Consider the following 53407-nt stretch of genomic DNA (forward strand, 5'->3'; position numbering starts at 1 on the left):
GATCTTCATCGCCATTCCGCCGGAGATAGGATTCGATGTGCCGGACGATCCTTTTCCCGCCTTCCTCGCCTCACTGGCGGTGATTGCCCCAGGCAGGACTTTCCTCGGGGCAAGCCACCGCGCCCGAGGTGACGAGAAGCGCCGGCTCGGGCGCCTCGCCGCGCTCGGCATGCGGTCGGGCGCCCCGATGGTCGCGGTGTCGGACGCCCTCTATCACGCGCCGCTTCGACGGCCGCTTCAGGACGTCGTCACCTGCATCCGCGAGGGCTGCACCCTGACGCAAGCCGGCTACCGCCTGGAGGCCAATGCCGAGCGCCACCTCAAGGATGCGGCAGAGATGGCCCGCCTCTTTGCCGACCATCCCGAGGCCATCGCCCGCACCATCGAGATCGCGGATTGCTGCTCCTTCTCGCTCGGCGAGCTGAAATACGAGTACCCCGACGAGCCGGTCCCGCCGGGCATGACGGCGCAGGAGCATCTCGAAGCCCTGACCCGCGACAGGGCGCGCTGGCGCTATCCCGACGGCGTTCCCGCATCGGTGGAGACCTCGCTGCAGGAGGAGTTCGACCTGATCCGGCGGCGCGACTATGCGCGCTACTTCCTCACTATCCACGACATCGTCGAGTTCGCCCGCGACAAGGGAATTCTCTGCCAGGGCCGCGGCTCGGCCGCCAACAGCGTGGTCTGCTACTGCCTCGGCATCACCGCCGTCGATCCCACCGAGATCAAGCTGCTCTTCGCACGCTTCATCTCGGACAGCCGCGACGAGCCCCCCGATATCGATGTCGATTTCGAGCATGAGCGCCGCGAGGAGGTGATCCAGCACCTCTACACCCGCTACGGACGCGAGCGCGCCGCGATCTGCGCCACGGTGATCCATTACAAGCCGAGGAGCGCCATCCGCGAGGTCGGCAAGGTGCTGGGCCTAACGCCGGACATCACCGGCATGATGGCCGATACGGTCTGGGGCTCCTGGGGCGACGGCTTGCCCGACCAGCACATTGCCCAGGCCGGGCTCGACCCGAAGAACCCGGCGATCCGCCAGGCGGTGGACCTCGCCGTCGAGCTCATCGGCTTCCCGCGCCACCTGTCGCAGCATGTCGGCGGTTTCGTCCTTACCAAGGGGCGGCTCGACGAGACCGTGCCGATCGGCAATGCGGCGATGCCGGACCGCACCTTCCTCGAATGGGACAAGGACGACATCGACACGATCGGCCTCCTCAAGGTCGACGTGCTGGCCCTCGGGATGCTCACCTGCCTCAAGCGCGGCCTCGAATTCCTGCAGCGCGACCACGGCAAGAGCGACCTCGTCGGCCTCGCCGAGATCCCGCGCGAGGAGCCGGACGTCTACGCGATGCTCTCCAAGGCCGATTCCGTCGGCGTGTTCCAGGTCGAGAGCCGGGCGCAGATGTCGATGCTGCCGCGCCTGAAGCCGAAGGAATTCTACGATCTCGTCGTGCAGGTCGCGATCGTGCGACCCGGCCCGATCCAGGGCGACATGGTCCATCCCTACCTACGCCGCAGGGAGGGAAGCGAGGAGGTGATCTATCCCTCCCCATCGCCTGAACACGGTCCAAAGGATGAGCTCGAAGGCGTGTTGAAGCGGACCTTCGGCGTGCCGCTGTTCCAGGAGCACGCGATGCAGATCGCCATCACGGCGGCGGGCTTCACCCCGTCCGAGGCCGACGGCCTGCGCCGGGCCATGGCCACCTTCCGGCATAACGGCCAGATCGTGAACTTCCGCACCAAGTTCATCGAGGGCATGACGGGGCGCGGCTACCCGCGGGATTTCGCCGAGCGCTGCTTCAAGCAGATCGAAGGGTTCTCCACCTACGGCTTCCCCGAGAGCCACGCGGCGAGCTTCGCCATCCTCGTCTACGCCTCGGCCTGGATGAAGTGCCGGCACCCCGACGTCTTCCTCGCGGCGATTCTCAATTCGCAGCCGATGGGCTTCTACCAGCCGGCCCAGCTGGTGCGCGACGCACGCGCCCATGGCGTCGAAGTCCGCGGCCCCGACGTCAATGCCAGCGACTGGGACTGCACCCTGGAGCCGCCCTCTGAGCCTCGTCCCGAGCCGGAACGGCGCTTTGCCGTGCGGATCGGCCTGCGCCAGGTGAACGGGCTGCCCAGGGCCGGAATGCAGAGGCTCGTGGCTTTGCGCGGCAACGGCTATGCCAGCATCGAGGGGCTGCAGGCGGCCCTCGCCCTGCCCCGCAACATCCTGGAGCGCCTGGCCGAGGCCGATGCCTTCCGCTCCCTCGAACTCGACCGCCGGGCCGCCCTTTGGGCGGTGCGCAGCCTCGAAGGCCTCTCGGCCCGCAAGGCCGCGGCTCAAGGCGGTCTCGACCGTCGGGCGCACCTCCTGGAGGCGCCGCTGCCACTCTTCGCCTTCCACGCTGATGACGGGCTCTTCCGGGCCGAGCCGGCGGTAGATCTGCCGGAGATGGCGCCGTCCGAGCACGTGGCCGAGGATTACGTCTCCACCGGCCTCTCGCTGAAGGGCCATCCCGTCGCCTTCTTCCGCGAGCGCCTGACCCGCCTCGGCGCGATCACCGCCGCGGCTCATCACGACCCTGCACTCGTCCAGAACACTCGGATTACCGTCGCGGGACTCGTCCTCACCCGTCAGCGTCCGGGCACGGCCAAGGGCGTGGTGTTCCTGACGCTGGAGGACGAGACCGGCATCGCCAACGTCATCGTCTGGCGCAAGGTGTTCGAGGCCAACCGGCGGATCGCCATGAGCGCCCGCTTCCTCGTCGTCAGCGGCCGGATCCAGCGCGCGGGTCTCGTCGTCCACCTCCTCGCCGAGCGCTTTCGTGATCTGACGCCGGAGCTGCGCCTCCTGCGCGAGGGCGGCCTGAAACTGCCGCCTGAGACCACGGATTTCGGCGCTCCTCCGGACCGGCGTGTCTACCGCAGCCGGGATTTCCATTGAGTGGGATACGTCCACCGCTCGACAACCGCTGACCCCTCATTAGGGTGCCGCCATGCTGCGGATCATCCTGACCACCCTCCTCCTCGCCACGCCCGCCATGGCCGACGAGTGCGATGCCCTCGCGGGGCGCATCGCGGCTGCCACCGGCGGCAAGGTCGGGCGGCGGCAGGGGCCGAGCATCGACATCAAGGTGCCGGGCAGCACCAAGATCGATCTCACCTGTCGGGCCGAGCCGATCGCGCAGGCCGCCTCGAGCGATCCGACCCCGTCGGCCCTCTACTTTCAGGATCTCGCCATCGCCGCAGAGGCCGTGGTCGGCGAACCCGCCGGGGCCGTGCAGGCCGCTATTGCCAAGGCCTACGAGACGTCCCTGCGCGAACGCCGGAAGTCCTTCATCCAGCAGAACGGCTGGTCGGCGAGCTGCTACACCGACGCGACAGGAACGATCCGGACCCTGTGCTCGGTGGGGCGCATCCCGCCGGGGTGAGAGATAAGAGCCCGAGGCGACGCCGGTCAGTAATCGATCACGTCTTCCAGGGCGTAATGCTTCACCGTCTTGCGGTTGGCGATCAGCTCGTCGATCGTAGGTTCGCCGCGCATGGCGCGGCCGATCGCCAGCTTCGTGGCCTCGTAATTGGTGCGGTAGAGATCCTTGCGGTCGACGTTGGGGTCGGCGGCGCAGCGCTCGTCGAGCCAGATCATGATGATCATGCAGAGCTCGTCGAGGCCGTCCTTCGGCAGGATGCCCTCGATCACGCAATCGATGATGGCGTCGCCCGTGGCCGCCTGGACCACGCCGCCGAGGAGTTCGGCGTATTCGGCCGTATGGATCGTCACCTTGGTGGTCATCATCGTGGCGGGGCGCACGAGCTGGTTGAGGTCGCGCACCACGAACATCCGGGTATGGCCCTGGACCTGGCCCATCATGCCGGCGAAGGCCTGGCCGACGGGTCCGCGGGTGGAGCCGATCATCACCTCGGGCATCGCGTCAGTGAATTGACCCTCGGCGGCGAGCACCGTCGCCTCGCCCGTGCGGAACCAGATCTCGGACATCGCCTACCATTCCTTTGACAAAAGCCGCTCCCCTTTGGGTGCGGCGCGCGCACAAACACCGGGGAAGGGGGCGAGGTCAATCTCCGCCACATCGACAGGGCCGTGGCGATGGTTCATTCAGAGCCCGCTTCGGCGGACTTCGCCCAAGCGGGAGATCACGCACCATGCAGGGGCCGAACAAGGAGCGGGACTGGAGCCTTTCGGTGGCACCGTCCGAGGACGGCGTTCAGCTCGCCCTCGACCTCAAGGACCTGAACGGACAGCCCTTCACGGCGATCCTGGCCCTGGACCGTGTCGAGGCCAGGCATCTCGCCCGCGCCCTCCTGGCCGCCGCGGGAGATGCCGCCGAGCGGACCTTCCCGCGCCCCGGCACGCCTGGCTGAGAGGCCTAGCGACTGCCGGCGCCGACTGCCGTGCGGCCTGGCAGCCTCGGGACCTTGGTGCCGCGCGGCTCGATCGGCTCGTCGCAGGCATAGGCGAACTCGGTCTGCCGATCGGTGAAGACGGTCTCCCCGACGATCCGGCATTGGTCGCGTACGGTTTCGTCGAGATAGGTGCGGGCCGCGGCCCTGAAGCGCCTGGGGCGGCTCGCCACCGGATCCTCGCCGTCGAGGCCGCAACCCGCGACCTCGCGCGGGCCGTTCGATACGATCAGCATCTGCCGGGTCTGGCGCTGGTCGTAGACCTCGTAAGGCTCGTTGCAGCCGATCGTGACCACCTGGGGTCTCAGGCTGACATAGGTCTTCGAGATGTAGGCAAAGCCCGTGCACCCGGAGAGCGCCGCACCGAGCACCAGGACGAGCGGAACCGCCAGCCGCTTCCCCATCACCGATACCCGCCTCATCGCACACGATCCCCGCCGCATTGGAACGGCTCGGCTTTCCCGGTCAAGCCCATGCCGGTGGAGCTTAACCGGCTTCGTCTTCCCAATTCTCTACGGCGAGCCCGGGGACGCGCGAGAATTCGCGGGTGTTGCGCGTGACCACCACGAGGCCGCGCTGCAGGGCTTGACCCGCTATCAGCACGTCGTAGGGGCCGATGGGGGTGCCGGCGGTGGCGAGATGGGCTCGGATCTCAGCCGCTTTCCGGGCGTCGTCCGCGTTAAAATCGAGGATCGTCAGCCGCAACCCTTCGAGGGCAGCCATGCCCCGCTCTATCCGTAGGGACCGGTAAGCGCCGAAGAGCAGCTCATGGATGACGATCGAGGAAAGCCCGTGGTCTCGTCGCGAATGGCGATAGATGCGCTCCGTCACAGTCTCCTGACGCTTCAACAGTGCAATGACGACATTTGAGTCGAGAAGGTATTTCATAAGCTGTCGAACAAGCCGTCCAACTCGGGGCGCTCCTGCTGCGGCACCTCCTCCTCGACGAACGCCAGGATCGCATCGGCATCCTCGTCGGACAATCGGGGCAGGTCACTCCATTCGTCTTCCTCGATCGGTTCGAGGATGACCGCATCCCCCTCCTTCCGAATCCGCACCTCCTTGCCGTCGAAGCGAAACTCCTTCGGCAAGCGCACGGCCTGCGAGCGGCCGGACCAGAAGACCTTCGCGATGTCACCCATAGGCGCCTCCTGCCATATCTCACGTGAGATATAGCAGGAGATCGACGTTCCGTCCCGCCTACTCGGCGGCCACAGCGAAGTAGCGCGCGGGATCGTAGTTCAGGATCGGACCGAGCCAGCGCTCGACGGCCGAGATGTCCATGCCCTTGCGGGCGGCGTAATCCTCGACCTGGTCGCGCTCGACCTTGGCGACGCCGAAATAATGCGCCTCCGGGTGAGCGATGTAGAGGCCCGAGACCGACGAGCCGGGCCACATCGCGTAGCTCTCCGTGAGCTTCACGCCGATCCGCGGCTCGGCCTGGAGCAGGTCGAACAGGGTGACCTTCTCGGTGTGGTCTGGCTGCGAGGGGTAACCCGGCGCGGGGCGGATGCCGGCATATTCCTCCTTGCTCAGCTCCTCCGGCGCGTAGGACTCGTCCGGCGCGTAGCCCCAGAACTCCTTGCGCACCCGCTCGTGCATGCGCTCGGCGAGCGCCTCGGCGATGCGGTCGGCGAGTGCCTTGACCAGGATCGAGCGGTAATCGTCGTTCGCGCGCTCGAAGCGCTCGGCGATGCGGACCTCCTCGAGCCCTGCCGTGACGACGAACCCGCCGACATAATCGCCGATGCCGGAGCCTTCGGGTGCCACGAAGTCCGACAGGCAGGTATTGGCCCGCCCGTCGCGCTTCGTGAGCTGCTGGCGCAGGCCGTGGAACGTGGCGAGCTTCTCCGAGCGGCTCTCGCCGGTATAGAGCGCGATGTCATCGCCGACGCTGTTGGCCGGCCAGAAGCCGAGGATCGCCTTCGGGTTGAACCAGCGCTCCTCGACGATCTGCTTGAGCATGGCTTGAGCGTCGTCGAACAGGGCCTTGGCGGCCGGTCCCTGAGCCGGATCCTCGAAGATCGCCGGGTAGCGGCCCTTGAACTCGTAGGTCTGCAGGAAGGGCGTCCAGTCGATATAGGGGACGAGGTCAGACACCTCGTAGGTGCGGAAGACGCGGGTCCCTGTGAAGCTCGGCTTCTTCGGCTGATAGCCGGACCAGTCGATCCTGAACGGGTTGGCGCGGGCCTTGGCGAGGGGCAGGCGCTGCTTGTCGAGCTCGGACCGAGCATGGGCATCGGCGACCTTGCGGTACTCGGCGCGGACCTTCTCGATCGTGGCGCCCCGGGTCTCCTTCGAGAGCAGGCTCGACACCACGCCGACGGCGCGGCTCGCATCGGTGACGTAGACCGCCTGGCCGCGCTCGTAGGAGGGATGGATCTTCACGGCCGTGTGGACCCGGCTCGTGGTGGCGCCGCCGATGAGGAGCGGGACGTCGAAGCCTTCACGCTCCATTTCGGCGGCGACGTGAACCATCTCGTCGAGGGAGGGCGTGATCAGACCGGAGAGGCCGACGATGTCGACATTCTCCTTGCGGGCGACGTCGAGGATCCTGGCCGCCGGCACCATCACACCGAGATCGATGATCTCGTAGTTGTTGCAGGCGAGCACGACGCCGACGATGTTCTTGCCGATATCGTGGACGTCGCCCTTCACCGTTGCCATCAACACCTTGCCGGCGGCCTGGCGCTTGCCGTCGCCGCCATTGGCGAGCTTTTCCGCCTCCATGAAGGGTTCGAGATAGGCCACCGCCTGCTTCATCACGCGGGCGGATTTGACCACCTGCGGCAGGAACATCTTGCCGGAGCCGAAGAGGTCACCGACCACGTTCATGCCGGCCATGAGGGGGCCTTCGATGACGTGGAGCGGGCGAGCGGCCTCGAGCCGCGCCTCCTCGGTATCGGCCACGACATACTCGGTGATTCCGTTGACGAGGGCGTGCTCCAGCCGCTTCGCCACGGGGGCGTCGCGCCAGGCCAGGTCGGCCACCTTCGCCTGGACGCCGCCGCCCGACTTGAAGCGCTCGGCCGCCTCCAAGAGGCGATCGGTGGAATCGTCGCGGCGGTTGAGGACGACGTCCTCGCAGAGCTCGCGCAGTTCGGCCGGGAGCTCGTCATAGATCGCGAGCTGGCCGGCGTTCACGATGCCCATATCCATGCCGACTTTGATGGCGTGGTAGAGGAACACCGCGTGCATCGCCTCGCGCACCGGCTCGTTGCCGCGGAAGGCGAAGCTGAGATTCGAGATGCCGCCCGAGATATGGGCGTGGGGCAGCGTCTCGCGGATGATCTTCGTCGCCTCGATGAAGGCGACGCCGTAGCCGTTATGCTCCTCGATGCCCGTCGCCACCGCGAACACGTTCGGATCGAAGATGATGTCTTCCGGCGGGAAGCCGACCTCCTCGGTCAGCACCCGATAGGCCTTGGTGCAGATCTCGACCTTGCGCTCGAGCGTGTCGGCCTGGCCCTGCTCGTCGAAGGCCATCACCACCACGGCCGCGCCGTAGGAGCGGCAGACCTTGGCGTCCTCGATGAACTTCCCGATCCCTTCCTTCATGGAGATCGAGTTCACGATGGCCTTGCCCTGCACGCATTTGAGGCCGGCCTCGATGACGTGGAACTTCGAGGAATCGATCATCACCGGCACGCGGGCGATGTCGGGCTCGGCGGCGACGAGGTTGAGGAACTCGACCATCGCCTTCTCGGAATCGAGCAGGCCCTCGTCCATGTTGACGTCGATGATGCTGGCGCCCGCCGCGACCTGATCGCGGGCGACGTCGAGGGCGGCGGCGTAGTCGCCGGCCGTGATCAGCTTCCTGAACTTGGCCGAGCCGGTGACGTTGGTGCGCTCGCCGACGTTCACGAAGGGGATCTCCTTCGTGAGCGTGAAGGGCTCGAGCCCCGACAGCCGCATCAGGCGGGGCACCTCGGGGATCGTGCGGGGCTTGCAACCCTCCACGGCTTGAGCGATGGCGCGGATATGGTCCGGCGTGGTGCCGCAGCAGCCGCCGACCATGTTGACGATGCCGCTTGCCGCGAACTCTCCCACGAGCTTGGCCATCGCCTCCGGGCTCTCGTCGTAGAGGCCGAACTCGTTGGGCAGGCCGGCATTCGGGTAGGCGCAGACCAGGGTGTCGGCGATACGCGACAGCTCGCTGATATGCCCGCGCATCTCCTTGGCGCCGAGCGCACAGTTGAGGCCGATCGTGAGCGGCGCCGAATGGCGCAGGGCGTTCCAGAACGCCTCGGGCGTCTGGCCGGACAGCGTGCGGCCCGAGAGGTCGGTGATCGTGCCGGAGATCATGATCGGCAGCTTGACGCCGCGCTCGTCGAAGACCTGCCACGTCGCCGCGATCGCCGCCTTGGCGTTGAGCGTGTCGAAGATCGTCTCGATCAGGATGAGCTCGGCGCCGCCATCCATCAGGCCGCGGACCTGCTCGGCATAGGCCTGCTTCACCTGGTCGAAGGTCACGGCCCGGTAGCCCGGATTGTTCACGTCGGGCGAGATCGAGAGCGTCCGGTTGGTCGGGCCGATGGCGCCGGCCACGAAGCGGCGGCGGCCGTCTTGCTCCTCGGCGAGCTTCGCCGCCTCGCGGGCGAGACGCGCGCCTTCCGCGTTCAGCTCGTGGATGATCGACTCCATGCCGTAATCGGCCTGGGCGATGGTGGTGCCCGAGAAGGTGTTGGTCTCGCAGACGTCGGCGCCGGCGAGGAAGTAGTCGAGGTGGATCTGCCGGATCGCGTCGGGCTGGGTCAGGATCAGGAGGTCGTTGTTGCCCTTCTGGTCGTGGCCGTGGTCGGTGAACCGCGAGCCCCGGAAATCCTCTTCCGTGAACTTCAGCCGCTGGATCACGGTGCCCATCGCCCCGTCGAGGACGAGGATCTTTTCCTGTGCGCGCTGGCGCAGGGCCGCTTCGATTTCGGTGCCGTCGACGGGGCGGAGATCGGTCATTGCTGTTCCTTTGGAACGCGTCGGTCCCATCAATTCACCTCATCCTGAGGTGCCGGAGCAAAGCGGAGGCCTCGAAGGAGCCCTCCAGATGTTTGTGCGGTCCCGGCAGCCTTCCTTCGAGGCCCGCTGGCGCGGGCGCCTCAGGCTGAGGTGGAGGGCCGGGAATCCACGGCCTCAAGCCGCCTTCTGAGTCGCCACCTTCGGCGCCTGCGAGCGCAGGCCCAGCAGGTGGCAGATCGCATAGACGAGGTCGGAGCGGTTCATCGAGTAGAAGTGGAAGTCGTTGACGCCCTGGTCGACGAGGTCGAGGACCTGCTCGGCCGCCACCGCCGCGGCGACGAGGCGGCGGGTCTCGACGTCGGTCTCGAGACCCTCGAAGCGGGCGGCGAGCCAGTAGGGCACCGAGGCACCGGCCCGGCGCGCGAAGTTCGCCGCCGCCTTGAAATTCTGCACCGGCAGAATGCCCGGGATGATCGGGATCTCGATGCCCGCCGCGCGGACCTTGTCGATGTAGCGCAGATACACGTCGTTCTCGAAGAAGAACTGCGTGATCGCCTGGTCGGCGCCGGCATCGACCTTGGCCTTGAGCGCGTCGATATCGGCATCGAGGGAGGCGGCCTCCGGATGCTTCTCGGGGTAGGCCGAGACCGAGACCTTGAAGTCGCCGATGCGCTTGATGCCGGCCACGAGGTCGGCGGTCTGGGCGTAGCCGCCTGGATGCGGCCGATAGGCGGTGCCGAGCCCGTCCTGCGGGTCGCCGCGCAGGGCCACGATGTGGCGGACGCCGGCATCCCAGTAGGACTGGACCACGGCGTCGATCTCCTCGCGTGTGGCGTCGACGCAGGTGAGGTGAGCGGCGGGCTTGAGGCTCGTCTCCTTCACCATCCGGGCAACGGTGTTGTGCGTGCGCTCGCGGGTCGAGCCGCCGGCGCCGTAGGTCACCGAGACGAATTTGGGCTGCATTGGCGCCAGGCGCTCGATCGAGGCCCAGAGGATCGCTTCCATCTCGTCGGTCTTCGGCGGGAAGAACTCGATCGAGACCTGGATCGGGCGGTAGCCGTCGCGGCTGGCGCGGTGCTGGGAGGCTGTGGGCATCGGATCGTCCTCAATCTCGATCGGTTCAGACGGTGTTCGGCGAAAAAGGTGGCGGACCAGCGATCAGGCGACCGCCAATTCCTCGTTGGAAGACAAGGCGTCCTCGGCCTGCGCCGCGAGCCAAAGGGTTACGGTGAGCTGGTGTTCGGTCTCGCCATCCGGCGTGAGGTCGCGGGTGGTCACCGCCGGCAGACCGGCATCGGCGAGCCAACCGCTGACCTGCTCGGCGGCGAAGCCAAGGCGGCGGTGCGCCTGCGCGTCGCGCAGGAATTCAAGGCTGTGAGGTGCGAAATCGACCACCAGGAGCCGGCCGCCCGGCGCGACAAGGCGAGCCGCCTCGCGCAAGGCGCGGGCCGGGTCGTCAAGGTAATGCAACACCTGATGGACCAGCACGACGTCGAAGCTACCGCGCGCGAAGGGCGGCGCGTGAATGTCGCCCTGGCGCAGGTCCACCCGCGATAATCCCATCCGCTCCAGATTCGCTCTCGCCACCGACAGCATGGCGTGGCTCGAATCGAGCCCGGTGGCCCGTGCCGCGCGCCCCGCGAGGAGACCGAGCATCCGTCCGGTGCCGGTGCCGAGATCGATCAGGCTGCGGATCGGCCGCCCGCCCAGGATATCGACGATCGCAGCTTCCACCGTCGCCTCGGGCACGTGAAGCGAGCGGAGCTGATCCCATTTCGGCGCGAGCCGCGCGAAGAAAGTCTGAGCGGCCTCGGCCCTCTGAATGCGCACCGCCTCCAGGCGGGCACGGTCCTCCGATAGCGGAGCCCGCGTACCGTCCAGACCGCCGATCAGGGGATCGACCAAGCCGGCGCGCCCCTCCACCAGCCTGAAGAACGCCCAGGCGCCCTCGCGATGCCGCTCGACCAAGCCCGCCTCCACCAGAAGCTTGAGATGTCGCGAGATGCGCGGCTGCGATTGCCCGAGGATGTCGGTCAGATCGGAGACCGACAATTCTCCATCGGCAAGCAGCGCGAGGATGCGCAGGCGCGTCTCCTCGGCAGCCGCACGGAGCAAACCGAGGGCGTCCGAGAAGGCGATCGGCTCCGGGGATCGAGGGGTCTGTTTAGACATAAAGATATCTTTATGTTCACCAGCGCCCCTTGGCAAGCGAAATCCGGCTGCTCCGCCGCGTGTCTCAACCGGCCGCCTGCCGGCCCTCGATCGCCGCCAGCAGGATGCACAACGCGATGCCCTCGGCGGCTGCGCGTACATCCGATAGGGACGGATAGGTCGGCGCGAGGCGAAGGGTGCGGTCGTGAGGCTCCTGGCCATAGGGCGAGGTCGCGCCGGCCGGCGTCAGCGCGATACCGGCCTGCTTGGCGAGGGCCACCACCCGCCGCGCCGTGCCGTCCATCACGTCGACGGTGATGAAGTAGCCGCCCTCCGGCTTCGACCAGCGTGCCGCGCCGGTGCCGGCGAGCCGTGTTTCCAGCGCATCGAGTACGGCTGCGAATTTCGGGGCGATCAGGGCGCGCTGCTTTTCCATATGCGCCGCGATCCCAGCCTCGTCCTTCAGGAAGCGGACATGGCGGATCTGGTTGAGCTTGTCAGGGCCGATGGTGCGAAAGAAGGCGCGATCGAGGTACCACCGGACGTTCTCGGGCGAGCTCGCGAAGAAGGCGAGCCCGGCGCCCGCCAGTGTCACCTTCGAGGTCGAGGCGAAGACGAAGGCCCGGTCCGGGTGACCGGCCTCTGCACAGAGGTCGAGGATGGCGGGGATCTGGTGCGGGGTGCCGGTGAGGTGGTGGACCGCGTAGGCGTTGTCCCAGAACAGCCGGAAATCGGGGGCGCCGGTCGTCATCGCGGCAAGGCGCCGGATGGTCTCGTCGGAATAGGTCTCGCCGCTCGGGTTGGCGTATTTCGGGACGCACCACATCCCCTTCACGGCCGGGTCGGCGACGAGCTCCTCGACGGCGTCCATGTCCGGTCCGGCACCGGTCATCGGCACGGGCACCATGCGGATCCCGAGCTCCTCGCAGATCGCGAAGTGGCGGTCGTAGCCGGGCACCGGGCAGAGGAAGGTCACGGGCTGCTGTGCCCAGGGCGCGGGCGAGCCCGGCACGCCCTTGAGGAGGGCCCAGGCGATGCAATCATGCATCAGGGCGAGGCTCGAATTGTCGCCGACCACCACCTGCTCGGATGGAGCCTGCAGCACCGGGGCGAAGAGGGCGCGGGTCTCGGGCAGACCCTGGAGTCCGCCGTAGTTGCGGGCATCCTCGCCGGCATCGCTGAGGTAGTCGCCGTTGCCCGGCAGCGTCAGCATCGCGTTGGAGAGGTCGAGTTGCTCGGGCGCCGGCTTGCCGCGCGTCATATCGAGCTTCAGGCCGCGCGCCCGGAAGGCTTCGTAGGCCGCGAGCGTCCGCTCATGCAGGGCAGCGACATCGGTGGGCGAGAGGGTGATCAACAGGGTCATGGCGGGCTTCCGATCCGGCGAGCCAGTGTCCTTAGCGGCTATTCGGTCTCGCGCGGAGCCCCATAGTCACGCATCTACGAGGCCGGCCGTCCCACTTCCCGTCCTCGCCCTCATCCTGAGGCGCCGGAGCGGAGCGAAGGCCTCGAAGGAGGGCTCCAGTAATCGTCCCCCTCGCTGGAGGTCTCCTTCGAGGCCCGCTAACGCGGGCGCCTCAGGTTGAGGGCGGGAGTTGGATCAATGGGCGCTTCGGTTGGCCGGCGAACAGGGTTACCCGACGGCGCCCATTCTTGATTGTCCCCACAGCCAAGCCGCTCCGCGCACGCCGGAGGCGTCGCCGTGGCGGCTGGCGAGGATCGGGGTGTCGAAGCGGTCCGAGAAGACGAAGGGTGCCATTGCCTCGGCGAGGCCGTCGACGATCTCCGGCACGCGCGACAGGCCGCCACCGATGACGATCGTGTCCGGGTCGATGACATTGACGACATGGGCGATGCTGCGGGCAAGGCGGTCGCGATGGCGCGCGAGAGTGGCCTGCGCCGCGACATCGCCCGCGCGCATCGCGGCGATCACCTCCTCGCCCCTCATCGCCCGCCCGGTGCAGCGGGCATGGTCGGCGGCGAGGCCGGTGCCGGAGACCCAGGTCTCGATACAGCCGTGGCGGCCGCAATAGCAGGCCGGGCCCGGCCGCTCGTCGTCGCGCGGCCAGGGCAGAGGGTTATGGCCGAACTCGCCGGCGATGCGGTGTCGGCCGGACAGGGCGCCGCCGTCGATCGCGATCCCCGAGCCGACGCCGGTGCCGAGGATGATCGCCCAGACCAGGGAGTCTCCCGCCGCCGCGCCATCCACCGCCTCGGAAACCGCGAGGCAGTTGGCGTCATTCTCCACGCGGATCGGGCGGCCGAGGCTCGCCTCGAGATCGGCCTGGAACGGGCGGCGATTGAGCCAGACCGAATTGGCATTCTTGACGAGGCCGGTCGCGGGCGAGATCGCGCCCGGCATCCCTACCCCGACGCTGGCCTCACGCCCTGCCTCGGCTTCGAGCTGGGCGACCACCTCCGCGACCGCCCGGACGGTGCCTTCGTAATCGTCGCGCGGTGTCGCGATGCGCCGCTCGGCGAGGATCACGCCGCTCGGATCGAGGGCGATCCCGGCGATCTTGGTGCCGCCGAGGTCGATCCCGATGCGTGGCCGGCCCCGTTCCATGTCGTCGGCTCGGCTCAGCGAATGGTGGTTGGAGCCGGCTCGGCGTCGGGGGAATGGTCCGAGATGTCGGTGCCGATCGAGAACGGATGCGCCATCACCTGGGCGAGCTTCTCGCGGTCCAGCTCCCCTTCCCAGCGCGAAACCACGACCGTGGCGACGCCGTTGCCGATCAGGTTGGTGAGCGCGCGGCACTCCGACATGAACTTGTCGACCCCGAGCACGAGCGTCATCGCCGCCACCGGCACGGGGTTGCCGGGAATCGCCGCGAGCGTGGCCGCCAGGGTGATGAAGCCCGCGCCCGTGACGCCCGAGGCGCCCTTCGAAGTCAGCATGGCGACGAGGAAGATCGTCGCGTACTGCCCTATGGTCAGGTCGGCGCCCACCGCCTGCGCCAGGAACAGGGTAGTGAGCGTCATGTAGATGTTGGTGCCGTCGAGATTGAACGAGTAACCCGTCGGAATCACCAGCCCGACGACGGAATCCGAGGCGCCGAGCCGCTTCATCTTGGTCATCATGTGCGGCAGCACCGTCTCTGAGGAGGACGTGCCGAGCACGATCAGGAGCTCGTCCTTGATGTAGGCCAGGAACTTGAAGATCGAGAAGCCGGCGACCGCCGCGATGCCGCCGAGCACCACGAAGATGAACAGCAGCGAGGTCGTGTAGAAGGTGCCGACCAGCCAGGCGAGGTCGACGACCTTGCCGATGCCGTACAGGCCGACCGTGAAGGCCATCGCCCCGAAGGCGCCGATGGGCGCGAGCTTCACGATGATGCCGATGATGCGGAAGAAGAGCTGCCCGGCCGCGTCGATGCCGTGGGTGATGCCCTCGCCCTTCTTGCCCATCCCGGTCAGCACCACGCCGGTCAGGATCGAGATGAGCAGCACCTGCAGCAGGTCGCCGGTGGCGAAGGCGTCGAAGAAGCTCTTCGGGATGATCCCGAGGATATGGGCCACCGTGGAATCGGAGGCCGCCTTGCTCGCGTAGCCCTCGACCGCCTTGGCGTCGAGCTTGGTCACGTCGGCCCCGAAGCCGGCACCCGGCTGGACGACCTCGCCGACGATGATCCCGATAAGGAGCGCGATCGAGGAGACGACCTCGAAGTAGATCAACGCTTTGAATCCGACGCGGCCGACCTTCTTGAGGTCGCCGATCGAGGCGATGCCGTGGACGATGGTGCAGAAGATGATCGGCGCGATCATCATCTTGATCAGCGCGATGAAGGCGTCGCCGAGCCATTTCATCGACTTGCCGACTTCGGGATAGAGGTAGCCGAGCAGCACGCCGAGCGCGATGGCGATCAGTACCTGGATGTAAAGGACCCTGTACCAGGGCTCCTTGACCACCGATGTCGGGGGGATGGCCGCCGGCGCGGCAGCGGGCGTGATCGTCTGGGCCATGTCGCCTCACCTATCCGCGCACAACTACAATGGCGCGTCGTTTACGTCGGACCGATGGGTTGCGACGCTAACGGCTCCGGTGATGACCCTCAATCACGATCACGTATTGCTGCTTCGCTTATTCCATACGCAGCATGGCCTGCGACATCATTGCCGCATTCGATTGATTGCACAGCTACTGCGTGCGACGGGGGCGCACCGTCCAGCGTTCGAACGAGCCGTCCTCTTCGCGAGCTGGCTCCTGGGGCGGCTGCACCGCAGCGCCGAGGGCCTGTGACAGGCTCTCGAACACATCATCCATGCTCGCGTCCTGATCGCGGTTTGCATCAGATGTTTCCGTGTGTGCCGCCTCCGGTGCATCCTGAAGTGACGGCTCGACGAACGGTGCGGTGCTGGCGGTAGTCGTAGCGACCGCGGCCGCTGCCGGCGGCGTGCTGCCGACGATGCGGCGGAGCGCGTTGACGACGCTCGTATCCTCCGACGCCTTGGGCGCCGCATTGTAGCGGCCGAATCCAAAGCGCGGTTCGACGAGATCGAGGACCGCCTCGACTGAGGCGTTGCTGAGTCCGATCTCGCCGGGCTGCGGCGCGCCATTGATCCCGATGGCATGGCGCTCGTAGGCGGGATCGGCGGTTACCTCGGGTCCGAACCAGACCGGCGGCGTGAAGCCGGCTGCCTCGTCGCCGTTCTCGAAGGCGACGCTGACGAGATCGAGGGGCGCGGGCGAAGCGTAGCGGTCGACAAGCACTTCGCGACCACCTCCGAGTGCCAAGGCCGTGCGGTCGTACGCGGCCTTGCCCGAACAGACGTCAAGGAGCGCGTCGCCATGGGCGCGCGGCACTTCTGTGCGCTCCTCGGACGAAGAACCGTCCTGCCCGGCGGCGACGAGGATGAGGTGACAGTTCTGCCCGTCGACACGGACGAAGGAGGTCCGACCGCCCTGAGGAGGAAAGTAACCTTCCGTGATGCGCGAACCACCTCTCTCCTTCCGGATCAGGCGAACAAGGGAGGACGCGATCAGGAAACGGCGGCTGACGCTCATACTCACTCTCCACGACGTCCGGCGACGAAGTCGGGACGCATGCTGCCAAGGACGAAGGTCCATGCAGCCTGACAATCGACCACCAGAAGGTCTGTAGGGCCGCCGGCCACAGATGTGAAACACACACCCGTCGTCCGTCGGCACGAAGCGGGCGCTTCAGACGATCGGCGCCCCTAACTCCGAACATGGCCTAAGGAAAAAGGCGCCGAAATCAAGACAGCCGGGTCCGGCGTATGGAATGAGGCACCGATTCTTCGTTAAGACTCCGCGACCGAGTCGGTTCGGCACCCTTCCCGAATTGGCGAAACCTCTGCCTTCAGGCGTTCGGTTCGAACCGCATCGCGGCGCCGTTCATGCAGTAGCGCAGGCCCGTCGGGGCCGGACCGTCGTCGAAGACATGGCCGAGATGCCCCTTGCAGCGGGCGCAATGCACCTCTGTGCGGGTCATCCAATGGCTGCGGTCGACCTGGGTCTCGACGGCCCCATCGATGGGATCGAAGAAACTCGGCCAGCCGGTGCCTGATTCGAACTTGGTGCCGGTCTGGAACAGCGGCTGGTCGCATCCGGCGCAATGGAAGGTCCCCGGCCGCTTCTCGGCATTGAGGCAGCTCGTGCCGGCGCGCTCGGTACCGTGCTCGCGCAGGACACGATACTGCTCGGGTGTCAGGATTTGTCGCCATTCGGCATCCGTGCGCGCAGCGACGCCGTTATCCTGCCGAGTCCCGTCGACGATGTCGGTCATCGCAACCTCCCGTTCGTGATTTCTGACCGTTAGATGGGGTGCCGTCCGTTGATCCGCGAGTGCAGTCGGTGTCTCTCAAGCAGCGGCGCCGAGCGTGTCGGCCATCCGCGCCTCGCGCAGGCCCATGGGCTGCTCCGGCCCGGTCGTCGTATCCCTGGCGGTCTGGTGCTCCATCTCGGCGTTGATCTCGCCTCCGAGGAGCACGATTGTCGTCGAGATCCAGATCCAGGTCATGAAGCCGACGACAGCGCCGAGCGAGCCGTAGGTCTCGTTGTAATTGCCGAAATTGGCCACGTACCAGGAGAACAGAATTGAGGCGACGAGCCAGAGCAGGCCTGCCACGACGCTCCCGGTTCCAACCCAGCGCCACCGTGCCCGCTCCCGGCTCGGGCCGTAGCGATAGAGCAGTGCCAGCCCGCCGAGCAGGACCACCAGCAGGGCCGGCCAGCGCAATTGCGCGATGAGCCAAGCGCCCTGGCCCAGCCCGAGGAAGTTGAGCACCAGTGGCAGCACCACGATGCCGGTAAGCGCCAGGATGATGAAGACCAGCGCGCCGATCGTGAAGGTCAGCGAGCGCAGGTTTAGCATGACGAAGGACCGCTTCTCCTCCTCCTCGTAAACCACGTTGAGCGCGTCGAAGATCGCCTTCACGGCGGCGTTCGCGCTCCACAGGGAGATGACGAGCGAGGTGAAGAAGGTAAAACCGAGCGACTCGTTGCTTCTCTGCGCGATGCGCTTGACCTGGTCGCCGATGATTTCCACGGCACCTGACGGGAGTACTCCCTGCATCGCCGAGAGATGGCCGTTTATCACCGTTGCGTCGGCGAATAGGCCGTAACAGCTCACCAGGGCAGCAATCGCCGGCACGAGCGAGAGCAGCGTGAAAAAGGTGACGCCTCCCGCGACCGACAGGACGCGGTCCTTGTTGAACTCGAGATAGACCCGATAGGCGATGTCCTTCCATCCGGAGGCCGAGATCTCTCGTGGTGTCCTGGCCGATCGCCCCCGGTCCGGCTCGCTGGCTGCGACGGCCTCGGCCTCGCTGCCACTGAAGGAGTGGGCGCCTTCGGTCTGGACCGGCTCCGACCTCTCCGAGAGGAGCGAAGAGGAGGTGCCACGTCGTTTTCCCGACGCCGCCACGACGATCAGGGCCACTCCCATCAGCCCCGTCCACAGCATTGCGGTTGCGCTGTTCTCTGCGGGCTGAGGCGTCGGCTTTTGCGGCGATGGCATTCGTATGGGACCGGGATCGGGGCGTAGCGACGGCCGCTACGCGCTCCAAGAACAGCGGTCAGGGTTGGCCCGTTCCGCGGCCATTTATCAAGCGGTATGCGACGGTTGAACACTCAGCTGCGATAAAGCTCCGCATGGGTCTCGCGCAAAACGTTCTTCTGGACCTTGCCCATCGCGTTGCGCGGAAGGTCGTCGGCGAACAGGATGCGTTTCGGGCACTTGAAACGGGCAAGTCGCTCTTCGAGGATCGTGAGCATCTCCTTCTCGCCCGGCGCATCGTGACGGGCGACGACGACCGCCGTGACGCCCTCGCCGAAATCAGAGTGCGGCAGCCCGATCACCGCCGATTCGATGACGCCGGGAAGCGCGTCGATCTCGTTCTCGACCTCCTTCGGATAGACGTTGTAGCCGCCGGTGATGATGAGGTCCTTGCCGCGTCCGACGATGTGGACGTAGCCCTGCGGGTCGATCTTGCCGAGGTCGCCGGTGATGAAGAAGCCGTCGGTCTTGAATTCGGCGGCGGTCTTCTCGGGCATGCGCCAATAGCCCTTGAACACGTTCGGGCCCTTCACCTCGATCATCCCGACCGCGTCCGCCGGCAGGTGGGCGCCGGTTTCAGGGTCCACGACCCGCACCGAGACGCCGGCCAGGGGCAATCCCACCGTGCCGGCGATGCGGGCGCCGTCATAGGGGTTCGAGGTGTTCATGTTGGTCTCGGTCATGCCGTAGCGCTCGAGGATGGCATGGCCGGTGCGGGCCTGCCATTCGCGATGCGTCTCTGCGAGCAGCGGTGCCGAGCCGGAGACGAACAGGCGGATACGTCGCGTGGCTTCCTGTGTCAGACCCGGCTCCTTGAGGAGGCGGGTGTAGAAGGTCGGCACGCCCATCAACGCGGTGGCGCGAGGCATCAATCCAAGGATCTCCTTCGGATCGAACCTGGGCAGAAAGATCATCGACGCGCCGCTGGCGAGGATCACGTTCGTCGCCACGAACAGTCCGTGGGTATGGAATACCGGCAGCGCGTGGATCAGGACGTCGTCGGCCCTGAAGCGCCAGGTCTCCGCCAACGTCACGGCGTTCGAGGCGAGGTTGGCGTGGGTCAACATCGCGCCCTTCGAGCGCCCCGTCGTCCCCGAAGTGTAGAGGATGGCAGCGAGGTCGTCGCCGCCACGGGACACGTCGACGAAATTGGTCGGCGCCGCATCCGCGGCCTCCGCCATGCTGCCACGACCTGAAGCATCAAGGGTGCGGATCTCGGTGATTCCGGCCGCCTTCGAAGCCGACGCCATTGCCTCCTGCTTCGAGGGATCGCAGACGAACAGCGAGGGCTGAGCGTCGCTGAGGAAATACTCGATCTCGGTGGCGGTGTAGGCGGTGTTGAGGGGGAGGAAGGCCGCCCCGGCCCGAACCGCGCCGAGATACAGGAACACGACCTCAGGGCTCTTCTCGACCTGCACCGCGACGCGGTCACCTGGCTTCACGCCGAGCGCCGCGAGGGCGGCCGCGTAGGCGCCTGAGCGCGCCACGAGGTCGGCATAGCTGTGACGATGGCCGTCGGCTGTCTCGATGAAGGTCTTGGCCGACGGCTCCGCCGGCATGCGGGCTCGGACGAGATCGAAGAGGCTCTGACTCATGAAGACCCATAATCCCTGGCGAGGCGCTCAGGCCTCCGCGAGGGCGACGGCGCGCGGTGGCGGGAGGTTCGATCGCAACTCGCGATTGACGGCGCTCGACGCCGAGACGGTGCCGAGATTGGCATAGGTTTCGTGGTTCTTCTCGATCGCCGCAAGATCGTAGAGGTAGTTGACCATCAGGCCGTAGGATTGAGCCAACCCCTTCGGCGAGACGTCGCCGAGGAAGTTCATCCGCTCGAGTCTTGCGCCGTTGCCGAGATGAAACCGGGCCACCGGATCGACGGGCCGTGCGCGATCGTTCTTGGCGCGCAGGAAGTAGGCCGCCGCGGCCGGCAGCAGAGCCTTTCGGACGGCCTCGCTCTTGGCCTTGTCGGTGGACCAATCGGGGCTGTCGAGGAGTCGCAGGGTCTCGACGTCGTCCTTGGTCAGGCCGAGCGGCGCATCGGACCGGCGCTCGCGGTCGAGCCAGGTCGAGAAACCCGGCACCGGCGAGAGGGTCACGAAGGTCTTGAGAGTCGGAATTTCGCGAGCGAGGTCCTCGACCACCTGCTTGATCAGGAAGTTGCCGAAGGTGACGCCGGCAAGCCCCTTCTGGCAGTTCGAGATCGAGTAGAAGATGGCCGTGGTGGCGGTACGCGGCGGCAGGATCTCGCGCTCATGCGCCAGGATCGGCGCGATGGCGGGGGCGATCCCGGCGGTCAGCGCGACCTCGACGAAGATCAGAGGCTCGTCGACGAGCGCCGGGTGGAAGAACGCGAAGCAGCGCCGGTCCCGCGGCTCGATGCGACGGCGGAGGTCGTCCCAGCCGTCGATCTCGTGCACCGCCTCGTACCGAATGATTTTTTCGAGGATGTGGGCCGGCGTCGTCCAGTCGATATGGCGAAGCACCAGAAAGCCGCGGTTGAACCACGATGCGAACAGGTGCTCGAAATCGTTGTCGAGGCTGTCGGCGGCCTCGATCAGGGCCTCGTCGTCACCTGCCTTGCGCAGTTCGCGGCGCAGGTTGATCAGGTCCTCGCGCATGCGGACGAGGGCGAGGGTCCCGTCGCGGGCAAGATTGAGGCGACGGATCAGCTCCTGGCTTCGGGGTTCGGCCGCCTCATGGAGCACACCCAAGGCAGCGCGAGTCGGATTCCGGCGGTAGGCCGCCATGGCATCCTCGACCGCCTTGTCGTCGGCGCCGAATTCCATGGCGATGAGGCGTAGGAAGCTGCCGCGCTCCTGCGCCGACAGCGACGTGTAGCGCTCCAGGATCAGTCTCGCGAGAGCGACACCGGAGGCCTCGCCGCGGCGGGAAATGAGGTCTTCGCAGAGATTGACGAGCTCGACGGCGTTGGCGCGGGCGGCGAGATCGCCGCGTCCGAAGCCGATGAGATCACGGCCGCGATCGCTGATCGTCTGGATGAGATCGCCGAAGAATGAGATCGCCGCCATGTCGAGCCGCCCGAACCCTCATCCCTGAATGGCGATGCCGATCAAATGTATACGATCGACATCTCCTCCAATCTAGAACGGCGGCCGCCGAAGGGCCATAGCTCTTCGCGAGCGCCCTCGAATGACCCTCAGGAATTGCCGAGGGCGTTGGTCTCGATGTGTGAGCAATCCGCGCGCAGGCGCCAGTCGCCAATGCCATGCTGGCGGGCGAACCGGATCTCCGCAGCTCTCAAAGCACGGCCGGCATCGCGTGCACGTGCGATCTCCACGGATCCGACGGTGAAGGGAACGCCCATGATCTCCTTGGCGAAGGCGACACGGTAACTCGGCATGTCTGACTCCATGAAGGTGGTGGGACCAGCCTCAAGTATCGGCCGGGTAGAGCCTCGAAATGGACCATATGAAAGCCGTCGCTTCGATGAACGACAAGCTCGGTCAGCCGGCTTTTTGCCGCCGAATAGTGAGACCCGTAACAACCTCTATATGGGTTCGCTCAACTTTATCGGCAAGCCGTGCGCCACTTCAGGGCTCCGACGCCACAGGTCCGATGCCCTGTCGGCTGCCCATCCGCATGTCCTTGCCACAGCGCTGGATTGCCCTGACGCACCGTCCCTTTTCCCCACTGGCGCGCTAAGTCCGCGCCGTCGCACCCCCGGGGATTTGCCCATATGACGAGAGCCACACGCCTGTCCGCGTTCCGCCGGAAGGCTCTTCGATGACGGTGGAGGGAGGAGGCAGCGCCACCGCAAGCGGGCTGACCGCCAGGGCCCGCCTCGGACTCACGCTGATCGCGGGCGCGGCGGTCGCCAACATCTACTACAACCAACCGCTCCTTGCCCTCCTGGTCGGCGATTTCGACGAACAGGCAGCCCTGTGGGTGCCCACCGCCTCCCTCATCGGGTACGGCCTCGGCATCGTTGGGCTCGTCCCGCTCGGCGACAGCCTGCCGCGCCGGAGCCTGATCATCGGCCAAGCCCTCGGCTTGAGCGTCGCATTACTGGCGGCAGGTCTGAGCCCGAACCTCCTCACCTTGGCCTTGGCCAGCCTCCTAGTCGGCTTCCTCGCCTCGGCGGCGCAGCAGGCTGTGCCGTTCGCGGCGGAGCTCGCCCCGGATGCGTCTCGCGGACGCGTGGTCGGACAGGTGATGACGGGGCTCCTCAGCGGCATTCTTCTCGCGCGAACCGTCAGCGGCTTCGTCGGCGCCCAATTCGGCTGGCGCGTCGTTTTCCTTGCAGCCAGCGTGGTCGCCGTGATGATGGCCGGGATCGCCGCCGCGACCCTGCCGCGAACCCCGCAGACCAAGCCACTGCGCTACCGCGCCCTCATGCTCTCGGTACTTCACCTCGTGAAGACGCAGCCGACCCTGCGCAGCGCGAGCCTGTCGCAGGCCTTTCTGTTCGCGGGCTTCAACGCGTTCTGGGCGACGCTGGCCCTCCTCGTCGAGGCGCCGCCCTTCGACCTCACCGCCGCCGGTGCCGGGCTCTTCGGCGTGATCGGCGTCGCCGGCGCATTGGTCGCGCCCCTCTCGGGCCGGTTCACCGACAAGCGCGGCGCCCGGCCGGTGGTGCTGGCCGGCGGCGCGATGGTCATCGCCGCCTTCGCGGTGTTGTGGCTCGCCGGGGCGTCCTCGCTCATCGCGGTGGGGATCGGCGTTCTGCTCATCGATATCGGGATCAACGCGGCGCTCATCGCCAACCAGACCCGGGCCTATGCCCTGGTGCCGGGCGCGCGTGGCCGGATCAACACGGTGCTGTTCACGGCGATGTTCGTGTTCGGGGCGATCGGCGCCTTCGCCGGCTCTCGCGCCTTCCTCAGCTTCGGCTGGCCGGGGGTCTGCAGCGTGGGCGCCGTCTTCGCCAGCGCCGGGCTCGCGGTGGCGGTCGCCGAGCGAAGCCGGCCCGCCTCACCCTAGCTCGTCGCGGCGCAGAATCCGCGACAGCCGGCACCATTCGGTCTTGTCGGCCGGCAGGCCGAAACGGAGGCGATGCGGGGCATCCTCGAAGCGGCGGACATAGATGCCGGCCTGGCCGAGGCGCCGGAACAGCGCCGGACCATCGGAGAAATCGGCAGTGCGGAACAGGCATGTCCCGCCCACCAGCCTCCCTCCGGCCCGCAGGATCATGCGGTCGAGGCGGCCCGCATCCGCGGCTCGCGCGCGAGCCGCGGCCTCGCGCCACGGCCGGTCGGACAGGGCGGCTCGTCCGATCGCCAAAGCGGGCCCCGCCACCGCCCAGGGACCGAGGGCCTGGCGGATCGCCTCCGCCCGATCCGGCGCCGCGATCGCGAAACCGAGGCGCAAGCCGGCGAGACCGTAGCTCTTGCCGAAGGATCTCAGCACCACGATTCCTCGCCCGACCGCGCAACTCGCCGAGCAAATTGCCTCGAAATCGGCGAAGGCCTCGTCGATGACAAGCAAACCCTTCATCCGGTTCAGCTTTTCGGCCGCGGAGAGCAGATCCGGTTTTGCACGTAATCTGCCGTCCGGATTGTTCGGATTGACGACCACCACGACATCTGCGCCATCCGCGGATTCGAGGTCCGGGACCGTCTCGACGACATGCCCGCCACGCTTCCAGGCCGCCGCATGCTCCGCATAGGTCGGCCCCAGAACCGCGACCCGCGAGGGCGGGCGCAGCCGCGGCAGAGTCTCGATCAGGATCTGCGTTCCGGGTGCCGCAACGATCGCCTCCGGATCGGCGCCGTAGGCCTCCGCCGCCGCCGCGATGAGGCCCGCGAGATCCGCCGCGGAGGGCAGCCGCGTGAAGGCGCTGGCTTCGAGCGGCGGACACGGATAGGGCACCGGATTGATCCCGGTGGACAGGTCGACCCACGGCTCCGGCGCTTCTGGAAACAGGCGCCGGGCCGCGTCGAGGTCGCCGCCATGGGCGATCGGCGCCCCCATCCGAGAGGCCTCCGCCGCGACATGCCCTGGACCGCCCTCACCCATACGCCCGACACGCTTCCGATCCTGGCGCTGGCCCTCGCGATCGAGGCGGCGGCCGGCTATCCGGACGCGCTCTACAGGGCGCTCGGCCATCCTGTCACCTGGATCGGCCGCCTCATCGGCACCCTGGACACCGGCCTGAACCGGGGCGATCCGATCCGGCGCCGCATCGCCGGCATTTGCGCCCTCGTCGTCGTGCTGGCGGTTGTGGCGAGCGTCGCTCTCGCCCTAAGCGCTCTCGCCGGCCTTGCGGGCCTATGGCCGGGAAGCGTACTCCTCGGCCTCGCCTGCGCCGCCCTGCCGGCCCAGCGCAGCCTCCACGATCATGTCGCCCGCGTCGCCGAGGGGCTGCGCAGCGATGGACTTGCGGGAGGTCGCTCCGCGGTGGCGATGATCGTCGGGCGCGATCCTGAAAGCCTCGACGAGGCCGGGATCTGCCGCGCCGCGATCGAGAGTCTCTCCGAGAACTTCTCCGACGGAATCGTCGCACCGGCCTTCTGGATCGGCGTGGGCGGCCTGCCGGGGGGCGCCCTCTACAAGGCGGTCAACACCGCCGACAGCATGATCGGCCATAGGACGCTCCGCCACGAGGCCTTCGGTTGGGCCTCGGCCCGGCTCGACGATGTCGTCAACCTACCGGCCTCGCGCCTCGCCGCTGGCCTGATCGTCGCGGCCGCGGCATGCCACCGAGGCGCCTCGGCTCGGAATGCCTGGCGGGCCGTGCGCCGCGATGCCGGCCGCCACCGGTCGCCCAATGCCGGCTGGCCGGAAGCCGCCATGGCCGGCGCCCTCGGCCTGCGCCTCGCCGGCCCTCGCGTCTACGGCGCGATCCGCGTCGAGGATGCCTGGATGGGCGACGGACGTTCCGAAGCAGGCCCTGCGGATGTGGAGCGCGCGCTCGCGCTCTACCGCACCGCCTGCCTCATCCTCTTCGGCCTCGCATTGCTCGGCTGTCTGATGGCAATCGTCTGACGCCGCAGGACCTCAGAGGCAGGGCGTCACGATCGTGCCGCCTCGGTCCGAAAGCGCATCAGCGACATCGCCGAGGGGGAAGGTCTCGGACTTGTCGAGGCTCGGATACTCGATCGTGAAGCTCGTCGCCTTGCTCGCCAGCATCGCTTTGGCCATCGCCTCCAGATCGAAGCGGCTGCTTCGGGCGGACACGACACCGTAGCCATCCGTGACCGCGAAGGGGAAGTTCTTCCCGTCGACGACAACTTGCACGTCGAGCGGCCGGCCCTTCGGCGCCGTCGTTGCCAGACCTTCGAGGAGGATACCCATCTGCCGGTCGTCGGTCCCCGAGCCGCAGAACACCCTGAAGGTGCTCCCCGTCCGGTTGCGGATGCTCGCCTCGACCGTTCCCTGACCGGTACCGCTGGTCCAACGGTAATCGATGGCGAGAGCCGGGCTGGTCATCAGGATCGCGAGGACGGGCGGCAGGAAGGATCTCAGGCGCATACGGAAACGTCCCTTCGTGGTCAGGAGGCGGCGATGGCCAGCAACTGGTCGCAGGCGACATGGGCCTCGATGTGGCCGGCGAGCGCGTCGAGGACCGCGTCGATCCCGGCCTCGTAGCCCTCGCCGCTTGAGACGGTCCCGAGGCGGGCGAGCCAGGCCGCGCGCTGACGGTCGTCGGCAAACAGGCCGTGGACGTAGGTGCCGCTGATCAGGCCGTCGGCGGACATCGCCCCGTCCATGCGCCCGTCGGCGAAGCGCAGGGTCGGCCGCGCCGCATCCGGTCCGGTGGTCTCGCCGACATGCATCTCGTAGCCTGCGAATGGCACGCCGTCGGGCAGGCTCGTTCCCGTCACCGCCTCCAGGCGCTTGAGCGGCGTCATCACGGTGTCGACGTCGAGGAGCCCGAGGCCGGGCACCGAGCGCGGCGCCCCTTCGATTCCGTATGGATCTGAGATCCGGCGGCCGAGCATCTGAAACCCGCCGCAGAGCCCCAGCACCCGGCCGCCACGCCTTAGATGGGCCGAGATGTCGACGTCCCAGCCCTCCGCGCGCAGGACATCAAGGTCGTCGATGGTGGTCTTCGATCCCGGCAACAGCACGAGATCGGCGGTGCCTGGGATCGCCTCGCCCGGCCGCACCAGTACGATCGCGACGCCGGGCTCCGCCCGCAGCGGATCGAGATCGTCGAAATTCGACAGGTGCGGCAGCACCGGCACCGCCACCACGCGCTTGCCCGCTCCCATGGGCGAGCCGGCGAGGCCGAGGATATCCTCCGCCGGCAGGCGGGCGGCGTCGGGGAAATGCGGGACGAGGCCGAAGCTCTGCCAGCCGGTCCTCTCGGCGATCACCGCCATGCCGTCCGCGAACAGGCTCGGATCGCCGCGGAAGCGGTTGACGATGAAGCCGCGGATCATCGCGGCATCCTCGGGCTCGATCACGGCCTTGGTCCCAACGAGGCTGGCGATGACGCCGCCGCGGTCGATATCGCCGAGCAGGATGACCGGCGTCCCCGTCGCGCGGGCAAAGCCCATATTGGCGATATCGCCCCGGCGCAGGTTCACCTCGGAGGCCGAGCCCGCACCTTCCACCACGACGATGTCGGCCTGGGCTCGCAGGTGCTCGAAGCTCTCGATCACGGAGGCCAGGAGCCGCGGCTTCCAGGCCTGGTAGTCGCGTGCCCCTGCGGTGCCGACCATTCGGCCCTGCACGACCACCTGGCTACCGGTCTCGCTCTGCGGCTTGAGCAGCACCGGATTCATGTGGACGGACGGCGCCACCCGGGCCGCCCGCGCCTGAAGCGCCTGCGCCCGGCCGATCTCGCCGCCATCGGCGGTGACGGCCGCATTGTTCGACATGTTCTGCGGCTTGAACGGCCGCACGATCAGCCCGCGATTGGCGAAGGCCCGGCACAAACCGGCGACGATCAGCGACTTGCCGACATCCGAGCCGGTGCCTTGGATCATGATGGCGGATGGCATTGTCGGCGAACGGAATCCTGTTGGTGTCCCCGCATGGGCTGAACTGACCGGAACCATCATTCGATCGTCGTCATACTGATTAATTTTAAATTCATTTCAGGTTCTTCATCGGTTGTATTGAATCAAAGCTGGATAACTCTATGGTGCGATCCGGAGATGGACCCTTGAGGATTGTACATTGCCGTTTCGTCAGTCGGGAGGTTCAACAATGGAGAGTGCGGATGCGTGGACGTTGACTGAGGGCCTTCGTCTGCCGCGGGGCCAGGGAGACCCCCTTTCGGCCGCGATTCGGTCATCGCCCATGCCAATGGTCATCACCGACATCCTTCAGCCCGACAATCCGATCATATTCGCCAACGACGCCTTCCTCCGCATGACCGGTTATTCGCGGGACGAGGTGACGGGCCGGAACTGTCGCTTCCTCCAAGGGCCGGACACCGATCCCAGGGCTGTCTCGGAGATCAGGAACGCGATTGCGGCCCGCAGGGACATCGCGATCGATATCCTGAACTACCGACGGGATGGAACGACATTTTGGAATGCCCTCTACCTGAGTCCGGTCAGAGACGTCGATGGAGGTGTTCAGTATTTCTTCGCGTCACAACTCGACGCGACCGAGCGCAAGCAGCATGAGCTTCATGCTGTTGACCTTCAGCAGGATCTCGAGCGGCAGGTGGCGGTCCGGACGCGCGAACTGGAAGAAGCCCTTCGACGCACCCGCCTCCTGATGCACGAGGTCGATCACCGCGTTAAAAACAACCTGCAGATGATCAGCGCGATGCTCATGATGCAATCGATGAGCATTCCGGATGATCGCGTCAAAGAAACGCTTCAGGAGATGCTCGATCGAGTCGATGCGATGGGCCTTGTCCACAAACGTCTTTATCAGGCCGACGACATCGGCGAGTTCGACATTGCCGAGTTCACTTGTGAGATCGCGGCCAATCTCGTGGCGGCGACAGGTCGAAGAGACATCGACCTCGTGATGGAAACAGAGGCGGTGATGATCAGGCCCAACGCCGCCGCCTGCGTCGCGCTCGTGATCAACGAGGCGATCACCAATGCCCTGAAGCACGCTTTCCCCATAGGTCAGCAGGGCAATCTCAACGTCGCCGTCAGGCCTGCCGGCAACCTCTGCGAGATCAGCATTCGCGACAACGGGATGGGCATGCCCAAGGAGCTTCCCCAGCGGAGCAGCTTCGGGCGGACCCTCATCGAGACCCTGATCGTCCAGTTGAAGGCAAAGATCGAATGGCTTCCCGGCTCTCCAGGAACTCTCGTAAAGATCAGCCTGCCTTTGACTTTGTAGGACGTCAGCTATGAACAGCGAGGCGCTCCAGATACTCATCGTCGAAGATCAATTTCTGATCGCGAAACAGCTCGAGTATATTATCGTTTCCTGCGGCCATATTCATGTCGGCACCGCAGCGAACAGGCCGACTGCGAGCGCCCTGGCTCGGAGCCAGCAGCCTGATATCGCCCTCGTCGATCTTAGCCTTGCAGACGGTCCGACCGGCAAGGACGTCGCGGATGAAATTGCATCGGTCTCCAATGCGAAGGTTCTTTTCCTCACGGCTAATCGTCGGCGCATCTACGACGATTTCGGTGGGGCGATCGGGGTGTTCGAGAAGCCCTTCACGCGTGCGGCGATCAGTGCGGTTCTCAGCTATCTCGCTTGGCGTCTCGATGGATCAGAATCGGAACCTGACGAAATCGAGAAGCCCGAAGGTCTCGACCTTTCTCCTGCCTATGCTCGGCGGTGGTATCCGGAAGTCGCCTGACCGCCCGAGATGTCCGTGGGAGGGCGACGCAGGTCGTGCGCCTCAAAACTCGATTCCCACCTGCGCCTTAACCCCCGCCGCGAAATGGTGCTTGACGCTGCCCATCTCGGTGACGAGGTCCGCGGCCTCGATCAGCGCCGGCTTGGCGTTGCGGCCGGTGACGATCACGTGGAGCCCAGGCCGGCGCGCCTGAAAGGCCGCGACTACATCGCCGATCGGCAGGTAATCGTAGCGCAGCGCGATGTTGAGCTCGTCGAGGAGGACGAGGCCGATCGTCGGGTCGTCCATGAGCTCGATGGCCTTGGCCCAGGCCTGCTCGGCGGCGGCGATGTCGCGGGCCTTGTCCTGCGTCTCCCAGGTGAAGCCTTCGCCGAGCGTATGCCACGCCACCCGGTCGCCGAACGCCTTGAGCGCGTGCTTCTCGCCTGTGTCCCAGGCGCCCTTGATGAACTGCACCACGCCGACCCGCCAGCCATGACCGAGTGCCCTGAGTACGAGGCCGAGCCCAGCAGTGGTCTTGCCCTTGCCGGGGCCGGTATTGACGATGAGGAGACCCTTCTCGATCGTCTTCTCCGCCACTTCGGCGTCCTGGACGGCCTTGCGCTTCTCCATCTTCTCGCGGTGGCGGGTCGCGTCGTCGATGCTCATGAGGACAGTCCGGGTTGAGGTTTGACGAGTATCGGCAGCCCGGCGACCATGAAGATCACGCGGTCGGCCTGCGCCGCCAGGCGCTGATGCAGCCGGCCGGCCTCGTCGCGAAAACGCCGGGCGAGCGCGTTGTCGGGCACGATCCCGAGCCCGACCTCGTTGCCGACGAGCACGATGGGGCCCGCCACGGAGGCGCAGGCGTCGAGGAGGCCATCGACGGCGTTCGGGATGTCGGCCTCGGACAGGATCAGGTTGGTCATCCACAGGGTCAGGCAATCGACCAGCACCGGGCCCCGCGCGGCCGCGACAGCCTCGGCGAGATCGATCGGCGCGTCGCGCGTCACCCACTCCGTCGAGCGCCGTTCGCGATGGAGCGCGATCCGCGCCCGCATCTCGTCGTCGAAGGCCTGGGCGGTGGCGATGTAGAGCCAGGGTGGCGGCATGGCCTCGATCAGGGCCTCGGCATGGACGCTCTTGCCGGAGCGTGCGCCGCCGAGCACCAGTGTAACCTGAGGAGAAGCCTGCCGCATCGGCGTCCTTTAGCGCGAAACACGGGGCCCCGGTCAACGAAGGCGAGAAAGCTGACGCGGAGCGCGTTGTAAGCCACGGCGCGAGAGCGTAGAAGCGTTGTCGGACGGTGCCCCGGCGACGGGGTGAAAAGGGAATGCGGTGACGAGGGAGACCTTGGATTCCGCGGCTGCCCCCGCAACTGTGAGCGGCGAGTGCCTGCCATCGGCCACTGGAGCGATCCGGGAAGGCGGCAGGGACAGCGACCCGCGAGCCAGGAGACCTGCCGTCCTCCCGCATATCCTCGACGCCGCCGGCGGGGCGGTTGGAGACTTGAAGCCGATGACGACCAGCACTCTCACCCTTGCCGGCACCCGCACCAACGAGCGCCTCGGCGCCGTCCTGGTCGCCGCCATGCTCGGCCTCGGCCTCGTCTTCATGGCCGGCTTCGCGCCCTCGATGGCGCTCCACAATGCGGCTCACGATTTCCGCCACGCGCAGAACTTCCCCTGCCACTGATCCGTCCGTCCAGGACCTGAAGGCAGGATCCATCCCATGATCATCCGGCTCGTGTCGGCGGCTCTCGTCGCCGGCTTCATCGCGGCTATCGTCGCCACCGGTCTCCAGCTGACGCTGACCTCGCCGCTGATAATCGCGGCCGAGCGCTACGAGACGCAGGCCGCGGCGCCTGCGGCGTCGTTTGCCGAACTTCCGTCGCTGATCGTTCGCGTGCATGGCGGGGCTCATTCGCACGACGAAGTCGCCAAGGCGACCGATTGGGCGCCGGCGCCCGGCTTTCAGCGCATGGCCTTCACGGCTCTCGCGACCCTCGTCGGCGGCGTCGGATACGCGCTCCTGCTGGGCGCAGTCCTCCTCGCCTGCGGCCGCGAACCGACGCCGGAGACGAGCCTCGGCTTCGCGATCGCCGGCTTCCTCGCGGTCTCCCTCGCCCCGGCGCTCGGCCTTCCGCCGGAACTGCCCGGCATGCCGGCGGCCCCTCTCGAAACCCGTCAGTATTGGTGGGTGATGACGGCCCTTGCAACGGCGATCGGCCTCTACCTCGTCGCGATCCGTCGCACGACGATCGCCATCCTCGGCGGCCTCGTCCTCATGGTCACGCCTCATCTCGCCGGGGCGCCGGAGACCGACCACACCGCCTCCGCGCTGCCGGCCGGCTACGCTGCGCAGTTCGCGGCGCGCTCGCTCGGGATCAGCTTCGTGTTCTGGAGCGTGATCGGCCTCGCCTTCGCATGGGCCTGGGCCATCGTCGCCCGCCCGCGCCCGGCTGCTGCCCGTGCCTGAGGTCGTCCTCTACGTCTGCACCACCTGCCGCATGGGGGACGACGCATCGGAGGCGCGCGCCGGCGCGCGCCTGCTCACGGCGCTGCAGGCTGTGAATGCCAGCGACGATGTCCGGATCGAGGGCGTCGAGTGCCTGTCGGTCTGCAAGCGCCCCTGCACCGTCGCCGTCGCGTCGGAGGGCCGCTGGACCTACATCTACGGCGACCTCGACCCTGCGGCATCCGCCGCGACGATCCTCGACGGCTTGAGTCTCTATGCCGGCACGCCGGACGGAATCGTACCCTGGAAGGCGAGGCCCGAGGCCTTCCGCAAGGGCGTCGTCGCCCGGATCCCACCGTTCCCGCCAAGGGCGGCCCACCCTCTCGCGGACGCAGCCGAATGAGCCTCGTGTCGAAGATTCCCTGCACCATCGTCACCGGGTTCCTCGGGGCCGGCAAAACGACCCTCGTGCGCCACCTCGTCGAGAATGCCGGCGGGCGCCGCCTCGCGATCGTCGTCAACGAGTTCGGCGATATAGGCTTCGACGGCTCTTTTCTGGCCGCCTGCGGCATTGAGGGCTGCGGCGACGAGGACATCGTCGAGCTCGCCAATGGCTGCATCTGCTGCACCGTCGCCGACGATTTCGTGCCTGCCCTCAACAAGCTCCTCGACCGGGCCGAGCCGCCCGAGCACATCCTGATCGAGACCTCGGGACTCGCCTTGCCGAAACCTCTGGTCCAGGCCTTCCAATGGCCTGCGATCCGCTCGCGGGTGACGGTGGATGGGGTCATCGCGGTGGTTGACGGCCCCGCTGTGGCCGCAGGGTTCTTCGCCGACGATCCGGCCGCCCTCGCCGCCCAGCGCGCCGAGGATGCGAGCGTCGACCACGACAATCCCCTCGAGGAGGTGTTCGAGGACCAGCTTCTCTGCGCCGACCTCGTCATCGTCAACAAGGCCGACCTCCTCGACGAGGCCGGCCGCGCCGCCGTGCGCGCCGAGATCGAGGCGCATCTGCCCCGCGCCGTGAAGATGGTCGAGACCGAGCAAGGCCGCATCGACCCTGCGGTGCTGCTCGGCCTCGGTGCGGCGGCGGAAGACGATCTCCAGAACCGTCCTTCGCATCATGGCGAGGGCGAGGATCACGACCACGACGATTTCGACACCGTCGCGATCACGGTTCCACCCAGCGCCACGGCGGAGGATCTTGCGGCCCGCGTCGCCCGCGCCACCGAGACGGCGGGAGTCCTGCGGATCAAGGGGTTCGCCGAAGTGTCGGGCAAGCCGATGCGCCTCGTCGTCCAGGGCGTCGGCACCCGCGTCGTGCACCATTACGACCGACCCTGGCGCGGCAATGAAACCCGCGACGGCCGCCTCGTGGTGATCGGCCTGAAGGGCTTCGACCGGGACGCGGTGGCGTCGGCTTTGGCGGGATAGCTCGCCATGCACCTGATCCGCATCGATACGGTCTCCCTCGACGAGGGCGAAGCCGCGGTCGATCTCGGGCAGGCGCCGGGGGATGTCGTTTTCCTGTCCTTCACCGATTCCGACCTCGTCGGCGTGGCGGCGGCGCATTCGGCGGAAGCGGCGGACTATCAGCAGGCCCACTTCCCAACCCTTCGGCTCGCCAAGTTGGCGAAGCTCCGCCATCCGATGTCGGTGGACCTCTATGTCGAGGCGGTGATCGCCAAGGCCAGGATCGTGGTGATCCGATGCCTCGGCGGCCTCGATTATTGGCGCTACGGAGTCGAGCGCGCCTCGGCGGCCGCCCGCAGCCATGGCGTCGCCCTGGCTGTCCTGCCCGGCGATGACCGGCCGGATGCGCGGCTCGACGCTTTTTCCACCGTTTCACCTGAGATGTCGGCGACCCTGGACGCCTATTTCCGCGCCGGAGGATCAGGCAACCTGCGCCGGATGCTGCGGCGGCTCGCCGGCGAGATCGGCTGGCCCATCGCGGCTGAGCCGCCACAGGCGTTGCCGCGCGGCTTTACCTGTTGCCCTGGCTGCGGGCCTGTGTCGTGGGAGCATGCCCGCGAAGTGGGGCGCAGCTCCATTGCCGATCGCGAGGGGAACAACGCGCCGCTCGCGCTCCTCCTCGTCTATCGCTCGGCGATCCTGGGCGGCGATAGCGGGCCGGCGGCGGTGCTCGCCTCCGAACTCGGCGCCCGTGGCATCGCCTCCGTCGCGGTCGCGGTGTCGAGCCTCAAGGACCCGGAGGCGCTTGGCGCCCTTCGAGACGCGATCGCACGGCAGAAGCCCGACATCGTCATCGCCGCCACCGCCTTCTCGGCCCGCGAGGATGCCGGCTTCGTCCTCGACGCCGCCGACTGCCCGGTGATCCAGGCCTTCACCCTCGGCTCGCCCCGTGACGCCTGGGCGGCCTCTTCGCGCGGCATGGGCGCCGCCGACCTCGCCATGCAGATCGCTCTGCCCGAATTCGACGGTCGCCTCTCGGGCTTCCCGATCTCGTTCAAGGAGGAGGCCCCGGAAGTCGAGGGCTTCGGCGGGCGCCGAGCGCGGCCCTATGCCGACGGCATCGCGGCTCTGGCCGACAGGGCCGCCGCCTGGATCAGGCTGAGACGCCTTCCGCCGGCCGAACGTCGGATCGCCCTGGTGTTGTCGGACTACCCGGCCCGCGGCGGCCGGGCCGGCTTTGCCGTCGGACTCGACACGCCGGAGAGCGCACGCGCGATCGCCTCGGTTCTGCAGGCCGAAGGCTACACGGTTCGAGACCTGCCGGACGCCGAACAGCTGATGCGCGGGCTCACCGAGGACGAACCCGACTTCATCGTGCCGCTGGACGATTACCGTGCCTGGCTCGCCGGGCTGCCGGAGGCGTTGCGCGCGACCCTCGATGCGCGTTGGGGCAGACCGGAGGATGACCCGTTCTTTACGAGGGGCGCCTTCCGGTTCCGCTCCGTTTCCTCAGTCTCCAACCCGGACCCCCATCCTGAGGCGCGAAGCCTCGAAGGAGGACTCCAGGGATCGCAGCGGCCTCTGGAGCCCTCCTTCGAGGCCGCTGACGCGGCACCTCAGGATGAGGTTGTGGGCGGCAGGTGTGGTCAACTACGCATCTTCCTCCAGCCCGACCGCGGCCGATGCTCGGACCGGAAGGCCGGCTACCACGACCCCGACGAGCCGCCGACGCATGCCTATCTCGCCTTCCATCTCGGGCTGCGGAGACGTTTCGATGCGCTGATCCATCTCGGCACCCACGGCACCACCGAATGGCTGCCGGGCAAGGCCGTCGCCCTGTCGCCGGATTGCTGGCCGGCGCTCTGCATCGGCGCCTTGCCGGTGATCTATCCCTTCATCGTCGACGATCCGGGCGAGGCCGCGCCGCTGAAGCGCCGGCTCGGCGGCATCGCCCTCGGCCACCTGACGCCGCAGGCGGTGCAGGCAGGCCTGAGCCCGGAGGCGGCGCGCCTGCGCGAGCTCGTCGAGGAATACTCGGCAGCGAGCGTGCTCGACCCGCGCCGGGCCGCGATCCTGAGCCGGTCGATCCTCGACGAGGCGCAGGCCGAAGGGCTCACGACCGGGGCCGGCATCGATGCCGACACGCCGATGGCCGATGCGCTGGCCGCCCTCGACGCGCATCTCTGCGATCTCGCCGAGGTCACCACCCGCGACGGGCTCCACGTCTTCGGTGAGGCCGCGCCGGATGCCGCCGAGGCCGTGAGGGCCTGCGCAGCCGGTGAGCGGGCGGGCCTGCTCGCCGCCCTCGACGGCCGCTTCGTGCCGCCGGGACCTGCCGGATCGCCCTCACGCGGCCGCGCCGACGTCATGCCCACGGGGCGAAACCTCACCACCCTCGACCCGCGCGCGATCCCGACCCGCGCCGCAGCGACGCTCGGGGCAAAAGCCGCCGATGCCGTGGTGCTGCGCTACCTGCAGGACGAGGGCGAGTATCCCGCGCGCATCGTCATGGATCTTTGGGCCTCGCCGACCCTTCGCACCGGCGGCGAGGACGTCGCCCACGCCCTCGCCCTGATGGGCGTGGGCCCGGTCTGGGACCATGCCTCGACCCGTGTGACCGGCTTCGAGATCCTGCCGCTCGCCCTCCTCGATCGCCCGCGCATCGACGTGACGGTGCGAGTCTCCGGCGCCTTTCGCGATACCTTTCCCGAGACGCTCTCGCTCCTCGACAGGGCCGCCCGCGCCGTCGCCGAGCGGTCGGAAAGCGATGAGGAGAATCCTCTCGCCGCTGCCGTTCGCCGTGGCGAGACGCCGGCACGGATCTACGGCGCCGCGCCGGGTCGCTACGGTGCGGGAGCCGGCGAACTCGCCCTCGACGGCGCCTGGGAGAACCGGGACGAGCTCGGCAGGGCCTATCTCGACGCTACCACCCACGCCTATGGGGGCGCCTCCGATCTGCCCGACGATGGGTTCGCCGATCGGGTCTCGCGGGCCGATGCCTATGTCCATGCCTTCGACGTCGCCGAGCGCGACCTCCTCGACGGCGATGCCGCGGTCGAGGCCATGGGCGGGTTCGCCGCCGCTGCGGCTCTGTCCGGCGCCAGTCCGACCCTCTACAGCCTCGACGTCTCCAAGCCCGAGACGCCCCGCGCCCGCACGGCCCGCGAGGACGTTTCCCGTCTGATCCGCGGCAAGCTCACCCATCCGCGCTGGATCGCGGCGCAGCTCCGGCACGGCTATCGCGGCGCGCAGGAACTGGCGCAGGGGGTCGACGCGGTCTTCGTCCTCGCCGCGACGACCGATGCCGTCTCGGACGCCGATCTCGACCGGCTCTACGGCGCCTTCATCGCCGATGCCGAGACCTTCGATCGGCTTCGCGCGGCCAACCCGGCGGCGGCCCGCGCCATCCTCGAGCGGTTTGACGATGCTCGCGAGCGCGGACTCTGGCAGACACGCCGCAACGCCATGGCCGCCGACGAGCTCCTGCGCGAGGCCGCCGAATGACCGCCCTGCGCCGCGTTCAGCCAGACACTCCGCACCGCCGCGGCTGGTGTCCGAGCCTCGCCCGGCCGATGCCGACCGGCGACGGCTTGCTGGCGCGGGTGCATCCTCCGCTCGGCATCCTGACTGCCGGACAGGCGAGGGCCGTGGCGGACGCCGCGCGGCGCTTCGGTAACGGCCATATCGACGTGACGGCGCGAGCGAACCTGCAGATTCGCGGCGTCACCGAGGCCACGAGCTCACCCCTTGCCGCCTTTCTCACGGAAGCGGGCCTCGGCGACAGGCGCGACGATGGCGGCCCTCAGCGGCTGACGCTGACGCCTCCGCTGGCCGGCCACGACGTGATGGCCCTCGCTTGGGCGATCGAGGAGATCGGGCTCGAGATACCGGGCCTTCCGGCAAAGACGCTGGTGGCGGTCGAAGAGGCGGGATCGCCCTTCGCGGCAAGCCTCGCTGCCAACGACGCAGACATCCGTATCGTCCTCGATAACACCGCGCCCATCCCCGGACGGGCGGAGCGTCAGCGGAGCACGATCCGGGAAAGGGCGGCGGGTGCTATGGCCGCCGGAGCCTGTCGCGTAGCCCTTGCCGGTCCGGATGGCCTCGCTTGGTTCGCCTGTAAGTTCCAAGAAGACGCTGTCTCCGTGGTCGATGTCGCCCTTCGTTCTCTGGCCGTCAGCGGTGCGCGCCGAATGCGCGACCTCCCGGCCACCGAGAGGAACGGGCTCATACGGGCTTCGCGCGATCACCTCGTCCGTGTTCCTCCGGTCCATCCCACCCTTCGCCCTCATCCTGAGGCGCCGGGGCGCAGCGGAGGCCTCGAAAGAGGCCTCCAGGAAACGCATTTGGCACTGGAAGCCTCCTTCGAGGCCGCTGACGCGGCGCCTCAGGATGAGGGCGCGGGTGGAAGGACGGCCGTCTGCGGCGTCATCGATCTTGGTGACGGCGGGACCGCCCTTGCCATCGATTCGCCCTTCGGCCGGTGCGGCGCCGACAGCCTCGATCGGCTCGCCGATGAGGCCGAGGGGCTGGCGAGCGACATCCATCTCTCGCCGAGCCGCGGCTTCGTCCTCCTATCGAGCCATCTCGTTGGAGCAGAGCGCGCCCAGGACGCCCTGGCGAAGGCTGGGTTCATCACTACCGCTCACGATCCCCGCACTGCCGTGGCGGCCTGCCCCGGCGCCCCGGCCTGCGCCTCCGGTTCGACGGCGACGCTCGCCGATGCCGCGCGCCTCGCCGACGTCTTCCGGCCTTTCGCCGAGCGTGGCTTACGCGCGCATGTCTCCGGCTGCGCCAAGGGCTGCGCTCACCCTGCCGCCGCCGACCTCACCCTCGTTGGGGTTGCCGGCCTCTACGGTATCGTCGTCGAGGGTGCTCCGTCTGCATTGCCGGCGACGCAACTGACTTTCGAGGCGGCGCTGGAGCGTCTAAGGAGGGCCGACCCCTCGACACCGCTCAGTCACGCCTTCAGGACCACGCCATGACCTCGCCCACCGCCTCGCGGTCGGACTACCTGCGCGACGGGCAGGCGATCTATGCCCGCTCCTTCGCGATGATCCGCGAGGAGGCGGACCTCTCCCGGTTCCACGGCATCGGCGAGCGGGTCGTGGTGCGGATGATCCATGCCTGCGGCATGACCGACCTGCCGGCCGACGTCGAAGCCTCTGTCGACTTCGCCGAATCCGGCGCCGCCGCCCTGAAGCGCGGCGCGCCGATCCTGTGCGACGTGCGCATGGTCGCCGACGGCGTCACCCGCTCCCGGCTCCCGGCCGATAACCGGGTGATCTGTACCTTAAGCGACCCGCGCGTGCCGGGCCTAGCCGCCGAGATGGCAACGACGCGAACGGCCGCCGCGATGGAACTCTGGCGCGAGCACCTGCCCGGCAGCATCGTCGCCGTCGGCAACGCGCCCACTGCCCTGTTCCGCCTGCTGGAACTCCTCGACGAGGGCATCGCCCCGCCGGCGGCCGTCATCGGCATCCCGGTCGGCTTCGTCGGCGCGGCGGAATCGAAGGAGGCCTTGGCCCGCGACGGCCGCGTGCCCTTCATCGTCGTCCACGGACGGCGCGGCGGCAGCGCCATGACGGCGGCAGCGGTCAACGCCCTCGCGAACGAGGTCGAGTGATGGACGCGACCGAGCGGCTTGCCTCCGCCCTCCCCCATGACGAGCCCTCGGTGCCGCGGATCGCCGTCACCGGGACGTTGTTCGGTGTCGGGATGGGGCCGGGCGACCCGGAATACCTCACCGTTCGGGCCGTGAAGGTGCTCAGCGAGGCGCCGGTTCTGGTCCATTTCTGCAAGAAGGGCCGGCGCGGCAACGCCCGCACCATCGCCGACGCGGTGATGCGCGATCCCGCCCGCGAATTCCCGCTGGTCTATCCCTACACCACCGAATTGCCGCCGGACGACGCGGAGTACGTCTCGGCACTCGCCGGGTTCTACGACGATGCGGCGGGGCAGCTCGCCGACCAACTCGCGATGGGCCGCGACGTGGCGATCCTCAGCGAGGGCGATCCGTTCTTCTACGGCTCGTTCATGCATCTCTGGCGGCGGCTAAAGGATCGCTTCCCGGTGGAGGTCGTGCCCGGCGTCACCGGCATGTCCGGCTGTTGGACCAGGGCGGGCACCCCGATCACCTGGGGCGACGACGTGCTCACCGTCCTGCCGGCCACCCTCCCGTACGCCGCGCTCGCCGAGAAGCTGCGCCTCACCGACGCCGCCGTGATCATGAAGCTCGGCCGGCACCTGCCGAAGGTCCGCAAGGCCCTGGCGGAGGCCGGGCTCCTGGAACGCGCGGTCTATGTCGAGCGCGGCACGATGGCGGGCGAGTCCATCGTCGCCCTCGCCGAGAAGCCCGACGACGTCGCGCCCTATTTCTCGATGGTGCTGGTGCCCGGCGAGGGCCGCCGGCCGTGACAGGCTCCGTGACGGTCGTCGGCCTCGGGCCGGGCGACCCGCGCCTCCTCACCGCCGCCGCCGCCGAAGCCCTTGGCGAGGCCGAGGACCTCATCGGCTACATCCCCTACGTCGCCCGCGTGCCCGAGCGGCCGGGCCTCGTGCGACACGCTTCCGACAATCGGGTCGAGGTCGACCGGGCACGCCAGGCTCTCGAACTCGCCGCCTCCGGGCGTCGGGTCGCGGTCGTGTCCGGCGGCGATCCCGGCGTCTTCGCCATGGCGGCGGCTTTGTTCGAGGCTGTGGAGGCCGGCGACCCGGCCTGGCGGCGCCTCGACATCCGGGTCGAGCCCGGCATCACCGCCATGCTCGCCGCCGCCGCCCGTCTCGGGGCGCCGCTCGGCGGGGATTTCTGCGCGCTCTCGCTCTCGGACAACCTCAAGCCCTGGCCGGTGATCACGGCGCGGCTCGAGGCGGTGCTGCGGGCCGATTTCGTGGTGGCGCTCTACAATCCGATCTCCTCGGCCCGGCCCTGGCAGCTCGGCGCCGCCCTCGGGCTCGCGGTGGAGATCCGCGCAGCCGCCACGCCCGTCATCTTCGCCCGCGCGGTCTCGCGGCCGGACGAGGCGATCCGGGTCCTGAATTTGGCGGAGGCCCGCGAGGCGCCGGCCGACATGGCGACCATGGTGATCATCGGTGCCTCCGCGACACGGCTGGTTACCCGCGGCGAGGGCGAACAGCCTTTCGTCTACACGCCTCGCAGCGTGCCGGCGCGATGACCGCCTCGATCCAGCCTGCGGCTCTCCCAGAAAGTGTCCTCATCCTGAGGTGCCGGAGCGTAGTGGAGGCCTCGAAGGAGGGCTCCAGAACGCGCAGTGGTCGCTGGAGGCCTCCTTCGAGGCTCGATGCGCGAGCACCCCAGGATGAGGGAGAGGATTGGTCGTTCTCTTGGTTATGCAGCCGGTCAGGATCTGTCTGGGACGATAGCGGTGCGAAGCCAATCCAGCGCCTCCGCCGCATCCTGAACCTGCGCCACGTCCGGCTTCCTCGGCTGGCGTACGATCACCACCGGCAGCTCCAAAGCCCGCGCCGCGGCGATCTTGCCGTAGGTGGCTTCGCCCCCCGAGTTCTTGGTGACGAGAACCTCGATTCCGGCCTCGCGAATGAAGCGCACCTCGTCGGCTTGCTGAAACGGCCCGCGGGCCGCGATCGTAGTGAGGCGCGGAACCGGCATTACGTCGCCTACCGGCTCGATCGTGCGCACGACGAAATCGTGCTGGGGCGCCGCCGTGAAAGCCGCGAGTTCGAGACGGCCGATGGTGACGAAGACCCGGCGCGGCGCTTCTCCCAGGGCGGAGACACAGGCGGCGACGCTGTCGACCTCGGTCCATCGGTCGCCGGGCTGACGCGGCCACGGCGGCCGCCGGATCGCCAGGATCGGGATGCCGACCGCCTGTGCCGCGTCCGCCGCGTTCACGCAGATGCGCGCGGCGAAGGGATGCGTGGCGTCGATCAGGAGATCAGTCCGATTCTCGCGCAGCCAGGCGGCCAGCCCCTCGACGCCGCCAAAACCGCCGATCCGGGTGCGGACGGGCTCGGCCTTCGGCACGGCGGTGCGGCCGGCAAGCGAGAGCGTCACGTCATGCGAGCAATTCGTCAGACCGGCCACCAGAGCGCTGGCCTCGCTGGTGCCGCCGAGGATGAGGATGCGCAGGCCGCCCGTAATCATGGCGGTCTTGTTCCATGACGGGAGAGGTGCAGTCGAGCCCAGGCCGCTGGCTCGCCATCGTCGGAATCGGCGAGGACGGCCGCGCAGGCCTCACCGCCGCCGCCAGCGCTGCCCTCGACAACGCAGAGGTGGTCTATGGCGGCGAACGCCACTTTGCCCTGGCATCCCCCCTGAAGGCCCAGGCGAAGGCGTGGCCGCGGCCGATCACCGAGGCCTATCCCGGGATCCTGGCGCGGCGCGGCCGGCCGACCTGCATCCTGGCGACGGGTGACCCGTTCCATTACGGCATCGGGGCCGAGATCGCCCGCTTCGTCGCCCCGGCCGAGATCGCCGCCTTTCCCCAACCCTCCTCCTTCAGCCTCGCCTGCGCCCGGCTCGGCTGGCCGCTGGCGGAATGCGCCTGCCTCACCCTGCACGGCCGCGCCCTCCCCCGCATCATCCCGTCGCTGCAGCCCGGCTCCCGGCTGCTGGTCCTGTCCTGGGATGGAACGACCCCGGCCGCGGTGGCGGCGCTCCTCGTCGAGCGCGGCTTCGGGGCGTCGGTCATTACCGTTCTCGAAGCCATGGGCGGCGAGCGAGAGCGCATCCGCAGCGCCCATGCAGCGGGGTTCGCCCTCGCGGACATCGACCCCCTGAACACCATCGCCATCGCGGTCGTGGCTGGCCCCGACGCCCGCGTGGTGACGCTGAGCCCCGGGCTCGCCGATGCCTGGTTCGAGAATGACGGGCAGCTCACCAAGTCCGAGATCCGCGCGGTCACCCTGGCGGCGCTGCAGCCGTCGGCCGGGCAGTTGTTGTGGGATGTCGGCGCGGGTGCAGGGTCGGTTGCGATCGAATGGTGCCTGCGCCACCCCGCCAACCGCGCGATCACCGTCGAGGCGAAGAGCGAGCGGGTGGAGCGGATCGGGCGCAATGCCGCCGACCTCGGAGTGCCGGACCTCCGGATCGTGCAGGGCCGCGCGCCGGACATCCTCGCCGGATTGGAAGCGCCCGACGCCATCTTTGTCGGCGGCGGTGTCTCCGAGCCGGCGATCCTCTCCAGCGCGATCGATGTCCTGAAGCCAGGGGGGCGCCTCGTCGCAAACGCCGTCACCCTCGAGGGCGAAGCGGCCCTGCTGGCGGCCTTCTCGTGCTATGGCGGGACGCTGCGACGGCTCTCGGTCGCCCGCGCCGACCCCGTCGGCGGAATGCATGGCTGGCGCAGCGCGATGCCGGTGACGCAATGGGCCTGGACCAAGGCGGCTCGAACGCCGTGACCGGCCTCGTCGCCGGCATCGGGTTTCGCCGCGAGACCGGAGTCGACGAGATCGTCGCCCTCGTCGTCCAGGCCCTCGACGCCATCGGCGCCTCACGAGATCGGCTCGCGGCGCTCGCCACGGCCGAGGATCGCGCCAGAGATCAGGGCGCGATCGATGCGGCGGCAGCCCTGGGCATTCCGCTTCTCGCGATCGGACAAGCCGACATGCTGGCCGCCGATGACCGCGTTCAAACGCGCTCGGCGCGGATCGAGGCGAGCCGGGGTGTCGGATCGGTCGCCGAAGCCGCGGCTCTTGCCGCCTCCGGCGAGGAGGGCCGGCTCGTCCTCCGGCGCATCGCCAGTTCCTACGCCACCTGCGCCCTGGCAATGCCACGCGTTTCCGGGCAAAGCCGGCTGCCATGACAGTTCACTTCATCGGAGCGGGGCCGGGAGCGGCGGACCTCATCACGCTACGGGGGCGCGATCTCATCGCGCGCTGCCCTGTCTGCCTCTATGCCGGCTCGCTGGTCGCCCCGGAGATCCTTGGCTGGTGCCCGCCGGGCGCCCGGATCGTCGACACGGCGCCCCTCGATCTCGATGCGATCACGGCCGAATACGTCGCAGCGCAGGAGGCCGGGCAGGACGTAGCGCGCCTGCATTCGGGCGACCTCTCGATCTGGAGCGCCCTCGCCGAACAGACCCGACGCCTCGATCGGCTCGGCATCCCCTACACGGTGACGCCGGGCGTGCCCTCCTTCGCGGCCGCGGCTGCCGTCCTGCGGCGCGAACTGACGGTTCCGGAACTGGCGCAGTCCGTCGTGCTGACCCGAACCTCGGGCCGGGCGAGCGCCATGCCGGACCGCGAGCGCCTCGCTGCCTTCGCCGCCACCGGTGCGACCCTGGCGCTCCACCTCTCCATCCACGTCATCGACCGGATCGTGGCGGAGCTCGCTCCCTTCTACGGCACCGACTGCCCGGTGGCCGTCGTGTTCCGCGCGACCTGGCCGGACGAGCGCGTCCTTCAGGGGACGCTCGCGACGATCGCCGCGGAGGTGGCCGCCGCCGGTCTCGAGCGGACGGCCCTGATCCTGGTCGGTCCGGCGCTGGGTGCGGAGCGCTTCCGGGAAAGCGCGCTCTACTCGCCCGATTACGACCGCCGCTTCCGTCCGACAGGGGCTGTATCGTGATCCCCGGCCTCCTCGTCGCGGCGCCCCGGTCGAGTTCGGGCAAGACCACGGTCACGCTCGCGCTGATGCGGGCCCTGCGCCGTCGCGGCCTGCGCGTGCGCGGCGCCAAGTGCGGGCCGGATTACATCGACCCCGCCTTCCATCAGACCGCGACCGGCGAACCGAGCGTCAATCTCGACAGCTTCGCGATGCCCGGATCCCTCCTCGACGCGGTGGCGGGGCTTGCCATGGCCGATGCGGATGTGGTGATCGCAGAAGGTTCGATGGGCCTGTTCGACGGCATCGTCGCACGCGAGGGCGCGACCGGCGCCAATGCCGATATCGCCGCCCGGTACGGCTGGCCGGTGATCCTCGTCCTGGACGTCTCCGGTGCGGCACAATCGGCCGCGGCGGTGGCGCTCGGCTGCGCCCGCTACGATCCTCGGATCAAGATCGCGGGGGTCGTCCTCAACAAGGTCGCGAGTCCGCGCCACCGGCGCCTCGTCGAAACAGGGCTGGCCCGCATCGGAATTCCGGTCCTCGGAGCGCTGATGCGCGATGCGAGCCTGGCTCTACCGGAGCGCCATCTCGGCCTCGTCCAGGCGCGCGAGACCGGCGACCTCGACCTGCGCCTCGACCGGCTCGCGGACCTCGCGGAAGCCGGCCTCGACCTCGATGCCATCCTGGCCGCAGCTTCTTCCACTGGGATTCCGCACGGCGAGACGTTCCTGCCGCGGCCGCCCGGCCAGCGGATCGCCATCGCGTCCGATTCAGCGTTCTCGTTCCTGTACCCGCATCTGGAGATCGGCTGGCGACGGGCCGGCGCCGAACTCGTTGCGTTCTCGCCGCTCGCCGACGAGGCACCGGCACCGGATTGCGATGTGTGCTGGCTGCCGGGCGGGTATCCGGAGCTGCACGCTGGCACGCTCGCTCAAGCGCACACCTTCCGCCACGGCTTAAGGAGCTTTTCCGAAACGAAGTCAGTCCACGGAGAGTGCGGCGGCTACATGGTGCTGGGCAAGAGCATCGAGGATGCCGACGGCATCACCCATCCGATGCTCGGGCTCCTTCCCGTATCGACGTCATACCGCGCCCGGCGTCTCCATCTTGGCTATCGGGTTGCGACCCTGATCGCCGACGGCGTGCTCGGCCAGGCAGGAGGGCGGCTCGTCGGCCACGAATTTCACTACGCCAGCGAAATTACCCCCCCGCCGAGCCGAGACGAAGCACTCGCCGAGGTCACCGATGCGGAAGGGATGGCCCAAGGGCTCGCCGGTCACAGGCGTGGCCACGTGACCGGCAGCTTCTTTCACCTCATCGCCGCTTGAACGGGCGATGATGCCGCTCAGGCGGCACCCGGCTCCGCCACGGGGGCCTGCTTGCCCATCTTCGCAGCGGTCCGCACGAGGGCGAGCACGTCGCGCCTGAGCTGGTCGTCGCCGATCAGCGCGTATGCTCGCAGAAGCTCGATCGCACCCTGCGTCCCGAGGAACCCGAATGCGTCGCTTTGGCCGCTATTATCATCCTCCTCGAAGAAGGCGGACACCGGAACCTCAAGTAACCTCGCGATCTCGCGCAGGCGTCCGGCGCCGACGCGGTTCTGACCTTTCTCGTACTTCTGCACCTGCTGAAAAGTGACGCCCACGGCCGTGCCGAGAGCAGTCTGGCTCAGACCACGTGCTTTGCGAAGAGCGGTTATGCGCAGTCCAACCAGTCGGTCGACGTCCGTGGTCTGTTTAGGCATCGTCACTCGATACGGTCCAACTGCTACGCTGTACGCCGACTCGGACCTTTTGAGCGGGCGTCCATCTGAATGAAAATGTGGGGCCCCGAACCAGGGTTCGGCTTCGCGTAGAACCGCGGCCGCGATACTTCGCCATCCGAGCCACGCCAAAGCACTGAATAACGTATTAGAAACCGAGAGAGAATGCCACAAGCGATGGCATCCATCGTTAAGAAGTATCGTTCTGACAAGCTTGACCACGAACGACATCGCCGTGGCAAGCGTGTTGCCATTCGGAATCGGAAAAATCCTGGAGATCATCAGAGCAATGCTGTGATCCGAAAATGCACTGCTTGATTGTGCGCTATCGAAATTCGGGATCGACGCAGTAATTGCCGCATGCGAACCGCGGCGTCGCGCCGGGTATCGATGCGCGGCTCGCCGCTTTAAGTTCCGGCCGAAATCAGTGGGAGACGACGTGATGTTCATCGCCATGAACCGGTTCAAGGTGGTCAAGGATTCGGTAACGGATTTCGAGCAGGTCTGGCTCGGACGTGACAGTCACCTTGGCGAGATGGAAGGCTTCGTCGAGTTCCAGCTGCTGAAGGGACCGGAGCACGAGGACCACGTCCTCTACGCGTCTCACACGATCTGGGCCTCGAAGGCGGCGTTCGAAGCCTGGACGCGCTCAGAGCAGTTTCGCAAGGCGCATAGCCGGGTGCCGACGACGAAGCCGCTCTACCTCGGCCATCCGCAGTTCGAAGGGTTCGAGACGGTGCAGACGGTGAGCCGTCCCGGCCCAGTCTGAAGGTTCAGGCGCGCTGAAGGGTCGTCAGGCTCTAGCCGCGGCGACCTTCGGATGCAGCCGCGGCAGGAACGCCGCTGCAAATCCGATGAACGGCAGGTAGGCGCATAGCGCGTAGACGAATTCGATGCTGGTGCGATCCGCGAGTTCGCCCAGCACAGCGGCTCCGAGACCGCCCATGCCGAAGGCGAAGCCGAAGAAGAGGCCGCCGACAAGGCCGATGCGGCCTGGCAGCAATTCCTGAGCATAGACCAGGATCGCCGGCATCGCGGAGGCGAGGATAAAGCCGATCGGCACGGTTAGGACCACGGTCCAGAACAGGTTGGCGTGGGGCAGCGCCAGCGTGAGAGGCAGGATCCCGAGAATCGAGCCCCAGATCACGGGTTTGCGCCCGAACCGGTCCCCGATAGGCCCGCCGAGGATGGTTCCCGCGGCGGCGGCTCCGAGGAAGACGAAGAGGTAGACCTGCGACTGGCCGATCGGCACGCCGAACCGATGGATCAGGTAGAAGGTGTAGTAGGACGAGAAACTTGCCATGTAGAAATACTTGGAGAAGATCAGGACGAGGAGAATGCCGATCGTCGCCACCGTCCGGCGCCTCGGGAATACTGGCCTGTTGGAAGGAATTTCGGACGAAGAACCCGACGGATGGTCCGAGAGATTCTTGCGGTACCAGGCTCCAACCGTCGTCAGTAGTATAATGCCCGTGAGTGCGGCGAGCGCGAACCAGACGACGCTCGCTTGCCCGTGAGGTACGACCAGGAGCGCTGCCAGGAGCGGTCCCAGCGCCGTCCCCGCATTCCCGCCGACCTGGAAAATGGATTGCGCGAGACCGTAGCGCCCACCGGAAGCGAGCCTTGCCACGCGCGACGCCTCCGGGTGGAAGATCGCGGACCCGAGCCCGACGAGGCCGGCGGCAACGAGCAGAAGGCCATAGCTCCAGGCCACCGAGAGCAGGACCAGCCCGACCAACGACGACCCCATGCCGACGGCCAGCGAGAAGGGCATCGGCCTGCGATCCGTGAAGAGCCCGATCAACGGCTGCAGCACTGAGGCCGTCGCCTGGAAGACCAGGGTGATGAGGCCGATCTGACCGAAATCGAGCCGGAACTCAGCTTTGAGGATCGGATAGATCGCAGCGAGGACTGACTGAACGAGATCGTTCAGCATGTGTGAGACGCTGAGTGCCGCAAGGATTGCCGCTGCCGGGGCGACGGGTGATCGAGCGATGACCCTCTCTGGTACCTCGGTTGACGTCGCGGTCATCGTACGTGCCTACGTAGCGAGTTCAGCTGCGGCAGCCGTTACGGCGCCAGCATGGCGACTGCGATTGCTCCATGCCGTCGCTGCTCGGCTGCCGATCATAAGTCGGTGCGGTAGAACACCTCACCTTGAGCTTTGCCTGAACCCAGCAGACCACCGAGAGCTTTCGTCATACCAGGCAGAGACGATCTCGCATTCAGTGTCTGATCGATCAAATGATCAGGAACAACGACGTTTCGCCGCAACGATCGTCGTCCTACTCGCTGTAGACATGCTTACCTGCGATGCCGGTTGATGAGGTGCGGGAATTGCTCGCTAGTTCGAGCAAATGGCGATCGAACGAGTCGATCGGTCAATTTGACACATAATCCGGCTCGAGACGGTACACATCAGTCTTATGCTCCAGGAACCGCCTCCGAAAGTCTATCAGAAGCTGACGGCTGCCCCCGGTCGCCGACGCGATGTATGGTCAGCGTTGATGCCGCGGCGAAGCCGCGCCATGTTCAGGCTCGGAATTTCAGGCGCGGCGGCGGCAGCGGATCTCGCGACGATCCTGGGCTCCGCCTATGCCGTCGATCTCGTCTACTGTTATGCCTACGGCCGACCGATGCTGCCGGTCGGCACCGGCACCGGCCTCCAGATCGCGGCCTTGCTGAGCCTGATCATTCTTCTCACCAACATGGTACGCGACGATTACAGCATCGAGTCGCAGATCGCGCGCGGGCCATACCTACGCCGTACAGCGACGCTCTGGCTCCTCGCCTGGGTGGCTGCGCTTGTCGTCGGTTTCGCAACCAAGGCATCGAACGACCTCTCCCGCATCGTCTCGCTCGGCGTCTTCCTGACGGGCCTGCCTACCCTCCTCCTCGTCCGTATCGGCATGGTAACGCTTCTGCGCCGGGGCATCACCAGAGCCTCGGCATCCGCGAATCGCGTCCACCTCGTCGGCTACGATGAGGACATCGCGCGATTTCACGCGCACAACGATACGGCGGAGCTAGGACTTCGAATCATCGGCACGAGCTTCCTGCGCATGCCAGATCCCGAAGCCGACGAGCTTTCCCGTGCGGCGCAGGTTGGCGAGGACCTCGACCTCGCGGTTTCCGTCGTCAGATTCCTGCAGCCCGACGACATCTTCATCCTCGTGCCATGGACCGACGCAGCCGATATCGAGCGCTGCATCGACGCATTTCTGCGGGTGCCCGCCGCGCTGCATCTTCGGCCGGGGCAGATGATGGAGCGCTTCCCGGACCTTCAGGTCGGAAGAGTCGGTCGCCTGTCGGGCATCCGCATCGGGCGCAAACCCCTCCAGGCAGGCGAGATTTTCCTTAAACGGACGATGGATCTCGGCCTGTCGCTCCTGGCGTTGGTGATGCTCGCGCCGCTTTTCATCGCAGTGGCGATCTTGATCAAGCTCGACAGTCCCGGCCCGGTCTTCTTCCGGCAGCGTCGCTACGGCTTCAATCAGCAGGCCTTCGGCGTCTACAAGTTCCGCAGCATGAAGACCGAGGGCGGAGCCACGTTCAAGCAGGCGTCGCGCAACGACAGCCGGATCACCCGCGTCGGCGCGGTCCTGCGCCGATCGAACATCGACGAACTGCCCCAGTTGTTCAACGTCGTGCTCGGTGAGATGTCGCTCGTCGGCCCCCGCCCCCATGCGGTTGCCCATGATCGCAGCTTCGAACGCCGTATCGCGCTCTATGCCAGGCGCCACAACGTCAAGCCGGGGATCACCGGCTGGGCGCAGGTCAACGGCCTGCGCGGCGAGACACTCACCGATCTCGACATGGAGCGGCGGGTCGCCCATGACTTGCACTACATCGACAATTGGTCGGTCTGGTTCGACCTTCAGATCCTGGTCCAGACCGTGGTCTCGCCGCGCGCCTACCTCAACGCCTATTAGGCGCGGGGTCAGCCCTCCTGGGCGAGGCAGGCGCCGCACTGGCCTTCGACTTCGAGAATTCGGCTCGACGGCTTGAAACCGGATCGCGCCAGCGTGGTGTCGAGCGCGTTCTCGACGGCCGGCGCCGTGGTCTCGTCGATGCCGCCGCAACTCCGGCAGATCAGGAAGACGAGCTTGGCCGCCTTGCCGTGATCATGGCCGCAGGAGACGAAGGCATTGCGGCTCGCAATTCGATGGACCAGACCATGCTCGCCGAGGAAGTCCAGAGCGCGATAGACCGAGACCGCGGCAACCCGCTTCCCCTGGGCGCTCAGGCGTTCGGTGATGTCGTACGCGCCCATCGGACGAGGCTCCGAGGCAATCGTCGAGAGGACATCGCGGCGAAGTCGCGTGAACTGCAGGTCGCGGTCACGGCAGAGGCGCTCGGCGCGCTCCACGACGTCGCCGTGACAACCCGCCTCCGATGCTCCGCTGACATGGTCGTGCATCGCGTTGTCCCCGAAACCCCGTCTGTCCAGGCCTGCATCCGACGCGGATTGAACGTCGTCGGTGTTACAGTGTATCACCCGCAGACCATAAGCCGGCGGTTCCGTTCGGGCAATTCCATCGTGCACATGACCCGAACCCGCGAAGTGATCACCATTCCACGCCGCTCCCTGTTCCAGGCGAGCGCCGTCCTCCGTTTCATCGCTGCCGCCTTGCTGACGGGGCTCCTCTGGGCCGCCATCCTGTGGGCGTCGCAGTGAGTGCCGCGATGGGTCTGCGCCAGCCACCGGGCACCATCGGCCTGCGGGGCGTGACGCTCGGCTACGACCGCCATCCGGCGGTGCACCACCTCGATGGCGAAATATGCGGCGGCGACCTCCTCGCCCTGGTGGGACCGAACGGCGCCGGCAAGTCGACACTGCTCAAGGGCATCATCGGAGAGATTGGCTGCCTCGACGGGTCGATCGAGCGGGCGGAGCCGGCCGGCGCCATCGCCTACCTGCCCCAGGCCGCCGAAATCGACCGGAGCTTCCCGCTCTCGGTCCTCGACCTCGCCGCGATGGGTCTTTGGCGCAGGTTCGGCTCCTGGCGCAGCCTTCGTCGCAACCGCAGTGAATTGTTCGAGGCACTCCATGCCGTCGGCCTCAATGGCTTCGAGGATCGTTCGATCGGGACCCTGTCAGGCGGCCAGTTTCAGCGTGCCCTGTTCGCGCGGCTGATCCTTCAGGACGCATCTGTCATCCTTCTCGACGAGCCGTTCTCGGGGGTCGACGGCCGGACGACGCAGGATCTCCTCGCGCTGATCCGGTCCTGGCACCGCCAAGGCCGGACCATCGTGGCGGCTTTGCACGATCTTGCGCAGGTTGCCGAGCACTTCCCGATCACGCTGCTTCTCGCCCGGGAACCCGTTGCCTGGGGACCGACCGCGGCCGTCCTGACCCCCTCGAATCTCGGGCGTGCCCAGAGCCTGTCGGAAGCATGGGACGAGGACGCGCCTGTCTGCGCCAGGGAAGACGGCCACGGCTCGAGGGCGCCGACGGGCTCCGGCCACAGCCATGATCATGCCCATGGCGCTCATGATCATGGCCATAGTCACGGAAGGCCGGTGTGATCGATTTCGTCTTCGGACCATTCCTTGAATTCGCGTTCATGCGGCGCGCGCTCGTCGGGTGCTTCGCGCTCTCGCTCTCGGCTCCGCCCATCGGCGTCTTCCTCATGCTGCGCCGCATGAGCCTGATGACCGAGGCGATGAGCCACGCCATCCTGCCGGGCGCGGCCGTCGGGTTCCTCGTCGCAGGCCTCTCGCTTCCGGCGATGACTCTAGGCGGCCTCGCCGCCGGGCTCGCGGTCGCCCTGCTCGCCGGCTTCGTGACGCGCTCGACGGTCATCAAGGAGGATGCGAGCCTCGCCGCCTTTTATCTGATATCCCTCGCCGCGGGGGTGCTGCTGGTCTCGCTGCGCGGCTCGCAGGTCGACTTGCTCCACATTTTGTTCGGGAGCGTACTGGCGCTCGACGATCCGGCCCTGCTGCTCCTCGGCGGCATCGCGACGGTCACGCTGTTCGCGCTGGCGGCCCTCTATCGGCCGCTGGTGATGGAATGCGTCGATCCGCTCTTCCTGCGCAGCGTCAGCGGCGTCGGCGGCCCCGTCCATTACGCCTTCCTCGGCCTCGTCGTGATGAACCTCGTCGGCGGCTTCCAGGCTCTCGGGACGCTGCTCGCCGTGGGTCTGATGCTGCTGCCGGCGATCAGTGCGCGGCTATGGGCCACAGACCTGAGCGGACTGATCCCGGTTTCCATGCTGCTGGCGATGGCGGCCAGCCTGTCCGGGCTCATCCTGTCGTACCACGCCGATCTGCCGACAGGTCCGGCGATCGTCCTCTCAGCGGGTGCGCTCTACGTCGTCTCCCTGCTCGTCGGCACCCGCGGCGGGCTGCTGCGCCGTCTCATGCGCAGGAGGCACCTCGCCGCCTGACGGGCTCTCACTCGGGGCGATTTCAGAGGTTGAAGAGACTCATGATGCCGGAGACGACGGCGTAGACGAAGCCCGCATTGAGCAGCACTCCGAGCACGCCGATCCCGAGGCCGACCATCACCAGAAGGCCGTCGCGCTCGACCAGGCCGAGGCCGACGAGGCAGATGGCGATGCCGAGGGGAATCTGGCCGATGAACGGTGCCGCCACGATCAGGGCGAGTGACAACGTCAACACGATGAGGCCGACGGTTCGCATGCCGAGCGGCGTCTCGAACAGGCTGAGTCGCGGACGCGACCATCTCTCCAGGCGCTTGAGCAGCGGGACGGCTCGCTTGGCCGCACGCTCAACGTCACTCCGGGCCACGGATCGGGCGAGCAGCATCTTGGGAAGCCAGGGTGAGGCCATCCCCGCCATGATCTGACAGGCGACGAGCAGCAGCAGGAAACCGCAGACGAGCGGGATAGGCGGCGGCATCGGCAGGCAGTTGGGCAAGCCGAGGATGACGATCAGGAGCGCGAAGGCACGATCCCGGAGGACCGCTACGATATCGCCCACCGTCAGCCGGTCGGATTCCTGCGCGGCCAGGACAGTCAGGACATCGGAGGTTCGTGCTGAAGACAAGAAATGTTGGCCGTCGGCTGCTGTCCCGGGCCGGGCTCTATCCTAGTCCCGGCGTAGCGCCAAGCGCGGCGAAGTGCGGGCCTTCGACGAAACGCGATTCTGACGGTGTCGCTCCATCGTTCCGCTGGTATGTTTGCCAGATGAACCTAAGGTAATGAGTTTCCATCTAACCAACTTAGAAGATTGTCTTCGCCGTCATGCTGCGAAACAGCGGGAACAAGTCCGTCATCGTCCACACATTATGTGGCATTGTTTATGGTTGTTTTACATATCAAGATGCAATCCTGGGATGGGCGGATAAAGTTTCCCCTTACGCGACAGGGGAATCACCTTGGTTGGACCGCGGATCCGCCGCAGCATCGATTCATCGGTCCTGGTAGCGGCGGCGTTCCGGGCATTCTGCGTCTGTGCGGCTGCGAAGGGTGCCAGCGCTCAGGACCACGCGTCCTCCTCAGTGATCTTCGGGAGCCTGGATGCAGCGCCATCGGCCTTCGCCACTGCCGGCGTGAAGGTTGGATTGAACCGCATCGACCGCGAGGGTCTCGCCGTTCTGCTCAGTGGCGGTGGAGGCTTCCGGTCTGAAAGGTTATCGTTCGGCGGTTCTCGTCCGTCTCCTATCCTCACGCGCTGGACCGGGGCAGGCGCCGCTGTCGTCGGCTACCAGTGGTTTCGGGATTGGGGAGTAATGGCCCTCTTTGCCGGCCCGGAAAGTGCGATCGAGGCCTTATCGGGCGGGGGCGTGTTGAGGACGTTGCCAACGCGGCTCGGGCTTCGCCTGCACGCGGAACTCTGGGCTCGGCCGAGCGCCGAGACATTGCTCACCGGAACGGCGATTGCCGGATCCGCTCGTGGGGATCTGTGGGCGCGCCTTTCTTACGGGGTACGGATCCGGGGCACCTATTTCGGTCCTGAAGCGGCCGTCTACACCGACGGGACAGGCTATGAAAAATGGAGCGTTGGCCTTCACGCCACCGACCTCCCGCTCGGTGACATCCGGTTGCGCCTCTCGGCTGGATATCTCACCGAGACGAAAT

52 protein-coding genes and 1 riboswitch are annotated in these 53407 nt (G+C 67.4%); of the genes, 26 read left to right on the plus strand and 26 right to left on the minus strand.

What is annotated here, in order from left to right:
- Nucleotides 1-2935 (plus strand): error-prone DNA polymerase (locus K2Y56_RS10605; RefSeq protein ID WP_292507346.1); only part of this gene is annotated, 2935 nt, incomplete at its 5' end.
- A gap of 52 nt (nucleotides 2936-2987) precedes the next feature.
- The gene (locus K2Y56_RS10610) at nucleotides 2988-3422 is read left to right on the plus strand and encodes a hypothetical protein (protein ID WP_292507347.1); all 435 of its coding nucleotides are present in this window, start codon (nucleotides 2988-2990) and stop codon (nucleotides 3420-3422) included.
- Between the two features lie 26 nt (nucleotides 3423-3448).
- On the opposite strand, the gene fae is transcribed toward K2Y56_RS10610, so the two are convergent.
- Nucleotides 3449-3988, minus strand: coding sequence for a formaldehyde-activating enzyme (gene fae, locus K2Y56_RS10615; protein ID WP_292507348.1), 540 nt, complete (start codon nucleotides 3986-3988; stop codon nucleotides 3449-3451).
- A gap of 164 nt (nucleotides 3989-4152) precedes the next feature.
- Between fae and K2Y56_RS10620 the strand changes: the two genes are divergently transcribed.
- On the plus strand, nucleotides 4153-4371 hold the full coding sequence (locus K2Y56_RS10620) for a hypothetical protein (protein ID WP_292507349.1): 219 nt from the start codon (nucleotides 4153-4155) through the stop codon (nucleotides 4369-4371).
- A gap of 5 nt (nucleotides 4372-4376) precedes the next feature.
- On the opposite strand, the gene K2Y56_RS10625 is transcribed toward K2Y56_RS10620, so the two are convergent.
- From K2Y56_RS10625 to K2Y56_RS10695, 15 genes are all read right to left on the minus strand, one after another.
- On the minus strand, nucleotides 4377-4832 hold the full coding sequence (locus tag K2Y56_RS10625; RefSeq protein WP_292507350.1) for a hypothetical protein: 456 nt from the start codon (nucleotides 4830-4832) through the stop codon (nucleotides 4377-4379).
- A gap of 64 nt (nucleotides 4833-4896) precedes the next feature.
- Nucleotides 4897-5298, minus strand: a complete 402-nt coding sequence (locus tag K2Y56_RS10630; RefSeq protein WP_292507351.1) for a type II toxin-antitoxin system VapC family toxin — start codon at nucleotides 5296-5298, stop codon at nucleotides 4897-4899.
- Nucleotides 5295-5552: an antitoxin gene (vapB, locus tag K2Y56_RS10635; protein ID WP_292507352.1), complete on the minus strand. Its 258-nt coding sequence runs from the start codon at nucleotides 5550-5552 to the stop codon at nucleotides 5295-5297. Before vapB ends, K2Y56_RS10630 begins: the two co-directional genes overlap by 4 nt.
- Before the next feature lie 58 nt (nucleotides 5553-5610).
- The gene (gene metH / locus K2Y56_RS10640) at nucleotides 5611-9363 is read right to left on the minus strand and encodes a methionine synthase (protein ID WP_292507353.1); all 3753 of its coding nucleotides are present in this window, start codon (nucleotides 9361-9363) and stop codon (nucleotides 5611-5613) included.
- A 174-nt stretch (nucleotides 9364-9537) separates the two neighbouring features.
- Nucleotides 9538-10458, minus strand: a complete 921-nt coding sequence (gene metF / locus K2Y56_RS10645) for a methylenetetrahydrofolate reductase [NAD(P)H] (RefSeq protein ID WP_292507354.1) — start codon at nucleotides 10456-10458, stop codon at nucleotides 9538-9540.
- Nucleotides 10459-10521: 63 nt separating this feature from the next.
- The gene (locus K2Y56_RS10650; protein ID WP_292507355.1) at nucleotides 10522-11535 is read right to left on the minus strand and encodes a metalloregulator ArsR/SmtB family transcription factor; all 1014 of its coding nucleotides are present in this window, start codon (nucleotides 11533-11535) and stop codon (nucleotides 10522-10524) included.
- 64 nt (nucleotides 11536-11599) lie between these two features.
- Nucleotides 11600-12877 (minus strand): aminotransferase class I/II-fold pyridoxal phosphate-dependent enzyme, encoded by a 1278-nt coding sequence (locus tag K2Y56_RS10655; protein WP_292507356.1) that lies wholly within the window; start codon nucleotides 12875-12877, stop codon nucleotides 11600-11602.
- A gap of 267 nt (nucleotides 12878-13144) precedes the next feature.
- Nucleotides 13145-14077 (minus strand): ROK family protein, encoded by a 933-nt coding sequence (locus K2Y56_RS10660; protein WP_292507357.1) that lies wholly within the window; start codon nucleotides 14075-14077, stop codon nucleotides 13145-13147.
- A 14-nt stretch (nucleotides 14078-14091) separates the two neighbouring features.
- Nucleotides 14092-15474, minus strand: coding sequence for a dicarboxylate/amino acid:cation symporter (locus K2Y56_RS10665; RefSeq protein WP_292507358.1), 1383 nt, complete (start codon nucleotides 15472-15474; stop codon nucleotides 14092-14094).
- A 175-nt stretch (nucleotides 15475-15649) separates the two neighbouring features.
- Complete coding sequence (locus K2Y56_RS10670) at nucleotides 15650-16516, minus strand: hypothetical protein (RefSeq protein ID WP_292507359.1); 867 nt, start codon at nucleotides 16514-16516, stop codon at nucleotides 15650-15652.
- 316 nt (nucleotides 16517-16832) lie between these two features.
- Nucleotides 16833-17258, minus strand: a complete 426-nt coding sequence (msrB, locus tag K2Y56_RS10675; protein WP_292507360.1) for a peptide-methionine (R)-S-oxide reductase MsrB — start codon at nucleotides 17256-17258, stop codon at nucleotides 16833-16835.
- 75 nt (nucleotides 17259-17333) lie between these two features.
- A complete protein-coding gene (locus tag K2Y56_RS10680; RefSeq protein WP_292507361.1) occupies nucleotides 17334-18491 on the minus strand; it encodes a YihY/virulence factor BrkB family protein in 1158 nt (385 codons plus the stop codon).
- 113 nt (nucleotides 18492-18604) lie between these two features.
- Nucleotides 18605-20125 carry a malonyl-CoA synthase gene (locus K2Y56_RS10685; protein ID WP_292507362.1) on the minus strand — a complete coding sequence of 507 codons (1521 nt, stop codon included), beginning with the start codon at nucleotides 20123-20125 and terminating at the stop codon, nucleotides 18605-18607.
- A gap of 27 nt (nucleotides 20126-20152) precedes the next feature.
- The gene (locus K2Y56_RS10690; RefSeq protein WP_292507363.1) at nucleotides 20153-21559 is read right to left on the minus strand and encodes a malonyl-CoA decarboxylase; all 1407 of its coding nucleotides are present in this window, start codon (nucleotides 21557-21559) and stop codon (nucleotides 20153-20155) included.
- 128 nt (nucleotides 21560-21687) lie between these two features.
- Nucleotides 21688-21891, minus strand: coding sequence for a hypothetical protein (locus tag K2Y56_RS10695; RefSeq protein WP_292507364.1), 204 nt, complete (start codon nucleotides 21889-21891; stop codon nucleotides 21688-21690).
- A 383-nt stretch (nucleotides 21892-22274) separates the two neighbouring features.
- On the opposite strand from K2Y56_RS10695, the gene K2Y56_RS10700 reads away from it, so the two are divergent.
- Nucleotides 22275-23471 (plus strand): MFS transporter, encoded by a 1197-nt coding sequence (locus tag K2Y56_RS10700; protein WP_292507365.1) that lies wholly within the window; start codon nucleotides 22275-22277, stop codon nucleotides 23469-23471.
- Here K2Y56_RS10700 and cobD read toward each other — a convergent pair.
- Entirely contained in the window at nucleotides 23463-24461 is a 999-nt protein-coding gene (cobD, locus tag K2Y56_RS10705; RefSeq protein ID WP_292507366.1) for a threonine-phosphate decarboxylase CobD, read from the minus strand. The genes K2Y56_RS10700 and cobD overlap by 9 nt on opposite strands.
- A gap of 21 nt (nucleotides 24462-24482) precedes the next feature.
- Here cobD and cbiB point away from each other — a divergent pair, with 21 nt between their 5' ends.
- Nucleotides 24483-25475: an adenosylcobinamide-phosphate synthase CbiB gene (cbiB, locus tag K2Y56_RS10710; RefSeq protein WP_292507394.1), complete on the plus strand. Its 993-nt coding sequence runs from the start codon at nucleotides 24483-24485 to the stop codon at nucleotides 25473-25475.
- Nucleotides 25476-25487: 12 nt separating this feature from the next.
- On the opposite strand, the gene K2Y56_RS10715 is transcribed toward cbiB, so the two are convergent.
- Nucleotides 25488-25961, minus strand: a complete 474-nt coding sequence (locus tag K2Y56_RS10715) for a hypothetical protein (RefSeq protein WP_292507367.1) — start codon at nucleotides 25959-25961, stop codon at nucleotides 25488-25490.
- A gap of 20 nt (nucleotides 25962-25981) precedes the next feature.
- Nucleotides 25982-27439 (minus strand): cobyric acid synthase, encoded by a 1458-nt coding sequence (locus K2Y56_RS10720; RefSeq protein ID WP_292507368.1) that lies wholly within the window; start codon nucleotides 27437-27439, stop codon nucleotides 25982-25984.
- A 178-nt stretch (nucleotides 27440-27617) separates the two neighbouring features.
- Between K2Y56_RS10720 and K2Y56_RS10725 the strand changes: the two genes are divergently transcribed.
- Nucleotides 27618-28748: a PAS domain-containing protein gene (locus tag K2Y56_RS10725; protein ID WP_292507369.1), complete on the plus strand. Its 1131-nt coding sequence runs from the start codon at nucleotides 27618-27620 to the stop codon at nucleotides 28746-28748.
- Between the two features lie 10 nt (nucleotides 28749-28758).
- A complete protein-coding gene (locus tag K2Y56_RS10730) occupies nucleotides 28759-29220 on the plus strand; it encodes a response regulator (protein ID WP_292507370.1) in 462 nt (153 codons plus the stop codon).
- A gap of 42 nt (nucleotides 29221-29262) precedes the next feature.
- Here K2Y56_RS10730 and cobO read toward each other — a convergent pair whose 3' ends face one another.
- Nucleotides 29263-29868 carry a cob(I)yrinic acid a,c-diamide adenosyltransferase gene (cobO, locus tag K2Y56_RS10735; RefSeq protein WP_292507371.1) on the minus strand — a complete coding sequence of 202 codons (606 nt, stop codon included), beginning with the start codon at nucleotides 29866-29868 and terminating at the stop codon, nucleotides 29263-29265.
- A complete protein-coding gene (gene cobU / locus K2Y56_RS10740) occupies nucleotides 29865-30398 on the minus strand; it encodes a bifunctional adenosylcobinamide kinase/adenosylcobinamide-phosphate guanylyltransferase (RefSeq protein WP_292507372.1) in 534 nt (177 codons plus the stop codon). Before cobU ends, cobO begins: the two co-directional genes overlap by 4 nt.
- A gap of 88 nt (nucleotides 30399-30486) precedes the next feature.
- Nucleotides 30487-30681: riboswitch (cobalamin riboswitch) on the plus strand.
- A gap of 36 nt (nucleotides 30682-30717) precedes the next feature.
- Between cobU and K2Y56_RS10745 the strand changes: the two genes are divergently transcribed.
- Genes K2Y56_RS10745 through cobJ form a run of 9 tightly spaced genes read left to right on the plus strand, consistent with a single transcriptional unit; the run spans nucleotide 30718 to nucleotide 40244 of the window.
- Nucleotides 30718-30894: a CbtB domain-containing protein gene (locus K2Y56_RS10745; RefSeq protein WP_292507373.1), complete on the plus strand. Its 177-nt coding sequence runs from the start codon at nucleotides 30718-30720 to the stop codon at nucleotides 30892-30894.
- Between the two features lie 36 nt (nucleotides 30895-30930).
- Entirely contained in the window at nucleotides 30931-31677 is a 747-nt protein-coding gene (locus K2Y56_RS10750; RefSeq protein ID WP_292507374.1) for a CbtA family protein, read from the plus strand.
- Entirely contained in the window at nucleotides 31670-32059 is a 390-nt protein-coding gene (locus tag K2Y56_RS10755; protein ID WP_292507375.1) for a DUF1636 domain-containing protein, read from the plus strand. Before K2Y56_RS10750 ends, K2Y56_RS10755 begins: the two co-directional genes overlap by 8 nt.
- Nucleotides 32056-33090 carry a cobalamin biosynthesis protein CobW gene (gene cobW, locus K2Y56_RS10760; RefSeq protein WP_292507376.1) on the plus strand — a complete coding sequence of 345 codons (1035 nt, stop codon included), beginning with the start codon at nucleotides 32056-32058 and terminating at the stop codon, nucleotides 33088-33090. Before K2Y56_RS10755 ends, cobW begins: the two co-directional genes overlap by 4 nt.
- Before the next feature lie 6 nt (nucleotides 33091-33096).
- A complete protein-coding gene (cobN, locus tag K2Y56_RS10765) occupies nucleotides 33097-36573 on the plus strand; it encodes a cobaltochelatase subunit CobN (protein WP_292507377.1) in 3477 nt (1158 codons plus the stop codon).
- Nucleotides 36570-38054 carry a hypothetical protein gene (locus K2Y56_RS10770; protein ID WP_292507378.1) on the plus strand — a complete coding sequence of 495 codons (1485 nt, stop codon included), beginning with the start codon at nucleotides 36570-36572 and terminating at the stop codon, nucleotides 38052-38054. Before cobN ends, K2Y56_RS10770 begins: the two co-directional genes overlap by 4 nt.
- Nucleotides 38051-38695: a precorrin-8X methylmutase gene (locus K2Y56_RS10775; protein WP_292507379.1), complete on the plus strand. Its 645-nt coding sequence runs from the start codon at nucleotides 38051-38053 to the stop codon at nucleotides 38693-38695. Before K2Y56_RS10770 ends, K2Y56_RS10775 begins: the two co-directional genes overlap by 4 nt.
- A complete protein-coding gene (locus K2Y56_RS10780; protein WP_292507380.1) occupies nucleotides 38695-39486 on the plus strand; it encodes a precorrin-2 C(20)-methyltransferase in 792 nt (263 codons plus the stop codon). Before K2Y56_RS10775 ends, K2Y56_RS10780 begins: the two co-directional genes overlap by 1 nt.
- A complete protein-coding gene (gene cobJ / locus K2Y56_RS10785) occupies nucleotides 39483-40244 on the plus strand; it encodes a precorrin-3B C(17)-methyltransferase (RefSeq protein ID WP_292507381.1) in 762 nt (253 codons plus the stop codon). Before K2Y56_RS10780 ends, cobJ begins: the two co-directional genes overlap by 4 nt.
- 185 nt (nucleotides 40245-40429) lie before the next feature.
- Here the strand turns inward: cobJ and K2Y56_RS10790 are convergent, their stop codons facing one another.
- Nucleotides 40430-41194, minus strand: coding sequence for a cobalt-precorrin-6A reductase (locus K2Y56_RS10790; RefSeq protein ID WP_292507382.1), 765 nt, complete (start codon nucleotides 41192-41194; stop codon nucleotides 40430-40432).
- Nucleotides 41195-41208: 14 nt separating this feature from the next.
- On the opposite strand from K2Y56_RS10790, the gene cbiE reads away from it, so the two are divergent.
- From cbiE to K2Y56_RS10810, 4 genes are read left to right on the plus strand one after another with little or no spacing between them, the layout of a single operon-like run.
- Nucleotides 41209-42450, plus strand: coding sequence for a precorrin-6y C5,15-methyltransferase (decarboxylating) subunit CbiE (gene cbiE, locus K2Y56_RS10795; RefSeq protein WP_292507383.1), 1242 nt, complete (start codon nucleotides 41209-41211; stop codon nucleotides 42448-42450).
- On the plus strand, nucleotides 42417-42854 hold the full coding sequence (locus K2Y56_RS10800; protein WP_292507384.1) for a cobalamin biosynthesis protein: 438 nt from the start codon (nucleotides 42417-42419) through the stop codon (nucleotides 42852-42854). Before cbiE ends, K2Y56_RS10800 begins: the two co-directional genes overlap by 34 nt.
- Entirely contained in the window at nucleotides 42851-43618 is a 768-nt protein-coding gene (gene cobM / locus K2Y56_RS10805) for a precorrin-4 C(11)-methyltransferase (protein WP_292507385.1), read from the plus strand. The genes K2Y56_RS10800 and cobM overlap by 4 nt, the downstream gene beginning before the upstream one ends.
- Nucleotides 43612-44925, plus strand: a complete 1314-nt coding sequence (locus tag K2Y56_RS10810) for a cobyrinate a,c-diamide synthase (protein WP_292507395.1) — start codon at nucleotides 43612-43614, stop codon at nucleotides 44923-44925. Before cobM ends, K2Y56_RS10810 begins: the two co-directional genes overlap by 7 nt.
- Before the next feature lie 17 nt (nucleotides 44926-44942).
- Here K2Y56_RS10810 and K2Y56_RS10815 read toward each other — a convergent pair whose 3' ends face one another.
- On the minus strand, nucleotides 44943-45341 hold the full coding sequence (locus K2Y56_RS10815; protein WP_292507396.1) for a helix-turn-helix transcriptional regulator: 399 nt from the start codon (nucleotides 45339-45341) through the stop codon (nucleotides 44943-44945).
- Between the two features lie 460 nt (nucleotides 45342-45801).
- Here K2Y56_RS10815 and K2Y56_RS10820 point away from each other — a divergent pair, with 460 nt between their 5' ends.
- Entirely contained in the window at nucleotides 45802-46128 is a 327-nt protein-coding gene (locus K2Y56_RS10820) for an antibiotic biosynthesis monooxygenase (protein WP_292507386.1), read from the plus strand.
- Between the two features lie 24 nt (nucleotides 46129-46152).
- Here the strand turns inward: K2Y56_RS10820 and K2Y56_RS10825 are convergent, their stop codons facing one another.
- A complete protein-coding gene (locus K2Y56_RS10825) occupies nucleotides 46153-47391 on the minus strand; it encodes an MFS transporter (RefSeq protein WP_292507387.1) in 1239 nt (412 codons plus the stop codon).
- Nucleotides 47392-47785: 394 nt separating this feature from the next.
- Here K2Y56_RS10825 and K2Y56_RS10830 point away from each other — a divergent pair, with 394 nt between their 5' ends.
- Nucleotides 47786-49291, plus strand: a complete 1506-nt coding sequence (locus tag K2Y56_RS10830; RefSeq protein WP_292507388.1) for an exopolysaccharide biosynthesis polyprenyl glycosylphosphotransferase — start codon at nucleotides 47786-47788, stop codon at nucleotides 49289-49291.
- Nucleotides 49292-49299: 8 nt separating this feature from the next.
- Here the strand turns inward: K2Y56_RS10830 and K2Y56_RS10835 are convergent, their stop codons facing one another.
- Entirely contained in the window at nucleotides 49300-49779 is a 480-nt protein-coding gene (locus K2Y56_RS10835; protein ID WP_292507389.1) for a Fur family transcriptional regulator, read from the minus strand.
- 126 nt (nucleotides 49780-49905) lie between these two features.
- Here K2Y56_RS10835 and K2Y56_RS10840 point away from each other — a divergent pair, with 126 nt between their 5' ends.
- From K2Y56_RS10840 to K2Y56_RS10850, 3 genes are read left to right on the plus strand one after another with little or no spacing between them, the layout of a single operon-like run.
- On the plus strand, nucleotides 49906-50037 hold the full coding sequence (locus tag K2Y56_RS10840) for a hypothetical protein (protein WP_292507390.1): 132 nt from the start codon (nucleotides 49906-49908) through the stop codon (nucleotides 50035-50037).
- A gap of 8 nt (nucleotides 50038-50045) precedes the next feature.
- Complete coding sequence (locus tag K2Y56_RS10845; RefSeq protein WP_292507391.1) at nucleotides 50046-50888, plus strand: ABC transporter ATP-binding protein; 843 nt, start codon at nucleotides 50046-50048, stop codon at nucleotides 50886-50888.
- 38 nt (nucleotides 50889-50926) lie between these two features.
- The gene (locus K2Y56_RS10850; RefSeq protein WP_292507397.1) at nucleotides 50927-51751 is read left to right on the plus strand and encodes a metal ABC transporter permease; all 825 of its coding nucleotides are present in this window, start codon (nucleotides 50927-50929) and stop codon (nucleotides 51749-51751) included.
- A gap of 22 nt (nucleotides 51752-51773) precedes the next feature.
- Here K2Y56_RS10850 and K2Y56_RS10855 read toward each other — a convergent pair whose 3' ends face one another.
- Entirely contained in the window at nucleotides 51774-52373 is a 600-nt protein-coding gene (locus K2Y56_RS10855) for an exopolysaccharide biosynthesis protein (RefSeq protein WP_292507392.1), read from the minus strand.
- A 505-nt stretch (nucleotides 52374-52878) separates the two neighbouring features.
- Between K2Y56_RS10855 and bcsS the strand changes: the two genes are divergently transcribed.
- Nucleotides 52879-53407 (plus strand): cellulose biosynthesis protein BcsS (gene bcsS, locus K2Y56_RS10860; RefSeq protein WP_366848613.1); only part of this gene is annotated, 529 nt, incomplete at its 3' end.

Origin of the sequence: Methylobacterium sp., assembly GCF_019745455.1 — a bacterium.
In the GTDB taxonomy this organism is placed as follows: domain Bacteria; phylum Pseudomonadota; class Alphaproteobacteria; order Rhizobiales; family Beijerinckiaceae; genus Methylobacterium.

Bases quoted from the DNA above. Each gene is read 5' to 3' on its own strand.
- K2Y56_RS10700 (WP_292507365.1), top strand. From the start codon at position 22,275: ATGACGGTGGAGGGAGGAGGCAGCGCCACCGCAAGCGGGCTGACCGCC.
- K2Y56_RS10655 (WP_292507356.1), bottom strand. From the start codon at position 12,877: ATGACCCTGTTGATCACCCTCTCGCCCACCGATGTCGCTGCCCTGCAT.
- K2Y56_RS10680 (WP_292507361.1), bottom strand. From the start codon at position 18,491: ATGCCATCGCCGCAAAAGCCGACGCCTCAGCCCGCAGAGAACAGCGCA.
- K2Y56_RS10825 (WP_292507387.1), bottom strand. From the start codon at position 47,391: ATGACCGCGACGTCAACCGAGGTACCAGAGAGGGTCATCGCTCGATCA.
- K2Y56_RS10685 (WP_292507362.1), bottom strand. From the start codon at position 20,125: ATGAGTCAGAGCCTCTTCGATCTCGTCCGAGCCCGCATGCCGGCGGAG.
- K2Y56_RS10665 (WP_292507358.1), bottom strand. From the start codon at position 15,474: ATGGCCCAGACGATCACGCCCGCTGCCGCGCCGGCGGCCATCCCCCCG.
- metF (WP_292507354.1), bottom strand. From the start codon at position 10,458: ATGCCCACAGCCTCCCAGCACCGCGCCAGCCGCGACGGCTACCGCCCG.
- K2Y56_RS10720 (WP_292507368.1), bottom strand. From the start codon at position 27,439: ATGCCATCCGCCATCATGATCCAAGGCACCGGCTCGGATGTCGGCAAG.
- K2Y56_RS10770 (WP_292507378.1), top strand. From the start codon at position 36,570: ATGACCGCCCTGCGCCGCGTTCAGCCAGACACTCCGCACCGCCGCGGC.
- K2Y56_RS10790 (WP_292507382.1), bottom strand. From the start codon at position 41,194: ATGATTACGGGCGGCCTGCGCATCCTCATCCTCGGCGGCACCAGCGAG.
- msrB (WP_292507360.1), bottom strand. From the start codon at position 17,258: ATGACCGACATCGTCGACGGGACTCGGCAGGATAACGGCGTCGCTGCG.
- K2Y56_RS10830 (WP_292507388.1), top strand. From the start codon at position 47,786: ATGCTCCAGGAACCGCCTCCGAAAGTCTATCAGAAGCTGACGGCTGCC.
- K2Y56_RS10625 (WP_292507350.1), bottom strand. From the start codon at position 4,832: ATGAGGCGGGTATCGGTGATGGGGAAGCGGCTGGCGGTTCCGCTCGTC.
- K2Y56_RS10815 (WP_292507396.1), bottom strand. From the start codon at position 45,341: ATGCCTAAACAGACCACGGACGTCGACCGACTGGTTGGACTGCGCATA.
- cobN (WP_292507377.1), top strand. From the start codon at position 33,097: ATGCACCTGATCCGCATCGATACGGTCTCCCTCGACGAGGGCGAAGCC.
- K2Y56_RS10800 (WP_292507384.1), top strand. From the start codon at position 42,417: ATGGGCCTGGACCAAGGCGGCTCGAACGCCGTGACCGGCCTCGTCGCC.
- cobD (WP_292507366.1), bottom strand. From the start codon at position 24,461: ATGGGGGCGCCGATCGCCCATGGCGGCGACCTCGACGCGGCCCGGCGC.
- cobO (WP_292507371.1), bottom strand. From the start codon at position 29,868: ATGAGCATCGACGACGCGACCCGCCACCGCGAGAAGATGGAGAAGCGC.
- K2Y56_RS10610 (WP_292507347.1), top strand. From the start codon at position 2,988: ATGCTGCGGATCATCCTGACCACCCTCCTCCTCGCCACGCCCGCCATG.
- K2Y56_RS10660 (WP_292507357.1), bottom strand. From the start codon at position 14,077: ATGGAACGGGGCCGGCCACGCATCGGGATCGACCTCGGCGGCACCAAG.
- K2Y56_RS10835 (WP_292507389.1), bottom strand. From the start codon at position 49,779: ATGCACGACCATGTCAGCGGAGCATCGGAGGCGGGTTGTCACGGCGAC.
- cobW (WP_292507376.1), top strand. From the start codon at position 32,056: ATGAGCCTCGTGTCGAAGATTCCCTGCACCATCGTCACCGGGTTCCTC.
- K2Y56_RS10670 (WP_292507359.1), bottom strand. From the start codon at position 16,516: ATGAGCGTCAGCCGCCGTTTCCTGATCGCGTCCTCCCTTGTTCGCCTG.
- K2Y56_RS10650 (WP_292507355.1), bottom strand. From the start codon at position 11,535: ATGTCTAAACAGACCCCTCGATCCCCGGAGCCGATCGCCTTCTCGGAC.
- K2Y56_RS10690 (WP_292507363.1), bottom strand. From the start codon at position 21,559: ATGGCGGCGATCTCATTCTTCGGCGATCTCATCCAGACGATCAGCGAT.
- K2Y56_RS10750 (WP_292507374.1), top strand. From the start codon at position 30,931: ATGATCATCCGGCTCGTGTCGGCGGCTCTCGTCGCCGGCTTCATCGCG.
- K2Y56_RS10850 (WP_292507397.1), top strand. From the start codon at position 50,927: ATGCGGCGCGCGCTCGTCGGGTGCTTCGCGCTCTCGCTCTCGGCTCCG.
- K2Y56_RS10840 (WP_292507390.1), top strand. From the start codon at position 49,906: ATGACCCGAACCCGCGAAGTGATCACCATTCCACGCCGCTCCCTGTTC.
- K2Y56_RS10715 (WP_292507367.1), bottom strand. From the start codon at position 25,961: ATGCGCCTGAGATCCTTCCTGCCGCCCGTCCTCGCGATCCTGATGACC.
- K2Y56_RS10695 (WP_292507364.1), bottom strand. From the start codon at position 21,891: ATGCCGAGTTACCGTGTCGCCTTCGCCAAGGAGATCATGGGCGTTCCC.
- K2Y56_RS10775 (WP_292507379.1), top strand. From the start codon at position 38,051: ATGACCTCGCCCACCGCCTCGCGGTCGGACTACCTGCGCGACGGGCAG.
- K2Y56_RS10780 (WP_292507380.1), top strand. From the start codon at position 38,695: ATGGACGCGACCGAGCGGCTTGCCTCCGCCCTCCCCCATGACGAGCCC.
- K2Y56_RS10630 (WP_292507351.1), bottom strand. From the start codon at position 5,298: ATGAAATACCTTCTCGACTCAAATGTCGTCATTGCACTGTTGAAGCGT.
- cobM (WP_292507385.1), top strand. From the start codon at position 42,851: ATGACAGTTCACTTCATCGGAGCGGGGCCGGGAGCGGCGGACCTCATC.
- K2Y56_RS10620 (WP_292507349.1), top strand. From the start codon at position 4,153: ATGCAGGGGCCGAACAAGGAGCGGGACTGGAGCCTTTCGGTGGCACCG.
- fae (WP_292507348.1), bottom strand. From the start codon at position 3,988: ATGTCCGAGATCTGGTTCCGCACGGGCGAGGCGACGGTGCTCGCCGCC.
- K2Y56_RS10820 (WP_292507386.1), top strand. From the start codon at position 45,802: ATGTTCATCGCCATGAACCGGTTCAAGGTGGTCAAGGATTCGGTAACG.
- vapB (WP_292507352.1), bottom strand. From the start codon at position 5,552: ATGGGTGACATCGCGAAGGTCTTCTGGTCCGGCCGCTCGCAGGCCGTG.
- cbiB (WP_292507394.1), top strand. From the start codon at position 24,483: ATGCCCTGGACCGCCCTCACCCATACGCCCGACACGCTTCCGATCCTG.
- cobU (WP_292507372.1), bottom strand. From the start codon at position 30,398: ATGCGGCAGGCTTCTCCTCAGGTTACACTGGTGCTCGGCGGCGCACGC.
- metH (WP_292507353.1), bottom strand. From the start codon at position 9,363: ATGACCGATCTCCGCCCCGTCGACGGCACCGAAATCGAAGCGGCCCTG.
- K2Y56_RS10730 (WP_292507370.1), top strand. From the start codon at position 28,759: ATGAACAGCGAGGCGCTCCAGATACTCATCGTCGAAGATCAATTTCTG.
- cbiE (WP_292507383.1), top strand. From the start codon at position 41,209: ATGACGGGAGAGGTGCAGTCGAGCCCAGGCCGCTGGCTCGCCATCGTC.
- K2Y56_RS10845 (WP_292507391.1), top strand. From the start codon at position 50,046: ATGGGTCTGCGCCAGCCACCGGGCACCATCGGCCTGCGGGGCGTGACG.
- K2Y56_RS10745 (WP_292507373.1), top strand. From the start codon at position 30,718: ATGACGACCAGCACTCTCACCCTTGCCGGCACCCGCACCAACGAGCGC.